Origin of the sequence: Mycobacterium sp. URHB0044, from assembly GCF_000620625.1 — a bacterium.
Lineage (GTDB): Bacteria > Actinomycetota > Actinomycetes > Mycobacteriales > Mycobacteriaceae > Mycobacterium.
The window spans coordinates 1-56,618 of the sequence record NZ_JIAW01000029.1 but is presented as its reverse complement, the minus strand read 5'-3'; the positions used below and the strand labels follow the sequence as shown (position 1 = coordinate 56,618).

Sequence of the window (56,618 nt, the reverse complement as noted above, 5' to 3'; positions counted from 1 at the left end):
GGCCGCCTTCCGCTCTCGGCGGCCGGGGCGGCACGCACTGATGGATTCGCTGCCAGGATAGTGAAGGCCGCCTGCCGCGGAACGAAATTGATCTTGAGCGGTGAGCTCAGGTCGATCTCAGCCGTTCCAGCGCGGCCCTGACTCGCTTCGGGTCGGTGGTCGCCCAGAACGGTGGCAGCGATGCCCGCAGGAAGCCTGCGTACCGTGCCGTGGCCATCCGCGAGTCGAGCACCGCGACGACGCCACGGTCGTCGACGCCGCGGAGCAGCCGGCCCGCGCCCTGCGCGAGCAGCAACGCGGCGTGGCTGGCCGCGACGGCCATGAATCCGTTGCCGCCGCGCGCGGCGATGGCACGCTGCCGCGCGGTGATCAGCGGGTCGTCCGGCCGGGGGAACGGGATGCGGTCGATCAGCACGAGCGACAACGAGGGACCTGGCACGTCGACTCCCTGCCACAACGACAGCGTGCCGAACAGGGACGCCTCCGGATCCTCGGCGAACCGGCGGACCAATGCCGACGTGGTGTCCTCGCCCTGGCACAGCACCGGGGTGTCGAGGCGGCCGCGCATCGCCTCGGTGGCGGCCTTGGCCGCGCGCATCGACGAGAACAGGCCGAGCGTGCGGCCACCGGCGGCGGTGATCAGGCCCTCGATTTCGTCGAGTTGTTCGGCGGATCCCGCGCCGTCGCGGCCGGGCGGTGGCAGGTGCGCGGCGACGTAGAGGATCCCCGAGGTCGCATGCGCGAACGGCGAGCCGACGTCGATGCCGCGCCAGCCGGGCTTCTCGTCGTCGCCGGTGAGGCCCCAGGATCGCGCCATCGCGTCGAACGTTCCGCCGACGGTCAGCGTCGCCGAGGTCAGGATCACCGTCGACTGGTCGAAGATCCTGGCGCGCAACAGGTTTGCCACCGACAGCGGCGCTACACGCAAGATGGCCCTGATGTTTCCTCGGTTGTCTTCGTGGTCCAGCCACACCACATCCGTGCGATCCGGAATGGCCGGGCCGAATGACGACAGGATGCGCGACGCGGTGTCGCTGATCTCGGTCAGCGCCGTCACGGCCTCGGTGCGGGCGGCCGCCGCCTTCGGATCGGTGGGGGAGGTGTCGATGGCGGAGCGCACCTTGTCGGCGGCGTCGCGCAACGCGGTCAGGTAGGTGGCCAACTCGTCGTCGAGGCGGTCCATCCGGCCGGGTTCGGCGTCGTGGATGGCCGACGTGAATGTCGCCGCGGCGGCCTCGAAGCGGTCGACGAGTTCGGAGTCGACCAGCCGGCCCACCCGCCGCTGGGCCACGCCGAGCGCCGTCGCAGACAGTTCCGCCGTCGCCACACCCGTCACCCGGTCCACCAGCTCGTGGGCCTCGTCGACGACGAGCAAGTCGTGTTCGGGCAGCACGTTGGCGTCGGCGATGGCGTCGATGGCCAGCAGGGCGTGGTTGGTGACGATCACGTCCGAGGTGCCTGCCTTCGCGCGCGCCTTCTCGGCGAAGCAGTCGGTGCCGAACGGGCAGCGGGTGGCGCCGATGCACTCGCGCGCCGAGACGCTGACCTGACTCCACGACCGGTCCGCCACGCCGGGGACGAGATCGTCGCGGTCGCCGGTCTCCGTCTCCGACGACCACTCGGTGAGCCGCTTCACGTCGCGGCCGAGTGCCGTCGTCGCGACCGCGTCGAAGAGCTCCTCCTGCGGCCGATCCTCTGGCTCGCCAGTCGACCCGTTGTGAATCTTGTTCAGGCACAGGTAGTTTCCGCGCCCCTTGAGCAGAGCGAACTCGGGGCGGCGGGGCAGCTCAGCGGTCAGCGCGTCGGCCAGCCGCGGCAGGTCGCGGTCGACGAGTTGGCGCTGCAGCGCGATGGTCGCGGTCGACACGACCACCGGCTCATTCGCCTCGATAGCCTTCGCGATGGCCGGCACCAGATACGCCAGCGACTTTCCCGTGCCGGTACCGGCCTGCACGGCGAGGTGCTCGCCGGTGTCGAAGGCGCGCTCGACGGCCTCGGCCATCTCGATCTGGCCGCTGCGCTCGGTGCCGCCGAGCGCGGTCACGGCCGCGGCGAGCAGCCCGGTGACGCGTGCGGTCTCGGAGGCCTCTGGCACGGCCGTCAACGCCCCGAACGCGTCGGCGGGATCAAGCGGGTCGGGATCGCCGGCTCGCCGCGGGAGAGCTTCAGCCCGTCCCACGGCAGGCAGTGCAGCCCGGCGGCGACGCGCTCACGGGCGGCGGCCAGCCCGAGGTCGCCGACGGGCTCGCCAGCGCGCACCAGTGGCACGGCCAGGGAGCGGGCGACGAGGCCGTCCTCCCCGGGGGGTGGCTGCCCGGCCGGATGCACGACCTCTTCGACCATGGTTCCGGACTGCTTGGCGAACCGGTGTGCCTCCTTGCGGCCGCCGTGGGATTCCTTGTGGCTGCTGCGTTTCTCCACCGGCAGGCCGTCCACCTCGACCAGCTTGTAGACCATGCCCGCGGTGGGCGCACCGGATCCCGTGACCAGCGACGTGCCGACGCCGTAACTGTCGACGGGTTCGGCGCGCAGCGCTGCGATGGCGAACTCATCGAGATCACTGGACACCACGATCTGGGTCTTCGTGTTGCCCAGCCCGTCGAGCTGGTCTCGAACCTGGCGCACCAGCACCCCGAGCTCGCCGGAGTCGATGCGGACGGCGCCCAGCTCGGGCCCCGCGGCGGCGACGGCGTTGGCCACGCCCGCCGTGATGTCGTAGGTGTCGACGAGCAGCGTGGTGCCGACGCCCAGCGCCGCCACCTGAGACCGGAACGCGGCTGGCTCGTCGGGACCTTGATCGCTGGCATGCAGCAGCGTGAACGCATGCGCGCTGGTGCCCATGGTCGGCACGCCGTAGCGGCGCTGCGCGGCGAGGTTCGACGTCCCGGCGAACCCGGCGAGGTACGCGGCCCGAGCAGCCGCGACGGCTGCCTCCTCGTGCGTCCGACGCGAACCCATTTCGATGAGTGGTCTGCCCTCGGCGGCGCTCACCATCCGCGCCGCAGCCGAGGCGATGGCCGAGTCGTGATTGAAGATCGACAGGGCCAGCGTCTCGAGCAGCACGCACTCGGCGAAGGTGCCGTGCACCGACAGGATGGGGGAGCCGGGAAAGTACAGTTCCCCCTCCGGGTAGCCGTCGACGTCACCACTGAACCGGTAGTCGGCAAGGTAGGCCAGGGTCGCGGGGTCGAGGAACTCGGCGAGCATGGCACGCGCGTCGTCGTCGAACGTGAACTGCGCCAAGGTTTCCACGAACCGCGCGGTGCCCGCGACCACCCCGTAGCGGCGACCCTCCGGCAGGCGGCGCGCGAACAGCTCGAACGTGGTTCGGCGATGGGCGGTGCCGTCCCGCAAGGCCGCCGCCAGCATGGTCAGTTCGTACTTGTCGGTGAGCAACGCCGCAGTCACACGCCCAACCGTATCGGGTTTGGGCCCCCGCTATTCTTGGCGACATGGTTACGCCAGCGCGGACCCGTCCTGGGACTCGCGAGGAACGTGTTGTCGATCCGGTGTCGAAGGACGAGGCCGCCACCGACAGCCCCTGGGTGACCCTGGTCTGGGACGACCCCGTGAACCTCATGTCGTACGTGACCTACGTCTTCCAGAAGCTCTTCGGTTACAGCGAGCCGCACGCCACCAAGTTGATGATGCAGGTGCACGAGGAGGGCAAGGCCGTGGTGTCTGCGGGCAGCCGCGAGTCGATGGAGGTCGACGTCGCCAAGCTGCACGCCGCAGGGCTGTGGGCCACGATGCAGCAGGACCGCTGAGGCGACGTGCGCAAGTGGAAACGGGTGGACACCGCCAATGGCGCGCGCTTCCGGTCGGCGTTGGCCGCCCACGAGTCGGTGCTGCTGCAGAGTCTGGTGAAGTCACTGCTGGACATGCTCGAGGGTCGTGAATCCTCCTCGCCCACAGATGAACTCGAAGAGCTCACCGGCATGAAGACGGGGCATTCCACGCCGCCGGAGGACGACACCATGAAGCGGCTGTTGCCCGACTTCTACCGGTCCAGGACCGATCACCCAGCCGGTTCGAGCGCAGCGGAGAGCCTCAACAGCGCGCTGCGCAGTTTGCACGAACCGGAGATCATCGACGCGAAACGTCAAGCGGCGCAACGTCTGTTGGACACCCTCCCGGCCGGGGGCGGCAAGTTCGAGATCACGGAGGACGACGCGCACTGCTGGGCGTCGGCCGTCAACGACGTGCGACTTGCGTTGGGCACCATGCTCGACATTGGTCCCCACGGGCCGGACCGGCTGCCGCCCGAGCATCCGATGGCCGGGCACTTGGATGTGTACCAGTGGCTGACGGTGTTGCAGGAATACCTGGTGCTGAGCCTGATGTCGGGAAAGGCTTGACAATGAGCGGCTCCATCACCGACGTCTCGGGCATCCTCGTCGGACATCACCACCGGCTCGACGCCGACGCCACGCTCGGCACCGGCTGGGCGTCGGGGACCACCGTCGTCCTGACCCCGCCGGGCACGGTCGGCGCCGTCGACGTCCGCGGCGGTGCGCCCGGCACCCGCGAGACCGACCTCCTCGACCCGTCCAACAGCGTGCGCTACGTCGACGCCGTGGTGCTCACCGGTGGCAGCGCGTACGGGCTGGCCGCCGCCGACGGCGTGATGACGTGGCTCGAACAGCACGACCGCGGCGTGGTGATGGCCGGCGGCCTGGTGCCGATCGTGCCGTCCGCGGTGATCTTCGACCTTCCGGTGGGCGGCTGGCAGTGCCGCCCGAGCGCCGAGTTCGGTTACGCGGCCGCCGAGGCCGCGGGTGTCGAGGTGGCGACGGGCAACGTCGGCGCGGGCGTCGGTGCGCGGGCAGGCATCTTGAAGGGTGGAATCGGCACGGCGTCGGTTCGGCTGGAGGACATCGGGGTCACCGTCGGCGCCATCGTCGCGGTCAACTCGGCGGGAAACGTCGCGGACCCGAGGACGGGACTGCCGTGGATGGCCGATCTGATCGCCGAACTGAACCTGGTGCCGCCGCCTGCCGAGCAGCTGGCGGCGTTCGCCGCTCGCGACGCCGAGTTGTCGCCGCTGAACACCACGATCGCCGTCGTCGCCACCGACGCGCTGCTGAGCCCGGCCGCGTGCCGCAGGGTCGCCGTCGCCGCGCAGGACGGCTTGGCGCGCACGATCCGCCCCGCCCATACGCCGCTCGACGGGGACTCCGTGTTCGCGCTCGCGACGGGTGCCATCGAGGTGGCACCGGCCAGCTGGCCGGGAGAAGCTACCCCCGCGGCGATGTCGCCGGAGACCAAGTTGGCCACCGCGGTCGGTGCCGCCGCGGCGGACTGCCTGGCCCGCGCGGTCATGGTCGGTGTGCTGGCCGCCGAGTCGGTCGCTGGAATACCGACCTACCGTGACATGTTGCCCGGAGCGTTCACAGGTTAGGAGGAACCGGACCGTGCTGGTGATTCGCAGTGACCTGGTCGACGCCATGGTCGCCCATGCGCGCGCCGATCATCCCGACGAGGCGTGCGGCATCATCGCAGGCCCGGAGGGCTCCGACCGTCCGGAACGTTTCATCAGGATGGACAACGCCGAGCGCTCACCGACGTTCTACCGATTCGACTCGGGTGAGCAGCTCAAGGTGTGGCGGGCCATGGACGAGGCGGACGAGGCACCCGTCGTCATCTACCACTCGCACACCGCAACCGAGGCCTACCCCAGCCGCACCGACATCTCCTACGCATCGGAGCCGGACGCCCACTACGTCCTGGTGTCCACCCGGGACCCGGACGAGCACGATCTGCGCAGCTACCGCATCCTCGACGGCGTCGTGACCGAGGAACCCGTCAACATCGTCGAGCAGTACCAGAACTAGAGGAGTTCTTCACATGTCCATCACCGTCTCCATCCCGACCATCCTGCGTACCCACACCGGCGGCGAGAAGCGCGTCAACGCGTCGGGCGACACCCTTGGCGCCGTGATCAGCGACCTCGAGGCCAACTACGCGGGCATCTCGGAGCGCATCGTCGACGGCGACAAGCTGCACCGCTTCGTCAACATCTACGTCAACGACGAGGACGTCCGGTTCTCCGGCGGGCTGGCCACCGAGATCTCCGACGGCGACTCCGTGACGATCCTGCCCGCCGTGGCTGGTGGCTGAGGGCGTTCGAGAATGACCAGGTTCGACTCGCTGCTGCAGGCGCTCGGCAACACGCCGCTGGTCGGGCTGCAGCGGCTGTCGCCGCGCTGGGACGACGACGCGGACGGCCCGCACGTGCGGCTGTGGGCCAAGCTCGAGGACCGCAACCCCACCGGGTCCATCAAGGACCGGCCCGCGCTGCGCATGATCGAACAGGCCGAACGGGACGGGCTGTTGCAGCACGGCGCCACGATCCTCGAGCCGACGAGCGGCAACACCGGCATCTCGATGGCGATGGCCGCGCTGATCAAGGGCTATCGAATGATCTGCGTGATGCCGGAGAACACGTCGATCGAGCGGCGCCAGCTGCTGGAGCTCTACGGCGCCAAGATCATCTTCTCGCCGGCCGAGGGTGGCTCGAACACCGCGGTGGCCACGGCCAAACAGCTCGCGGCCGAGCATCCCGAATGGGTGATGCTCTACCAGTACGGCAACCCGGCCAACGCCGACGCGCACTACGAGGGCACCGGCCCGGAGATCCTCGCCGACCTACCCGAGGTCACGCACTTCGTCGCGGGGCTTGGCACCACCGGCACGCTGATGGGCGCCGGGCGCTTCCTTCGTGAGCAGGTGCCGGGCGTGCAGATCGTCGCCGCCGAGCCGCGCTACGGCGAGGGCGTCTACGCGCTGCGCAACATCGACGAGGGCTTCATCCCCGAGTTGTACGACCCCGAGGTGCTCACCACCCGCTACTCCGTCGGCTCGTTCGACGCCGTCAAGCGCACGCGCGAACTCGTGCAGGTCGAGGGCATCTTCGGCGGCATCTCGACCGGGGCGATCCTGCATGCGGCGCTGGGCATGGCGGCGAAGGCCCGCAAGGCAGGCGAGCGCGCCGACATCGCCTTCGTGGTGGCCGACGCCGGCTGGAAGTATCTGTCGACCGGCGCGTACGCCGGTAGCCTGGATGATGCCGAGGACTCCCTGGAGGGGCAGCTATGGGCATGACAGGCAAGGCGGATCGCGCGTGAATCAACCGCTCGGATACTCCGCGACACCCGCGCCGAAGAAACGACCGACGTGGATGATCGGCGGCGCCACCGTCGTCAGCTTCGTCGCACTGCTCTACGTCGTCGAGATCTGGGACAACCTGACCGGACATCGCTTGGACCAGAACGGCATTCGGCCGCTGGAGACCGACGGACTGACGGGCATCATCTTCGCGCCGCTGCTGCACGCGAACTGGGCGCACCTGGTCGCCAACACCGGGCCCGCGCTGGTGCTGGGTTTCCTGATGACGCTGGCCGGGCTGTCCCGCTTCATCTACGCCACCGCGATCATCTGGATCCTCGGCGGCTTCGGCACCTGGCTGATCGGCAACACCGGAGCGCCGCCAGGGATCGAGACCAACCACATCGGAGCGTCGGGGCTGATCTTCGGCTGGCTGACGTTCCTCATCGTGTTCGGCTTCTTCACCCGCAAGGTGTGGGAGATCGTCGTGGGGATCATCGTGCTGTTCGTCTACGGCGGTGTCCTGCTCGGCGTGCTGCCCGGCACCTTCGGGGTGTCGTGGCAGGGCCACTTCTGCGGTGCCGTCGCCGGTGTGTTGGCTGCCTACCTGCTGTCCGGGCCGGAACGCAAGGCCCGTGAGAAGCGCAAGACCGGTCCGTCGTCGCAGCTGTCGTACTGACTGCTGACGGCGCTTTGCTGAAGTGAGGCGTCCGCCACATTCCCGCCCAGTTGCGTTTAGCGCCTCCATCACCGTCGCCGCAGGTGGGGCGTCACGTCATGGCGGGAGAATGAAACTCGCCGCGGAAAGCACTGATGTTTTCGTGCAAGCAAGATCGGGCATGGCAAGCTAGTGAGCGTGCGAATCACCGTACTGGGATGCTCCGGCAGTGTGGTCGGTCCCGATTCGCCAGCTTCCGGATATTTGGTGACTGCACCCGATACACCACCGCTGGTGATCGACTTCGGCGGCGGCGTGCTCGGCGCCCTGCAGCGCCACGCCGATCCCGGCACCGTGAACGTCCTGCTCTCGCACCTCCATGCCGACCACTGCCTGGATCTCCCCGGGCTGTTCGTCTGGCGCCGCTACCATCCGAACCCGCCCAAGGGACGCGCCCTGATGTACGGGCCCGCGAACACCTGGGAGCGTCTCGGCGCGGCATCCTCGCCAGAGGGCCGCGAGATCGACGACTTCTCCGACATCTTCGACGTCCGCAACTGGACCGACAATCAGCCGGTCGCCATCGGCGGCCTGTCCGTGCTGCCGCGGCTGGTCTGCCATCCGACGGAGTCCTACGGCATGCGGATCACCGACCCGTCCGGTGCGACGTTCGTCTACAGCGGCGACACCGGCTACTGCGACGCGTTGGTCGAACTCGCGCGCGGCGCGGACGCGTTTCTGTGCGAGGCGTCCTGGACCCACGCTGCCGACCGCCCGCCGAAGCTGCACCTGTCCGGCACCGAGGCCGGTCGCGCCGCCAAGAAGGCCGGCGTCCGTGAACTGCTCTTGACCCACATTCCGCCGTGGACCTCCCGCGAGGACGTGATCAGCGAGGCGAAGGCCGAGTTCGACGGTCCCGTGCACGCGGTGGTCTGCAACGAGACGTTCGACGTCGCGCATCACTGAGTCAGAGCTGCCCGTTAGGGTTGCCGGGTGTCCAGACGAGAAGACGGCCGCCTCGACGACGAGTTGAGACCGGTAACCATCACCCGCGGCTTCACCTCCCATCCCGCCGGATCGGTGCTGGTGGAGTTCGGGCAAACCCGGGTCATGTGCGCGGCCAGCGTCACCGAGGGCGTCCCGCGCTGGCGTAAGGGGTCCGGTCAGGGCTGGCTCACCGCCGAGTACGCGATGCTGCCCGCCGCCACCCACGACCGGTCGGACCGCGAATCGGTCAAGGGCCGCGTCGGCGGGCGCACGCAGGAGATCAGCAGGCTGGTCGGCCGCTCGCTGCGTGCGTGCATCGACCTCGGTGCGCTCGGCGAGAACACCATCGCGATCGACTGCGACGTGCTGCAGGCCGACGGCGGCACCCGCACGGCAGCCATCACCGGCGCCTACGTCGCGTTGGCCGACGCCATCACGTACCTATCCGCCGCAGGACGGCTGTCCGATCCGCGGCCGCTGTCGTGCGCGATCGCCGCGGTGTCCGTCGGCGTGGTCGACGGCCGGGTGCGCGTCGATCTGCCCTACACCGAGGACTCGCGCGCCGAGGTGGACATGAACGTCGTCGCCACCGACACCGGCACGCTCGTCGAGATCCAGGGCACGGGTGAGGGTGCGACGTTCCCGCGCTCGACGCTGGACAAGATGCTCGACTTGGCGCTCGTCGCGACCGAGCAACTGTTCGAGATTCAGCGTGCGGCGTTGGAGCTGCCGTACCCCGGTGTGCTGCCCGAGCCGACCACGCCCGGCAAGAAGGCGTTCGGAAGCTGACCGATCTGCTGGTCGCCAGCCGCAATCCCAAGAAGCTGGCTGAACTTCGCCGGGTGCTCGACGCGGCGGGGGTGTCCGGTCTGCGGCTGCTGTCGCTCGACGACGTCGCGGCCTTCGACGAAGCGCCGGAGACCGGTGCGACGTTCGAGGAGAACGCGGCGGCCAAGGCGCGCGACGCGTTCCGCGCGACCGGTGTGCCCGCCGTGGCGGACGACTCCGGAATCGCCGTGGACGCGTTGAACGGCATGCCGGGTGTGTTGTCCGCGCGCTGGGCCGGTGCGCACGGTGACGACGAGGCGAATCTACGGCTGGTGTTGGCGCAACTGAGCGACTTCCCCGACTCGCGGCGCGGTGCGGCGTTCGTGTCGGCGTGTGCCTTGGTGTCGTCGGCCGGCGAGACCGTGGTGCGGGGGGAGTGGCCGGGCGTCGTGGCGCGTGAGCCGCGGGGGAACGGCGGCTTCGGCTACGACCCGATCTTCGTCCCGCTCGGCTCGTCCCGCTCGGCGGCCGAACTGACCCCGGAGGAGAAGGACGCGGCGTCGCACCGGGGACGCGCGTTGGCGCTCCTGGTGCCTGCGCTGCGCGCGCTGACCGCGTCCTGACCGCGGCAGCAAATTTTGCCTAGCGTAACTAACGTGTAGTGTCGCGGCGTGGGTCATCAGATGGGTACGCCAGGTTCGGCGCCCACCCGGCCGCCTCATCCCGGCATCCTCGTCGCCGTGTTGTCGGCGGCGGGCATCAGTGTGTCTTTGATGCAGACGCTGATCATCCCGCTGATCCCCGAACTGCCGAAGTTGTTGAACGCCAGCCCGTCCAACGCGTCGTGGGCCATCACGGCGACGTTGTTGACCGCGGCGGTCGCGACGCCCGTGTTCGGCCGTTTGGGTGACATGTATGGCCCCAAGCCAATTCTCATCGCGTGCGCGGTGGTGCTGACCGCCGGTTCGCTGATCGCGGCGACGACCAGCTCACTGATTCCGTTCGTCATCGGACGCGGTCTGCAGGGTCTGGCGCTGCCCATCATTCCGCTGGGCATCAGCGTGCTGCGGGCGTCGGTGCCCGCCGAACGCGTCGGTAGCGCAATGGGTTTGATGAGCGCGTCGTTGGGTGTGGGTGGTGCACTTGGCCTGCCGCTGTCTGCGGCCATCGCCCAACAGTTCAGCTGGCACGCGTTGTTCTGGTTCGCGGCCGCCCTTGGCGTCGCGTCGCTGCTGCTGTTCGCGTTCATGGTGCCTGCGGTGCCCGCATCGTCGTCGGACCGGTTCGATCCGCTTGGCGCGATCCTGCTGGCGGGCGGGCTGGTCACGCTGTTGCTCGGCATCACCAAGGGCAACGGCTGGGGGTGGACGTCGGCGCAGACGCTGGGCATGTTCGGCGCGTCGCTGATGATCTTCGCGTTGTTCGCGACCTGGCAGCTGCGCATCGAGTCGCCGATCGTCGACCTGCGCACCACCGTGCGCCGCCCAGTGCTGACCACGAACGTCGCGTCGATCGGCGTCGGCTTCTCGATGTTCGCCCTGTCGCTGATCGCGCCGCAGGTGCTCGAGATGCCGACCCAGACGGGCTACGGCCTGGGCCAGTCGATGCTGCACGCCGGTCTGTGGCTGGCGCCCGGCGGGCTGGCGATGATGCTGGCGGCACCGATCGCGGCCAGGATCGCAGGTCGGTTCGGGCCCAAGTACACGCTGTTCATGGGTTGCGCGATCATCGGCGGTGGATACGTCGGCGGGCTGTGGTTGCTCGACAGCGCGCCGCGGGTGCTGGTGCTCAACGTGCTGGTCAGCATCGGTGTGGGGTTCGCGTTCGCGTCGATGCCCGCGCTGATCAACGCGGCCGTGCCCATGTCCGAGACGGCGGCGGCGAACGGGATCAACGCGCTGGCACGCTCGCTGGGCACGTCGATCTCCAGCGCCGTCATGGCCGCGATTCTGGCCGGGCTGACGATGACGGTCGTGGGTGCCGAGTTCCCCACCTTCGATGCCTTCCGCATCGCGTTGCTGGTGGCCGCGGGAGCCGCGGGTGTCGGGGCGGTGCTGGCCCTGACGATTCCCACCGCGCGAGCGGTGTCGGACGAGCCATTGGACGCTGTGGTGGAGGACTTCGCCGCCGAGCGCATGCAGCCGGACACCGTTACGCGGCTGGACCCCAGCGCCTACCTGGTGTGCAGCCGGCTCGACCGTGGGGATGGGCTGACTCTCGGGCAATTGGCCGCCACGTTCGGGGCGGAGGTGTCGACCGTCAGCAGGCACGTCAGCGGGCTGCTGCGCGACGGGTTGGCGACCGGATCGAGGCGCGGTGACGTGCCGGCGTTCTACCTGACGCCGCATGGACGCGATCGGTTCTACCGGCAGCGGGAGGTCGACGGCTGGGACACCTACGGTGTCCGACGGGGCGCCGCCGAATTCGACGTGCAGACGACGCCACTGCCGACGGGTCTATAAGCCGAACTGCGCCTTGATGTTCCGCGTCTGGAAATGCTCGACGATGATGCCCAGCAGCGGGATGGTGCCCGCCAATAGGACGCCGATGGTCTTCGGGATGGGCCAGCGCACCTTGGTCGCCAGGTTCGCGGTGAACAGCAGGTAGACGAAGTAGACCCAGCCGTGCACGATCCCGATCCAGCTCGGCGGATCGTCGACCTTGACGATGTACTTGAGCACCATCTCGTAGCAGAGCGCGATCAGCCAGATGCCCGTGGTCCAGGCCAGCACGCGATAGCCGAGCAGGGCCTTGCGCACGGTCTCCCGTTGCGACGTCGAGGGCGCAGGATCGGCGGCTTCCGGCCGTTCGGCGGGGGCCTCGGGATCGGGGCTGCTCATGGATTGGTCCTGTCGTCAGGGGTTTTCGAGGTGTCGTCGGATTTGGCGAGCTCGGCCAGGTAGGCGTTGTACTCGCGAATCTCGGGATCGCTGTCGGCTTGCGTTGCGGGCTTGGGTCTTTCGGGCAGCAGGCCGGCCGGGATCTCGGTCTGTTCGTCCTTCGCTGCGGGCACAGGCGGCGCCTCTTCGTAGCGGACGAACTTGTAGTAGCCGTAGAAGCAGAACGCCGCGAACATCGGCCACTGCAGGGCGTAGCCGAGGTTCTGGAACGTGCCAGATGCGGACTCGTAGCGGGTCCACTGCCACCAGGCCAGGCCGAGGCAGCCGGCAGCGGCGAGGACCACCAGCGCGATCAACGCCGGTCTCCTACGCCGTGTAGTGGACATTGCTCCACGGTACCGCGCCCGGTTTGCCGCTGGCGAACGTGCGCGGGTGGTCGAAAATCGGCCGAAAACTGGCACACGAGCGCACGTTGGAGAGTCCTCGACCAGTAGCGATCGCCACGAGTATTTACCTACCGCCGACCGGCGGCGGCTTTATAGCTTCAGAAGTCGTGACTACCTCCGCGTTCTCGCGACGCCGCGCGCTGCAATTGATCGGTCTGGCCGGCGGGGCTGCGGCCCTTGGCCCGCTGCTGGCGGCCTGCGGCTCCTCGGAGACGACTCACGCCTTGGCGGGAAGCGCGCCGGTGTCGGGAAGGTTCGACGGCGTCACGCTCAAGCTGCTGGTCAACCAACCGCACGTCACGTCGTTCCGCGACGTGCTGGCGCCGGCCTGGAAGGCGGCATCGGGCGGCGATCTCGACGTGACCGCCGCACCGTATGACCAGCTCACCAGCAAGCAGATCCTGGACGTGCAAAGCGGCACCGGCGAATTCGACGTCTTCGACTACTTCTACTTCGGTCTTGGTGACCTCGTCGATGCCGGCGCGCTCACCGATCTGACCGAGTGGATCGACACCAACAAGGACAAGATCGATGTCAGCGGCTACCTACCGTCGATCTACGACCCGTACACGCTGCTGGACGGCAAGCGGTACGGCCTGCCGTATGACGGGGACGTCCACATCCTCTTCTACAACGCCGAACTGCTCGACCGCTACAAGGTGGAACCGCCGAAGACCTGGGACGACTACGACGAGGTATCGGCCAAGATCACCACCGACGCCCGCGGCGCCGCATACGGCGCGATCGTGTCCGGCCAGCAGGTCCCGATGATCCTTGGCTGCTCGTTCATCAATCGGCTCACCGGTTACGGCGGCGAGCTGGTCGACGCCGACGGCAAGCCGACCCTGACCTCCGATGCCGCGATCGCCGCGGCCAAGCACCTGGTGGCGGTCGCGCCGTCCGCGCTGCCCACGCCGTTGCAGATCGGTTTCGACCAGGCCAACTCGGCGTTCCTGTCCGGTCAGGGCGCGCTACTGGACACCTGGACCGACATGGCGCTGCGTGCGGAGGATCCGACGGCATCGAAGATCGCGGGGCGATGGGGCGCGGTGTCACTGCCCGTCGGGGGCACGAACACGACGCCACGCACCGCGCTGGACGCCGGATTCGGGCTTGGCATCTCCACCGCCGCGAAGAACCCCGACGCGGCCGCCGCGTTCGTGGCGTGGGCCACGGCGGCCGCCCAGAACCTCAGCGTGTCGTCGACGGCTGGGGCGGGCATCGACCCAATCCGTGCCGCCGTGCTGGACGCCGACGGCTACGCCAAGGTGGTCACCAAGGCGATCGGACCGATCAGGCAGGGCCTCGGTGGCCGACCGCTGGTGTGGCCCAAGGAAGCCGGCGCACCGAAGCTGCTGCAGGATCTGGTCGATCAGCTCGCACTCGCGATCGCAGGCAGCCAAACCGTGGAGCAGTCGCTGGGCAACGCGCAAGCCAGCTGGGAGCAATCCCTGTCATGACCCGGCGCGTCCCGCTCTGGCTGGCGTTGCCTGCCGCGGCCGGGCTGCTGCTATTCCTCGTCTACCCAACGGGATACCTGATCGCGCTGGCCATCACGGATTCGTCGCTGGCCCATCCGCTCCGCAGCTTCTCCGGTGCCGAGAACTTCAGCTCCGCCCTGGCCTCGCCGGCATTCGTCCCGTCGCTGGCGCGGTCGACGGTGTTCGCCGTGCTGGCGGCCGGTGCAACCACCCTGCTGGGTCTGGCCGTCGCCGCGCTGCTGCGCGCCCGCGGCACCAACTTCGGCGTCGTCGGTGCGCTGTTGCTGCTGCCGTTGGTGACCGCGCCGGTTCTCATCGGGGTGGCGTGGAAACTGCTGCTGGCACCGGTCGGCGGTGGCTTCGCGCAGGTGTTCTCGGCGATCGGCCTCGGAGGGTTCAATCCGCTGGGTTCCGGTGTCGGCGCCTTTCTGGTGATCCTGTTGATCCACGTCTGGCAGTGGACGCCGTTCGCCGTGCTGATCTCGTTCGCGGCGCTCGGCGTGGTGCGGCCCGAACTGCTGGAGTCGGCCCGCATCGACGGCGCGAGCCCGTGGCGGACGTTCACCACGGTGGTCTGGCCGGCCGTCGCTCCTACGCTGTGGGCCGTGGTCGTCCTCGAGTTGGTGATCGGCTACAAGGTGTTCGACCTGATCGTCGTAATCACCTCCGGCGGACCGGGTTTCGCCACCACGCTGTCGCCGTACGCGATCTACCAGACAGGCCTGCGGGGCAGTTTCGACATGGGCACCGCCGCCGCGCAGACACTGATCTTCGCGGCCGTCGTCGGAGCGGTGGCCACGGTCGTCACCGCGGCTCGGGCGCGCGCGCTGAAGGCGGAGGTTTCGTGAACCCGTCGCGTCGGCGGTACTGGGCGGTGCGGGTCGCGTTGGTATTGATCGCGCTCGTCGCGTTGATCCCGGTTGGCTATCTGGTGTCGCTGTCGCTGCGGCCGCCCGGCGACGTGTTGAATTCCCGGCTGTGGCCCACGGCGTGGACCATCACCAACTTCAGCAAGGTGTTCGACACGATCGCGTTGGGCACGATGCTGCACAACTCCTGGGTGGCGGCGGTGGGCGCTGCCGTGCTGGCGGTCGTGATCGCCACGCCTGCAGCGTATTTCACGGCCCGGCGGTTCCGCGGCGACCGCCTGCTGACGGCGCTGCTGGCCAGCTACTGTGCCCCGCCGATCGTGGCGATCATCCCGCTGTTCTTCCTGCTGCGCTACGCGGGCCTGACGAACAATGCGCTGGGCCTGGTGCTGGTCAACGGAATCGCCAACGTTCCCGTCGCGGTGTGGCTGCTGGACGGCTTCGTGCGCCGCGTCCCGATCGAGATCGACGAGGCTGCCGTCATCGACGGGTTGTCGGTGTTCGGCGCGTTCCGGCGGGCAGTGCTGCCGCTGCTGTGGCCCGGTGTAGTGGCCGCTCTGTTGGTGGTGTTCTTCCTGAGCTACAACGATTTTCTGTTCGCGGTGTATCTCGCGGTGACGAAGGAGAGTCAGACGTTGACGGTGGGATTGTCGCTGTTCCAAGGCGACCGCAACGTGCAGTTCGGCCAGCAGGCCGCGGCCGGACTGCTCGGCATCGCACCGGTGTACGTCCTGGCGTTGGCGGCGCAGCGGTACCTGGTCGGCGGACTGACGACCGGTGCGACCAAGTGAGCGCCGTCGAGTTGGTGGGCCTCACCAAGTCCTATGGCGAGACCGCGGTGGTCGACGATCTGAGCCTGTCGCTTCCCGATGGTTCGTTGACGGTGCTCGTCGGGCCGTCGGGCTGCGGCAAGTCGACCACGCTGCGGATCGTGGCGGGTTTGGAATCGGCTGACAGCGGCACGGTGCACATCGGCGACCGCGACGTCACCGCCGCCACCCCGCGGCAACGCGACGTGGCGATGGTGTTCCAGAACTACGCGCTCTACCCGCAATTGAGCGTGGCGGGCAACATCGCGTTCCCGCTCCGCAATGCCGGGGTGGCCAAGGGCGAGGCCGCTCGACGGGCCGGGGAGGCCGCCGAGCGCGTCGGCATCACCGCGCTGCTCGACCGCAAACCGCGTCAGCTGTCCGGCGGCCAGCAGCAGCGCGTGGCGATCGCCCGCGCGCTGGTACGCACGCCGTCGGTGTTCCTGTTCGACGAGCCGTTGAGCAACTTGGACGCCAAGCTGCGCGTCGAGTTGCGTTCCGAGATACGGTGCCTGCAACAGGAATTGGGCATCACGGCGCTGTACGTCACCCACGATCAGGAGGAGGCGATGACCATTGCCGACCAACTCGTGGTGCTCAATGCGGGACGGATCGAGCAGCGGGGGACGCCGCACGACCTCTACCGCTCGCCGGCCAACACCTTCGTCGCCGGCTTCATCGGGTCGCCGACGGCCAACCTGATCAACGGCCGGATCGACGGCGGCGTTTTCCAGACCGGTGGCATTCGTTGGGACGTCACGGCCGCCGACCAGTCATCGGTGACCGTCGGGGTGCGGCCGGAGGACGTGCTGGTGCGCCCGGAGGCCGGTGCGGCCGGGCGGCTCGAATTGGTCGAATTGCTCGGCCCCAGATACGTATTCATCATCACGGTCGGTGAGCAGCGGTTGACCGCCGTGGTGGAGGACGCCGAGGTGACGCGTTGGGCGAGGCCGCCCGCACCTGGCGACGGCGTCGTCGTGACCGTGCGACCGGACCGCCTGCACCTGTTCGACGGCAGCTCCGGTACCCGGCTGCCCGCCGCGTAGCGGTTCGGCGGTATTGCTCATCGTGACGGTAACCCGAGCCAGAGACTGGTCGACGGCGCTAGCGTGACCGGTCGCCAATTGTCTTGAAGGAGTCCTGATGCCGCGCACACCCTGGACCACGCTGCCCGAGGCGGAGGAGGCGAAGACGTGGGACGTGGTGGCCGACGACATCGCCGCGGTCCTGGCCACCGACGCGCTGGCTCGCGACCGGGCCAACGAGCAGGCCACCGCCGAACTCAAACTGCTGAAGGAATCCGGACTCGCCAACCTGCTCATCCCGACGGACTTCGGCGGCCACGGCGGGCATTGGAGTACCGCGCTACGGGCGGTGCGCATCCTGGCCCGTGCCGACGCGTCCATCGCGCAGATCCTGGCCTACCACTACGTCAACCACGCCGGCATAGTCTTCTTTGGCGATCCTGCGCGGTGGTCGCACTGGTTCGGGGCATCCGCGGCCGGACAGTGGCTCTGGGGTGATTCGGTCAACCCCATCGACCCCGATCTCACTTTGACGGCCGACGGCTCCGGGTTCCGGCTCAACGGTCGGAAGCGCTACTCCACCGGTGCGTCGACCGGCGACGTGACGCTCGTGATGGCAGTCGAGCAGGGCGCGGACCGCGTGCTGGCAGTCGTCGTCGACCACGACCGGGACGGATTGCGGTTCGTCGACGATTGGGACTTCCTGGGGCAGCGGCTGTCCGCGAGCGGCTCGGTCGAGTTCGACGACGTTGCCGTCGACCGGTCGGATGTGCTCGGCGTGGTGGGCGAGGAGCCGTACTCGACACTGGTGACGCCTGGCATCCAGCTGGCGTTCGGCAACCTCTATCTCGGCATCGCGCAGGGCGCGCTGAGCCGGGCCCGGCAGCTCACTCTGGAACGGCGGGGAGCGTGGCTGCTCAGCACCGCCGAGCACTACTCGCGAGACCCGTTGGTGCAGAGGGTCTTCGGTGAGCTGGTGGCACGGGTCGCGGCCGTCGAGGCGCTCGCCGACCGCTGGAACGCCCGCTACGACGAGGTGATCGCGCGCGGCTCGGACGTGACCGCGGCCGATCGCGCGGAGGTGGCGATCGGCATCGCGCAACTGAAAGTGGTGTCCACCGAGACCGCGCTGGACGTCGCCCAACGGGTGTTCGAGGTGACCGGGACCAGCTCGACGCGCAGCGACATCGGGCTGGATCTGTACTGGCGCAACATTCGCACCCATTCACTGCACGATCCGATCGACTACAAGAAGCTCGAAGTCGGCGCCAACTTCCTCACCGGCGACGTGCAGCCCATCACGCTCTACACCTGAAACGCCGATCACGACTTCGGCCCGATGAACTCGTCGAGCCGGGCCGTTGCGGCCTTGCGGTAGATCGAGACCGTGTCCTTCCTCGACCGCGTCCACGGGATCTCGAGGTGATCGAGCGCGGCGGTGAACAACCCGATGATGTCTTCTGATCTGTTCGAGAAGTGGTAGCGAATGCTGCGCACGCCACGGTCATTGGCGATGACGCGGCAGCCGTCGCTCTCGATCAACCCGCGGACGAACTCCTCGGTGGCCTCGTAGACGTGCGCCTCCTGCCAGGGCTCGAGGGCTATCCGTCTGCTGTGCTTTCGGCCGGGGCCGTGTTGGGGGAAGAGGCAGGGCCAGTGCTTGGAGTAGAGACCGACCTCGACGCATCCCTTCTTCTGCGTAGTCGCTGAATGCTGGCCTGGCATCACCGTGTCGAGAGCGGCCCGGCACCGGGCGATGATTGCCGGGTACTTGTTATCGAGGATGATTCGCATCCGCCAGACCCGGCGATACTGCGAGATGCATCCGTCGCCGAGGTAGAGGCCTAGAAGATACGAGTACGCAGCCGTAGGAAGGGCCGAGAAGTCATGACTGACGCCGCACGGTGAGGATGCCCCCGGGAGCCTCAGTCGGTTCGGTGGTTTGCTTCGCCACTCGCGGACCGTTGGTCGCGGTATGCCCGTCTGCCGTGCAATGGCGCAGTCATTCATGCCAGCCGCGAGGAGGCGCTGCACCTCGTTGAACTCCTCAGCTGACCGCATCGGGCGCGCCTCTCGCCGGTTGTACGGCCCACGCTAGGAAGTGCCACCGACAGATTCCTCGCGGCTGCGAACAGGTAGGATCAACACGCTTGCGGGCGTGGCGCAATTGGCTGACGCGCGGGCTTTAGGTGCCCGTGTTCGAAAGAACGTGTGGGTTCGAGTCCCACCGCCCGCACTCTTAAATCGCCCATAACTGGGGCGAAACACAGGTCAGGCCACGGCCACCTGTTCGCGTTCCATCACCTCGGTTGCGGCGCGCTCGCCCGAGCGGACGGCTCCGTCGATGAACCCGTACATGACGGCCGAACTCTCGGTCCCTGCCCAGTGGATGCGGCCGCACGGTTCGCGCAGTGCGGGGCCAAACTCGGTCAGGACACCCGGCGGAGCGTGGCAGATCATCCCGCCGCCGGTATAGCGTTCGACGGTCCAGTTCTGCTCGACGTAGTCGATCGGTGCCTTCGCCTTGTCGCCGAGCCGTTCGGCGACGGCGTCGAGCACGGCCTTTCTGCGTTCGGCCTCGGTGAGTTCGCCGATCTGGCGCGCGACGGGCCCCTCGGTGATGACGGTCAGCATCCCGGGAGTTCCGGTGTCCGTGCAGGAGTCGATGGTGAGGTTCGCCGGCGACCCCGGCGCGAACGACTGGCCCGAAAGCCCGTCGGCACGCCAGAACGGTTCGTCGTAGACCAGAGCGATCTTGAAGACCGCGCCGAGAGGCATCCGCTGGTGCAGGAACGACCGGTCCACCGACAACATCGGCTCGTAGATGATCTGGCCGGCGATCGCGATCGGCACGGCAACGATGACGCGGCGTGCGCACACCACCATGTCGTCCGACCGGACCGTGACCCCGTCGGCATCCTGGACGATGCTTCGCACCGGCTGCGACAGGTGAATGGCATCGCCGAGTTCGGCGGCCATCGGCCGGTGGATGGCACCCATGCCGCCGACCGGCCGGGCGTCCTCGGCGGCGTCCTTGACTCCCAGCACGAAGCTCGGCCCACCCGCGGATGCCATTTGGTACAGAACGAAGAGCATCGACAGCTCCGAGGCCGCCGAGGTGTAGGTGCCGGCGATCGCGGCTTCCAGGAGCTCGTGGGCGGGCTTGGACAGCGTGTGCTTGTCGAGCCACTGCGCGTAGCTGAGCTGATCCCACTTGCGCGCCTTGGGCGCTTCCCACGGGGCTTCGAGCGGAATCGACTTGCACATGTGCCCCAGCTCGAGGAAGGCCGCACCGATGTTCGCGACCGCCCACGGGCTCATCGACAACGGAATCGTGCCCGTGTAACGGTACTTCTTGCCGTCGACGAACATCATCGCGTCACCGTCGACGTACTGCTTGTAGCTCGGCACGCCGAACTCGTTCATCAGTCGGTAGATGGCGTCTTGCCCGGGCCCGATCCACGCACCGCCGCGGTCGATCCACGACCCGTCGTCGCGCACCTCGGTAAAGGTGCGGCCGCCGACCCGGTCGCGGGCCTCGAGCAGCGCCACCGAGTGGCCCGCCTGTTTCAGCCGCAGCGCCGCGGTCAATCCCGCGAATCCTGCACCGACCACGCAAAAGTCGACATCGGCCATGAGCGTCCCTCTTCGTTGAGTTCGACAGGGCCGCTCGGCGGCCGGGCTCGGTAGTGCTCGCGTCGTTCAGCTAACAGGCGTACTCGTAATTTATGGACATGTCAATAACGGTTGGCCCGGGCTTTACCCTGCTGAGGACAGCTCGCTTCCGTGCAACCGCAAACAACTGCTTCAGGCCGGCGAGGTGGAGCCGAGGGAGAAGCACGACGTCCGGCCGCCGTCCACCACCAGGTTGGTGCCGGTGATGTACGCCGCCTCGTCGGACAGCAGGAACGCCACGGCTGCGGCGATCTCGTCCGGCTGTGCGATCCGGCCAAGCGGGATGGTCGCCTCGTGATCGGCGCGTTCCGCGGCTGGATCCGGCGCGGCGTCGAATTCGGCCATCAGCATGGGGGTTTCGGTCTCGCCGGGAGAGATGCTGTTCACCCGGATTCCGTCCACCGCCAGCTCCGCCGCGAGCGCGCGTGTCATCGCGAGTACGCCGCCCTTAGTCGCGGTGTAGCCGACATAGCCCGCCTGGCCGAGGATTCCGAGCTCGGAGCCGGTCGTGACGATGGATCCGTAGCGAGCCGGGACCATCCGCCGGGCGGCTTCGCGCGCGACGTAGAAGCAACCGGAGAGGTTGACGTGGAGTTGCCGCAACCAGTCGTCGTCGTGCGTCGTGACGGCCCGCGCGATCACGGAGATGCCGGCGTTGCTGAACACCGCCGACACCGATCCGAGTGCCTCGGCGCGGTCGAAGGCGTCGGCGACCTGACGAGGATCGGCAACGTCGGCCGGTAGTGCCAGCGCCGCGGTGCCGGTGGCCCGGCACTGCGCCGTGGCGTCCTCGAGGTCGTCGCCCGGTAGTGCGACCAGCGCGACGGCTGCACCTTCCTGCGCCAGCCGAAGCGCCGCGGCACGGCCGATACCTGAGCTGGCGCCGGTGATGAGTGCGACCCGGTTGGTGAAGCGTGCCATTGAGACTCCTTCCGGGCTTCGGTAGGAGCCTACGTCTGAGTCGAGATCGCGTGCTCGGGGCAGCAGTCGATTGCGTCGCGTACCGCGTCCTCGAATTCGGTTGGAACGTCGGGTTGATGGGCCACCGCGTATCCGTCGTCCGTCAGGGAGAACACGTCGGGGCATAGCCCGACGCACACGCCGTGCCCGGCGCAGCGGCTGTCGTCGACGGTGACCTTCATCGTGACTCGTCGGCGATCGCGAACTCGAGGTGCAACTCGGTCAGTCCGCGGAGGATGAACGTCGGCACGTATCGGTAGCGCCGTGCGCCCGCGGGCCCGTGTTCCCTCTCCGAGATCCCGATGTCGGTGGTGCGGTCGAGAAGCCGCTCGATGCACACCCGGGCCTCAGCGCGGGCGAGGGGCGCGCCGGGGCAGGAGTGCACGCCGCGGCCGAAGGCGATGTGACGGCGGGAGTTGAGCCGCGCCACGTCGAATGTCGCGGGATCCTCGAACAGTCGCGGGTCGCGGTTGGCCGCCCCGTTGAGCACCATCACCGTCGTACCAGCCGGGATGTCCACTCCGCCAACGGACGTGGTGGTTCTGGCCAGCCGGAAGTCGCCCTTGATGGGACTGTCGAACCGCAGCGTCTCCTCGATGAAGTTGGGAATGCGGTCGCGCTCGCGCCGCAGTAGCTGCTGAAGGTCGGGCTGCTCGCCCAGGATCTGCAGGGCCGCGCCGAGAAGGCGCACGGTGGTCTCCTGGCCGGCGGAGTAGACGTTGGAGGCGATGCGGGCGACCTCGATGGGTTCGGGCAACGATCCGTCGGGGAACGTCGCGTTGGCCATCCCGGTGAGGACGTCACCGCGCGGCTCGCGGCGCCGGTCCTCGATGTAGGCGGAGAAGCGTTCGTACAGGTACTCCAACGGATTGTGAGTCGTGACGAGCTCGCCGGAACCGCCGTCGTTCGCGTGTCGACCCAGCGCAGCGACGAACTCGTCGCGGTCGGCCTCGGGCACGCCGAGGAGGTCGGCGATGACGAGCAGCGTGAAGGGCCCAGCGAAGCCGTTGATGAACTCACCCTCACCGCCGGTGAGGAAGCCGTCGAGGACCTGGTCGGCCAACTGCCACATGAAGTCCTCGTTCTCCTTGAGGCGCTTCGGCGTGATGAGACCCATCAGCAGTGCGCGCTGAGCGGTGTGGACTGGCGGGTCGACCGTGAGGATCTGGTCACTCAGCGGAAGTTCTTCGCGGTGGGCCTCGATCAACGTGCTCACGTCGTCGCCCTCGAGAGGGACCGGGAACCCTGGGAAGGGACCCGTGGGCGCGTTGCACGACGAAAAGGTCTGCGCATCACCGAGAATGGCGACGGCTTCTTCGTGACCGGTCACCATCACGACGCCGTGATGGGGTTCGCGCCGAACCGGGCACTTCGCCCGGGAGGCTTCGGCGTAGGGGTATGGGTCTTGACCGACCTGGTCGTCCCGGAAGAAGTCCAGCCCCTCGACGTTCACCGGTTGGTCCGCCCCAGGTCGACCGGCAGCTGAATGCCGGTGACGTGCCGAGCCTCGTCGGAGGCGATCCAGGCAACGGCGGCGGCGATGTCGTGGACGCTGGACGTCTGGTCTGGAAGGCCGCCGATGAACAAGGTCCCGAGGTCGGGGGCAAGCTCCTGGACCTGGGGGAAGAGCTCGGGAACCGTCAGATCCGTTGTGACACCGTGCGGATGAACGGTGTTGACACGAATTCGATACTCCGCCAACTCGTTCGCCAAGGTCTTCGCCAGCCCGACCAGCCCATGCTTGGCGGCCACGTAGCTGCCGAGGAACGGCAGACCACGCAGACCGGCGACCGAACTGGTGAATACGATCGCACCGCCGCTTCCCTGTTCGAGCATGATCGGCACTGCGGCCTTCGCGGTATGAAACGCACCGGTGAGGTTGACGTCGATGCTCTCGCGCCAGTGTTCGGCACTGATCTCCCACACGCGGGCGGCGGTCGTCATTCCGGCGTTGGCGATCACGACGTCGAGTCGGCCCAGCTCGGCGACGCCGTCGTTCAATGCCGTTGACAGTGCGTCGAAGTCACGGATGTCGACCTGCCGAGCGACGATGCGTCGGCCGAGTTTCTCGACCAGCGCGGCGGTCTCGTCGAGATCCTCCGGTGTCGCGCCCGAGTACTGCGTCGTCGAGAGCGGGCTACAGATGTCGACGGCGATGATGTCGGCGCCTTCCGCGGCGAGTCGTTCCGCCTCGGCACGCCCCTGTCCGCGGGCCGCGCCCGTGATGAAGGCGACCTTGCCGGTGAATCGGTGCGCTATCGGCGCATCGGGAATGGGAGCCTCTTGCACGGCTTCTCGCGTCGCTGGCTGTGTCATGTGTCTCGATCCTCCTGGGTGGTGGTCGGCCGGTGCGTCCCGGTCACGTGTTGCGGCCGCCGTTGACGCCGAACATCTGGCCGGTGATGTACCCGGCCTCCTCGGAGGCGATGAAGGCGCAGGTGGCGGCGATGTCTTCCGGTGTGCCCATGCGCCGGACGGGTGTGGCGGCGATGACGTCGTCGATCCGGTGATCGCCGAAGTCACCGCGCCTTTCGGCGTTGCGCAGCATCGGGGTGTCGATGAAGCCGGGCAGGACGGCGTTGACCGTGATGCCCTTCGGTCCGTACTCGAGTGCCAGGCTCTTGGTGAGCCCGTTGACCGCGGATTTGGCTGCCACGTAGTGCGATTTCATCGGCGTCCCCGAATGGGTGCTCGACGACGAGATGTTGACGATGCGTCCCCATCCGGCGGTCAGCATGTCGGGCAGCGTCGCCTGCACGGTGTGGAAGACACCGTTGAGATTGACGTCGATGACGCGTTGCCACTCGGCGAACGTCACGTCGTGGAATCGGGTAAAGCCCTCGGCCCCTGCGGCATTGACGAGGATGGTGACGGGTCCCAGCGTCTCGCGGACGTCGGCGAGCGCCGCGTCGATCTGCGCCCGATCCGTCACGTCCGCAGCGAACGAGAACCCGGTCTCCGCGGGCTTGACGTCGAGCGTCGCGACCCGATGCCCGTCTTCACTCAACCGGTGCGCGATTGCCTGACCGATACCCGACGCGCCGCCGGTCACGACGGCCGTGTGCACCGTCATGCCGGTACCTCCGCCAGCGGTCTGATCGGTGACATGACAACTCCTCTCGGCCGGTTACGGCAGTGAATCAAGGGGTGGATGACGTGGTTCGGGGGTGAGCTCAGGTGGACTTTCGCGGAGCACGCAAACCGAGAATGCGTCGGCCTACGTCGAGAAGCTGTTGGCGCAGCGCGTCCTGATCGGGATCGACGACGCTCGTTGCCGCCCCGGCAAGGCCCGTCAACACCGCCGTCGCCTTGATCAGTCCACCGGGGCCGGGTTCCACTCCGGCGAGCAACGCAATCTCACGGTCGATCACGTCGCGCCATCGCGGATGGTCCTGCAACAAGCCGGTGACGCTGGGATCGAAGGCTAGGACGGCGGCGACGGCCCGGTTCCTTGCGGTGAAGTCCGCATACCCACGAATCATCGCGTCCGCGCGGGAGCGTGCAGTTCGTTGCCGTTCCGCGGTGACGACGATGTCGTCAATCTGGTGCAACATCGGTTCCATGACGGCGAGCAGCAGCTCTTCGCGGGTGCGGAAGTGGTAGTAGATCGCGGCCTTGGTGAAGCCAAGTTCGTCGGCGATCATCTGCAACGACGTGCCGGCGAAACTGTGCCGAATGAACAGTGCCACAGCAAGATCCAGGAGGCGCTGACGGGTATCGGTCGCGGTCGCAACCTTGCTCAACCCGGCGTCCAACCCTGCGGTGGTCATCCCAGCTCCTGCCCATTGATCCGTGTGGCTCCACCCCGACGCTACTTGCCGATCGGCAAGTGCGCAACTGTACGGTCGGCAAGTTGTCCGCGGTGAACTTTCGCCCCCGTGACGCCGGCCGCCGCGAAACGGTTCATGATCGTCCGGGACGAATCAGGAGGTGCCGGTGGCGACATTGACGTCGGTGAACGTAGGGCTTCCGCAGAACGTGGCGTGGAACGGACGCACGGTCTACACCGGCGCCTGGAAGTCGCCGGTGGACGGGCCCCGGATGGTGCGTCGGCTCAACGTCGACGGGGACGGTCAGGGGGACCTCGGCGGGCACGGCGGTGAGAACCGCGCCGTCCTGGTCTACCAACTGGACTCCTACCGGCACTGGGCGCACGAGTTCGGCCGCGACGACCTGACGCCCGGCATCTTCGGCGAGAACCTCACCGTGGAGGGCATGCCCGACGACGAGGTGTGCATCGGGGACCGCTATCGGATTGGCGAGGCCCTCTTCGAGGTCACCCAGCCACGCGTCACCTGTTATCGCGCGGGCATGCGGATCGGCGAGCCGCGAATGGCGGCACTGCTGGTGTCTCACCGCCGACCCGGGTTCTACTGTCGGGTCCTGGCCGAAGGCGAGATCGAGGCCGGGCAGGAGATCGTCAAGGTCGCTGCGGGGCCCGAAGGAGTGAGCGTCGCCGAAATCGATGCGCTGCTGTACCTTCCGGGTCACCCACGTGACGCGCTCGACCGTGCCCTCCGCGTCCCGGCGCTCAGTCCCGGGTGGAAGGCGTCCCTGCAGAGCATGGCGGCGCAGGGCGCTTCGGGTGCGACGACGTCAGGCAACGTCGGTCTGACGGCAGCCGCCAGCAGCCCGCCGCCGGCGTGGCCCGGCTTTCGTCCGCTGCAGGTGACTGGCACGCGCGACGAGAGTCGAAGGGTCCGATCGGTCACCCTGGCCGCGCCCGATGGCCAAAGGTTGCCGGAATGGCTTCCCGGGCAATCGATCACACTGCGGCTGTCTGCCGACCGTGGGCCCGTTCTGCGCAGTTACTCGCTGTCCAACCTGCCGGGGTCGAACGAATACCGGATCAGTGTGAAGCGGGAACCGCACGGGGTGGGCAGTGCGTACATCCACACCCACATCCGGGCCGGTGACGTCATCGACGTCGCGGCGCCGCGCGGCGCCTTCTTCCTCGTCGACGGCGATGCGCCGGTCATCCTGTTGTCCGCCGGCGTCGGCATCACGCCTGTGCTGGGGATGCTGCACTCGTTGGTCAATGCCGGCTCCACCCGCCAGGTCTGGTGGTTGCACGGCGCGCGCGACTCCTCCGAGCATCCGTTCGCACGGGAGAGCCGCGAACTGTTGAACCTGTTGCCGGGCAGTGAGTCCCGCGTCTACTACAGCCGCCCGCTGGCATCGGATCGGCAAGGGGTCGACTACACCGCTCAGGGCCGCCTCAACGCCGACCTGGTGTCCCAGCTTGGCCTGCCGCGTGACGGGAACGCCTATCTGTGTGGCCCCGCGTCCTTCATGGAGCAGCTCGGGGCTGGTCTCGCCGCCTACGGCCTGGATCCCGCCCGGGTACACACGGAGACGTTCGGGGCTGCCGGCGCGCTGACGCCGGGTATCGCCGCGTCGTCGATTCCTCCGCACCTACCGGTCGGCGCGCCCGGCCCGGGCCCCGAGGTGCAGTTCGCCCGCAGCGACATCTCGGCGCCGTGGGGGCCGCCGTCGGCAAGCCTTCTCGAGTTCGCCGAGACGTGCGACGTGCCGACCCGCTGGTCGTGTCGGACCGGCGTCTGCCACAACTGTGAGACGGCGCTGCTGTCCGGCGCCGTTCGCTACGATCCGGAACCGCTGGACATGCCTGCCGAGGGCAACGTGTTGATCTGCTGTGCGCAACCGACCGAGGCCGTCGTGCTGGATCTGTGAAGGCGCTTCAGATTTCGATCCGTGCACCCATGACCACCGTCCGGTCGCGCGGCAGCCTGAAGTGTTCGGCGGCGTCCGCGGCGAGGTAGGACGTGGCGATGAACAACCGCTTGCGCCACGACGCCATGGTGGGCGCGTCACCCCGAGTCAGTTCCAGCTTCGAGAGGAAGTAGGACACGTCTTCGACGGTGATCGGGCCTTCGGTTTGCGCCTCGTCGATAAGCCGCAGCGCACTCGCGATGTCCGGCGGTTCCTTGTAGCCGAAACGCGCTGTGACATGGATGATCCCGTCGGCGAAACCCAGGGCGTCGACGTCGATCCGTTCCGGTTCAGCCACGCGCGGCACGGGCAGCGTGTCGATCGACATGATGATCACGTGGTCGTGACGGACGTGATTGTGCTCGACGTTCGCTCGCATCGCCAGCGGAGTGGTCTCCTTGCCGCGGTTGAGGAACACCGCCGTCCCCGGAACCCGCTGTAGCGGCGGTTGACGGTCGGCGATCTCGGCGATGAACTCGGGCAGCGAGCCCTCGGCGTGGTCACGCGCCCGGGTCACGGCCCTCCGGCCGCGCTGCCAGGTGGTCATGACGGTAAAGGCCGCGATCGCAATCAGCAGCGGTAGCCACGCACCGTGGACGAACTTCGTGAGGTTGGCGGCCAGGAACATCAGATCGACGAACAGCAGTGCACCGCCCCCGAAGAGGATGAGCCACAAGGGCGTTTCCCATCTCGTCCGGGCGATGTAGAGGAACAGCAGGGTGGTGATCGTGATGGTTCCCGTCACCGCCATGCCGAATGCGTACGCCAGTGCGGTGGAACTGCGGAAGGCGAACACCAGGATGAGTACGCCGACCATCACCATGACGTTGACCGAGGGCACATAGATCTGCCCGTAAGCCCTCGCCGAAGTGTGGACGACGCGCAACCTCGGCAGATAGCCGAGCTGCACGGCCTGTGATGCCACCGAGAACACCCCCGTGATCACTGCTTGGGAGGCGATCACGGTGGCGGCGGTGGCCAGCAGCACCATCGGCAGTCGCGCCCACTCCGGAGTGATCAGGAAGAACGGCGCACTGACGTTCCGCTCGTCGGCGAGAATCAGCGCGCCCTGCCCGAAATAACTGAGCACGCATGCAGGCAGGACGAGGAACAGCCACGCCACGACGATGGGCCGCCGACTGAAATGCCCCATGTCGGCATACAGCGCTTCGGCGCCGGTGACGGCGAGCACGATCGCGGCAAGCGCGAAGAAGGCGACGCCGAAGTTCCCAACAATGAACTTCAACGCGTAGATGGGGGAGAGGGCTTTGAGGATCTCCGGTTCGTTGACGATGCCGTTCACGCCGCAGGCGCCGATGGCGGTGAACCACAGGATCATCACGGGTCCGAAGAATCGGCCCACCGCGGCGGTGCCGTTGCGTTGCACGGAGAAGAGCGCCACGATGATCACCGCGGTGATCGGCACGACCCAATCCCTGAGGTCCGGCTCGACGGTCTTGAGGCCCTCGACCGAGGATAGCACCGAGATTGCGGGCGTAATCATGCTGTCGCCGAAGAACAGCGCGGCACCGAAGAGGCCGAGCAGTGCGAGCATCAGAGCGGTGCGACGACCTCTTGCCACGCTCCAGCGCCGCAACATGGTGATGAGTGCCATGATGCCGCCTTCACCGTCGTTGTCGGCGCGCATCACCAGCGTGATGTAGGTCAAGGTCACTATGATCATGACCGACCAGAAGATCAGTGACACAACGCCGTACACGTTGTCGGTGGTGATGGGCACGGGGTGCGGATCGCCCGGGTTGAACACGGTCTGGATGGTGTAGATCGGACTGGTGCCGATGTCGCCGAACACCACTCCCAGTGCGCCGACCACCAGCGCCAAGCGGAGGGGGCTAGCACTGGGCACGGGAGGCGACGACGCTGTCTCCGATTTCGGGTGCATGGCGAGCCTCTCGCTTGTGGTGGTTGACGCTAATGGTTTGGTCGATCGAGTTGGCGCGCCCGCGCTACCGTTGCGGCGAGGCCGGTGTCCTGCAACGAGAATGCGGCAAGCCCTGGTGCGTTAGCCGTGCACAGGTGGGCGAGGACGTGACCAGGCTGCGTCTCGATGGCGCACGTAGCACCGAGTTCGGGAAGCAATCGGGTGGCGTCGTACCACTGCACGGGCTGCGCCACGGACTGAGCGAGATCGTCGAGGATGGCGTCGGCGGTCGTGACGGCCCGCCCACGGCTGTTCGTGAGATACCGGGCGGCGGGGGTGTGCCGCGGAAGCCCGGCGAGGTGCTGCGCCAGTCGAATAGCGGTGTCCGCCTGCACCGGACAGTGTGAGGCCGCCGCGACGTCGAGTCGCTCGAAGTCGGTGGCGCCTGCTGTTCTCGCGGCATGGGACGCGTCGTGCAATGCCGTGGCTGTTCCGCTCAATACGGTCTGGGTGGCGCTGTTGACGTTGGCCAGCCACAGCGGGTCGGCGTCGGTGCCGGTCCGTTCGGCCAGCAGTTGTGCACTGCGAATCGGCAGGCCGGTGATCGCCGCCATGCCCCAATCACCGTCTCTACAAGCGTCGTTCATCAAACGGCCACGAAGTTCGACGGTGGTCAGGGCGTCGTCGAGGCTCATTGCGCCGGCAGTGACCGCGGCGGCGAACGCGCCCACCGAGTGGCCTGCGACGAACCGCGGCGCCAGGCCATGCTCTTCGGTGAGGGCACGCGCGCAGGCGACTCCGGCGATCAAGAGGGCGATCTGGACGTTGGTGGTGTCCTGCAGGGCTGCGGCACTGTCGATGTCCTCGGGCAGGCCAAGTCGTGCCAGGCAGGAACGGGATTCCGAAATGACGGCAGCAACTGCGGGACCATTGGGCAACGCATGCAACATGTTTGGCTGCTGGGACCCCTGTCCGGGAAACAGGAAGGCGAGGCTCATGACACGGCGACGGAGCGCCGGACGAGGCTTGGTCCGTGCGGAGTCTTGACCAGGACATCATCGCCCTCGGACAGCAGTTCCGCGAGAGCAATTGCTCCGGAATGGGTTTCGACCTGGCAGTCGATCCGGACATTCAGCCGGCTGAGCCGTCGGTGCAACGCGTCGAGTCGATCCAACGCGGTCGGAAGAGATGGCACCCGGATCACCAAATCGAGGTCGCTGTCCGGTGTTGCAGTGGGCGTTCCGGAGGCCAGTTCGAAACCCACACTGCCGGTCGGTCCCCACACCAGGCCGGTCTCGATCAGCGGAGCGCGGACCGTCGACAGCGCCCGCATCGCCGCCACCTCGCGACCGGGCTGTGGCGCGACGTCCGCGAGGTCTTCCGGCGCCACCGTCTCCCGCACGTCATCTCGCTGGATGGCCCACGCGTAGCGATGCGACCTGTCCCGGCCACGGACACCGACCGCGATCAGCCCTTCGGGTGCGAAGGCCCGTCGGACGACGACCCATGGAGCGGCTTGCAGCGCCCCTTTAACCCAGGACGGCGCGTCGTCGGACAGGACGTCCGTCGCGGTGGTGGACACCCGGAGCAAGTCATGCGGGCGTGGGGACGTCATGGTGTCTGCGGGTCCGGATCCCATTGCCGTGCCAAGAGATCCCGAACGGCACGCGAGGCGTGGCGGGTGGTGACGGCGGCATCGGAGTCGAGTCGATTGGACAGATCGCGCGGGCCGCGGCGGGCCCGTTCGACGGCGCCGGCGACCGCCGCGCCGACCGTATCGACGTCGTCTGGCGTTGGGGCGTCGGCATTGTCGACCGCGAGAAGGCCGTCACAGAATCCGAGTTTGGCCCAGTCCTTCACGTCGTAGCTCATGGGCACGATGGTCTTGGCGAGCTCGTTCAGCTCATCGACGGTGCGACGGGTGATCCGTGCTGCGGCGGCCTCGTGCATGGCGTGGATCTCGACCTTCGGGTCGTCGAGGGCGAGGATTTGGTTGGCCTGCAGGCCGTGGGTGAGGAACCCGCCGGACAGCGCGGTACCCACGACGAGGGCGACGATCGGGTGTCTCGCGTTGCGGGCAGCGTGATAGGCGTCGACGGTGGACGCCATCGCCTGGTGCAGACCGGCCATTTCCTCATTGCGGCCGTACGCCTGGCTGGGGAGATCGACGACGGCGACAATCGCGCGCTTGTGGTCGGCGTCGCGGTCGGCGTCGATCAGGTCGCGCACGGACTGGGCAAGGGCTAGTGACTCGGTCAATCCGACCTGTCCCTCCCGCGCACGGTAGAACCGGTTGTTTGGGTCGGGGACCACCGCGAGGTATCGGGCGGTCTCGGTGGTCGCGACGAGCACCGACGGAATGATCTGCTCGATCGGGGTGCCGCCGCTGAGCGCACGCAGCCAGGTTCGGCCGCGGGTGTCGGCGTGGTGACCGTCGTCCGATTCGACTGCTGCACGGCGCTTGGGTTCCGGGACCGGGACGTAGTCGGGGCCCCAGAGTTGGTGTAGCTCTTCGGGTCTCGGGGGAGTGGCGGGGTCCAGCGTCGCCAGCCGCGAGGCCAGCACGTCGAGGCGTTGGCTGCGGTGGGTGCCTGGCTCTGCGACGCCGGCCGCGATCGCGTCGATGAGCGCATCGCGCAACAGGTCCGCGTCGTCGGAGATCAGGTCGTCGACCAATCCGGTGGCGTAGCGCTGTTCGCCGCCGTCGACGGCCCAGATCAGCGCGTGATCACTCGAGTCGAATTCCTCGACGCCACCCTCCTCTTCGATGACGGCGGGCCCGTTCAGTCCGATCCTGGCCTGCGGGGTGACGATCAGCCGGGTGCAGAGACCGGCGGCGATGCTCATTCCGCCGAATGACCCGACGGTGCCGGCGACGACGCCGATGATCGGTGCGAGGGGACGCAAGTCCAGTATGGCCGAGCAGATCTCGGCGACGGCGTTGAGGCCGAGGTTGGCTTCCTGCAGCCGCACGCCGCCGGTCTCGAACAGGATCACGGCGGCGGTCGGTGTTCCGGCCCGCGAGTCGGCAGCCGCCAGCAGCAGCGCCTGCGAGATCTTCGCCCCCGACACCTCGCCGGTGCCGCCGCCCTGAAAGCCTTGTTCGATCGCGGCGACGACCACGGGATGGCCGTCGACCGTGCCGCGGGCGATGACGGTGCCATCGTCGGCCTGAGGCGTGATGCCCTGCGGCGCCAACCACGGTGACTCGAGCCGGTCGAACGGCCCGGCGAGCACCCGCAGCGAACCCGGGTCAAGAAGCGCCGAGGCGCGGCCCAGCGCGTCGAGTTCGATGAAGCTGCGCCGCCGCAGCAGCTGTTGCCACGGTTGGCCGGCGAGGAGTTCGGGGGCGGTCATGACGGCTCTCCGTTCGTCGCTTGTCCATTCGCCACCGCCGCTTCCGCTGCTTGACGCAGCCGCAGGGTGACGACGCCGGGGGTGGCGCCGAAGTCGTTGAGTTCCCAGCGGCCGGCGAGCGCGGTACGGGTGAAGAACCGTTCGAGGACGTCGTGCCAGACGGTGTCGAAGCCGTTGACGCTGGTGCGGACTCGCACCGCGGCGCGGTCGGCGGGCTCGTCAGCGGTGGGTGGCTGAAGCAGGATCTCCAGATCACCCGACGCGACGACACCGATGTGCACGGCGCGCGGCGCTGTCTGGTCTGCGGGGAATTGGTAGTTCAGAGTTTGCATGGCGCAGCGCTCCGTTCGTCTAGGGCGTCGAGAAAGAGGGTGGTCGCCAGCAGATCTCCGCTGCCCCCGGGCGACAGCCGATGGGCGGCGCACAGGGCGTCGAGGGCCGCGAAGTGGTGCCGTCCTGCGGGGGTGCGGCATCCACCCGCCGCGAGGACGGCGCGTGCGCCTTCCTGCACAGCGGTCAACCCCACCTGTCCACCGCGGTGCAGTAGGCAGGTGTCGTCGAGATGAGCCATCAGAGATAGCAGTGCGGCCAGCCGCGCGGACGCCTCGTCGGCGCCCGACCGGCGCGCGGCGCGCAATGCAGGTAGCGCATGCAGGCGGACGTGTGGGAATCCTGCCTGCGCCTCGCCCGCCGCACCCGAGGCACCGTACCGGCGGCGGACTCTCGCACCGTTCGAGGTCGCCACTGCCGCGGCACCGAGCGCAGGGTCGGGGAGCTGCGCAAGACGGGCCGCGACGTCGATCGCGCCGGTCGCACTGCCAGCGATCGCCACGCCGGCCCCGAGCAGGCCGAGTGCCCACAACGCACCGCGGTGGGTGTTCACTCCGCCGGTGGCCCGGAGCATGACCCGTTCGCCGGCCCGGCCGATTTCTCCCAACCGGGCGCGCAGCTCGGGTCCCGGCGTCGATTGCATTGCCGTCGAAGCACATTCAGTGAACGCGTCCCGCAGCGACTCGGCGGAGTCGTGCAGCAGGGCCAGGCTCATGTCGGAATGCGCGCCGGGTCCGCGCCCGTCGACGAGGCCGGGCTTGGGTGTAAGGTCGGCCTCGGAGCGCAGCGCCGTGACGGCGAGGTCGGCGATGCCGGTGGCGTCGAGAGTCGTTGCCGGGGCGAGGATTGCGGCGGTCATGGTCACCAGTCCCGGAACTGCGCTGGAGGGTCGTACAGGCCGCCGGACCATGCGACGAGATCTTCGATGCTGCGCGCCGCCAGCAGCGACCGGTCGGCGAGTCGGGTCTCGACCTTCAGGTCCTCGGGGAAGGCGACCAGTCCGTCGCGCCGCAACTCCTCGACTCGCCGGGCGTCGGCGTTGCGTCCGATCGGCGTGACACCTGCGACCGCCGCCAGGGCCTCCCGCCGGTCGGCCAGGGAGTGTGCCTTGTACAGGTAGGCCACGCCCTCTTCGGTGACGACGTGCGAGACGTCGTCGCCGTAGATCATCACCGGCGGCAGCGGCATGTCGGCCCGCTTGCCCACGTCGACCGCGTCGAGCGTCTCCACGAAGGTGGGAACACCACCGGCCCTGTAGGTTTGGGCCATCTGCACGACGAGTTTGCGGCCCCGTCGGCTGGCACCGTCGCCGTGCGCGAGGTCCAGCCAGGCGGCCGAGGAGTGCCTCCGCCCGTGTGGGTCGTGGCCCATGTTCGGCGCGCCACCGAAGCCGGACAGCCGGCCGTCGGTCACGGTGGACGAGTTGGCGTCGGCGTCGATCTGCAGAGACGAGCCGATGAACATGTCGATGGCGTACTGACCGGCCATCTGCGCGAGCACCCGGTTGGAGCGCAGTGATCCGTCGGCGCCGGTGAAGAACACGTCCGGGCGGGCGGCGGCGTATCGGTTCATCCCGGATTCGCCGCCGAAGCTGTGGATCGATTCGACCCAGCCGGATTCAATGGCCGGAATCAGCGTGGGATGCGGGTTCAGCACCCAGTGCCTGGCGATTCGCCCCTTGAGTCCGAGCGACTCGCCGTAGGTCGGGAGCAGCAGTTCGATTGCGGCGGTGTCGAATCCGACACCGTGGTTCAGTGAGACCACGTTGTGCCGTTCGTAGACGCCGCGAATCGCGATCATGGCCTTGAGGATCTCGACGGCACCGATGTGGCGGGGATCGCGGGTGAACAGCGGCTCGAGGAAGAACGGCCGGTCGGCGGCGACGACGTAGTCCACCCAACTGCCGGGGATGTCGACGCGCGGGAGATCGGCTGCGCTGTCGACGATCTCGTCGGCCTGGACGATCACCACGCCGTCGTGGAATGCCGCGGCCTCGGCGATCGTCGGCGTGTCCTCGGTGTTGGCGCCGGTGTACAGGTTGCCGTCCCGGTCGGCGGCCGAGGCGCAGAGCAGCACGACGTCGGGGACGAGATCGACGAACATCCGGGCGTACAACTCGACGTAGGTGTGGATCGCCCCGATGTGCACCGTGCCGTCCTCGACCATCTGCGCGATCCGCACGCTCTGCGGCCCGGCATAGGCCAGATCGAGCTTGGTGGCGATACCGCGTTCGAAGAGGTCCAGATGTTCGGCACGAGAAACCGACGAGATGAGCATGTGCAGGTTGTTGAGCCGCTGTGGGTCGCAGTCGGCCAGCGTGCGGGACAGGAAGTCGGCCTGCTTCTGGTTGTCACCCTCCAGCGCGACGCGGTCGCCGGGCCGGATCACGTCGTGCAGCAGATCCTTGAGCCGGTCGGGTCGGATCACCTTGCCGTCGCAGTAGCTCGCACCGGCGGTAAGCCGTTCGCCCTTCGCCCGGCGGCGGGAATCCCACCGTTTCGGCGCTTCCGTCGTCATCATCGGATTACCGCTCAGCTCGTCAGTGCACGGACGCGATGGCTTGATCGATGACGGCGGTCACCGCGTCGGGATGCGAGATCAGCGTGAGGTGTGACCCGCCGTCGAACATCGTCACGTGGGAGTGGGCCCGTTTCGCCATGGCTTCTTCCGACGTCGGGGTGATGATTTGGTCGCCGCTGCTGATGAAGTACCACGATGGGATTGTCTTCCATGTCGCGTACTTCGACGGCGTTTCGAAGGCAGCCGTCGACGCGGTCCGTTGCGTCGCCCACAGCCGGGTCGCCTCGTCGGTTGGCAGGTCGTTCCCGAAGTTCTGCAGGAAGATGTCCTTCTTCAGATACAGGTCGACTGCGCCGGCCGGGGCACCGGGATACGGGACCTTGTCGAACAGCTCGGCTTCGGGCTTGTGCTTGAGCACCGAATCGGCCCCGCTCAACGAGCCGTTCGTCTCACCGACGTCGGGAGCGGCCGCGTCCACGTAGACCAGTGCCTTGACGTTCGGGTTGCCCTCGGCCGCGTTGGTGATCACCGAGCCGCCGTAGGAATGGCCGACCAGCACGACGGGACCGTTCACCGTCTTCAAGAAGTCCGAGACGTATTCGGAGTCGGTCGTGAGGTTCTCCAACGGGTTGGAGATGGCGCGGACGTCGTAGCCCTGCTTCTCCAGTGCGGCGACCTCACCGTCCCAGCTGGACGCGTCGGCCCACGCGCCGTGCACCAGGACGACGGTGGGCTTCACGCCGTTGGCCGGTGTGGCGGCCGGTGCGCTGGATGATTCGTGGCTCGCCTCTTGTTTCGACGGTGAGCAGGCGACGAGCGATGCGAACCCGAGCGTGGTGGCGCAGGCCAGCGCGACGATGCGGGTTCCGCGGGGCGTGAATCGAGCCATCGGGGTTGTCCCATCTGTTCGGTGAATGATGCATTCACCCTGGTCGATGGCGTGTGCGCGGTCATCGACGCTGGCAGGCAAGTCCACTACCGGCTACCGGTAAGGGCGCAGCCGCCCTACTTGGCCTTTTGCGACGTGACGTAGGCGGTGATCACGTCGACCAGCATCCGGCGGTCGTTCGCACTGTCCAGGGGGTGCGGCGAGATGAGCTCGGCGACGGCGAGACCGCGCAATGTGGCCCAGATGAGGTTGCCGATCTCAGCTGCATGCGTGGCGTCCAGTCCCTCGCCGAGGTGACGACCCAACCTGGTGAGCCCCTTCCCGAGCTCGACGAGATGGGTGTCGGCCACCGCATCGCGTAGCGCGCGCGTCGAGACGAGGATCTCGAACGCGGCCATCGACGTCGGGCTGGAGAACGCCGCCCATGCCGAATCCACGACGGCCTGGATACGTGCGCGTGGCGGGAGTGCCGCGGTCGTCGCGGGTAGTTCTTCGAGTGCCGCGATCAGTTCAGCGAAGCCCTTGTCCACCACGGCCATCAGCAGGCCGGCGAGATCGCCGAAGTGATACTGGACCACTCCCCACGTGACACCCGCACGCTCGGTGATGTGTCGCACGCTGGGCGCGGCGAACCCCTCCTCCAGGACGCAGGTGACGGTCTCGTCAATGACGACGGCCCGAGTCTGCTCGGCGCGTTCCTGACTGCCGCCGGGCGGCCGGCGCGGAAGATTCTTGGCTGCCATGTCAGGTCACCACATCACTCCCCGGAGGTGATCGGTCGGCCGGAGATCGTGAGCCGCCAACACGCCAGCGGGGGCTCGGCACGTCGCTTCGATGGCGTTAATGGCGCGGGCCGCGGTCGCCACCACGCCTGCCTCGTTGTGGTCGACGCCTGCGCCGCCGACGTGGGTGTTGATCTCGATGCCAGGGCTTCCATGGACGATGACGCGGTGCACGCCGGGGTGACCGTCGGGTGGGTACGCCCAGTCCGGCGCAGCGGCCGTGGTGAGCCGGTTGACGTGCTCCATGGTGATGATGGCGGCGCCGTCGCGAATGCCTTCGACCCCGAAGCGCACGGCGGCTACCCGCCCCGGTTCGACGCGCATCATCGTGCAGTCGATCGGCGTTGACGTGACCCATGTTTCGTGTCGCTCGCGGACGTCGTCGAGTTCGATCCCGAGGTCGTCGGCGAGGCTCTTGACTTGGTTTCCCCACATCGACGCCAGTACGCCCGGCTGGAACAGGATCGGCGTGTGTTCGGGTGGTGCGCCGAACCCGAAGCTGGCGCCGGTGAATTCGGCGTCGTCGTAGGAGCCGTAGTTGAAGATCTCCTGAACGGTCACGGCGGTGGCGCGAGCCGCCAGGCTCAGGGCGGTGTAGACCAGGGTGTCGCCGGAGAAGCCGGGGTCGATGCCGTTGACGTAGAGCGTGCTGTCGCCGGCGGCGCATGCGGCCTCGAGCGGCTTGCGCAACCAGTCGTCGGCCTGCTCGGGCGCCACCATCCAGACGAAGGACGTGCCAACGACATTCGTGCCCGCGGACAAGAAGCGGGTCATCTCGTCGATGGCTTCGTGAGGCCGGGTCTCGGCTTGCGAGGTGTACACGACGCAGTCTGCGCCCAGGCCGACCAGCGCGTCGATGTCGTTGGTGGCGATCACGCCGGTCGGCTGGGCCAGGCCGCAGAGGTCGGCGGCGTCGTGGCCGATCTTGTCGGGACTGGCGGCGTGCACGCCGACGAGTTCGAGGTCAGGCCGTTCGATGATGGTCCGCAGCGCGCGCACGCCGACGTTTCCGGTCGAAAACTGAATGACGCGACGGGTCATGGGATGTTCTGCCTCTCAGGGCTTTACAGGAGATCGGTGATGGTCTTGAGGCCGGCGTCATAGAGCACGCCTGGCATCATGCCGCCGTCGATCTCGATGGTGGTGCCGTTGATGTAGTCGGCCGCGCCGGACGCCAGGAAGACGCAGGTGCGTCCCACCTCGGCGGGTTCACCACCGCGTTTCAAGGGCACGTCGACGAAGTACCCGGCACCGGTCGGGTCGTCCTTCGGCAGCACGAACGACCGGAAGTTCTCGGTGATGGTGGGACCCAGCGCCACGCAGTTGACGCGGGCCGTGGGTCCCCACTCCTCAGCCAGCGAGCGGGTGAGGTGGTTGAGGCCCGACTTCGCCGCACCGTAGGACACCAAGGTGGGGGAGCCGGCCGGATGGCCAGCGCCGCTGGAGACGTTGATGATGCACCCCGTGCCGTCCTGCTCCCGCATCTGCCGATAGACGCGGATGGCGAACCACAATGGGCTGATGAGGTTCATCTGGATCGCGAAGGCGTGGAACAGCACGCTGCGCTCGTAGTCGTCGTCCGCCCGGGGCGAGCCCTGAATGCGTTGTACCAGTTCGGGAATGGCCTCGACGTGCGGTGCGGGTACGGTGCCGCCTGCGTTGTTGACCAGGATGTCGATCCGGCCGTAGGCGTCGACGACCTGCTGGACGAACGCGTCGATCGCGCGGTGGTCACCCTGGTCGCACACCATTTGCGCCGACCGGGCCGCCCACTCGGGGTCGTCTTCGGTACCCGGCAGCGCGTCGAGTTTCGATCGGGAACAGCCGATCACCGTGGCACCGGCGCGCAGCAGTTCGTGAGCGATGCCGACGCCGACGCCGCGACTGGTGCCGGTGACGATCGCGATCTTGCCGTCGAGTTCACCCATGGTCGTCCTCTCGCCGTGATCGGCGAATCATTACACGTGTAATGATTTCTTTGGTGGCGTTTCGCGCAACCCCCCTCTTCTTCCCTCGAGACTGCTGGGAGATCGCAAATTCGCGCCGGATCGCGATCTCCCAGCAGTCTCGGCGGAAGAGAAGGGGGGCGGAACCCGACGCGTCAGGTGAGCAGACGTTCGACGAGCCGCCGCAGGTCGGTGCGTAGCCGTCTACGCGACACCTTCTCGGAGGTGACGAGATGGTCCACCAGGTCGATGCGGGTGGCCGCAAGCAATACGTGGGCCGTCCACGACGCGTCACCGGGCTTGACGACGGCGGTCAACAGCCGTGCCAGCAGTTGATGGGTCTCGACGTAATGCGGTGCGTCATACAACGTCGACGTCTCGCCGGATCGGCTCTGCTCAAGCGCGAGAGCCAGTCGGCGGTTGTTGAGCTTGAAGGTGACGATTGCATCGAGAATTGCCGGGATCCGCTCGGCGGGCGCGGCGTCCGGACCCAACGGCGCCGATCCCGATTCGAGTTCGGTGCGCAGGTCGGCGAGTCGCGCGTCGTAGACGGCGTGCAACAGCGTCGTCCGATCGCCGAAGCGTCGAAACAGAGTTCCCTTGCCGACGCCTGCGGCGCGTGCCACGTCGTCCATCGAGACCGTGCCCGGGTCGGCGCCGTCGTCGAACAACCGGCCGGCCGCTTCCAACACGGCCTGGCGGTTGCGCGCGGCATCCGCACGTTCGGCCACACCAACCTCCTTGCGTATGCGGACTGACGGTCCGTATAGTCGTCGTCACGACGAATCGGACCGTCAGTCCGGATGGTAATCGATGAGGAGGTTCCCATGGCCGAAACCCGAACCCGCACCACGCCTGGCGAAGTCTTCACGCAGGCGATGGCGGCCGTCAGCGCAGGTGATCTGCAGGGATGGATGGCACTGTGCCGTGACGACATCGTCATCGAGTTTCCGTTCGCGCCGCCGGGCCGGCCCCGCCGACTCGAGGGCAAGGCCGCCGTCGAGCAGTACATGCGGACGGTTCCGGCCCAGATCGAGTTCGAGGAGGTGGCGAATCTGGAGGTTCATCAGACGGTCGACCCGCAGACGGCCGTCATCGAGATGACGGCCAAGGGCCGCGTGAAGGCGACCGGCGCGCCGTACGAGATGTCCTATGTCGTGGTGCTGAAGACCATCGACGGGCAGATGGCGCTCTACCGCGACTACTGGAATCCCCTCGTGGTGCTCGACCTTCTCGAATCGCCCTGAGCGCCGGCGCTACCCCTTTCCCTCGAAACTGCTGGGAGATCGCAATTTTGCGCCGGATCGCGATCTCCTAGCAGTCTCGGTGAGAAGGAATGGGGGAGGCGCTAGATCATGTCCTTGGCCGTCAGCCAGCGCATCACCGGCCAGCCGACGAACACGGGCAGCCAGCACGTCAGCACGCGGTACAGCAGCACCGACGGCACGGCGATCGCGGCAGGCAGCCCGAAGGCCGCGAGCCCACCGATCAACGCCGCTTCCACCGCGCCGACGCCGCCGGGAGTGGGCGCCGCCGACGCGAGCGTTCCGCCGATCATCGTGACGACGGTGACGGTGACGAAAGACGTATCGCCGCCGAACGCCTCGATGCTGGCCCACAATGCCAGCGCCGCACCGAGAGTCGTCGCACCGCAACCAAGCACGATGAGTCCCAGCCGTTTTGGTTCGCGGGCCAATTCGACGAGATCGGTGACCACCTCGTTCAGGCGTGGACGTACGGCGGTGGCCAGCCATTTGCGGGCCTTCGGCACGAACATGAACGTGCCGACCACCCCGAGTGCCGCACCCGCCAACAGATACAGGACGGTCGTCGACGGCACGAAGTGCGACAGGTTGGCCGACGCACCCGCCACCGTACTGAAGAAGACGAGCAACGCGACGTGCGTGATCACCTGCACCGTCTGTTGCAACGCCACCGCCGCGGTGGCGCGCAGTGCACCGAGGCCGGACTTCTGCAGAAACCGCGTGCTCAACGCGAGGCCGCCGACACCCGCCGGGGTGGTGGTGGCGGCGAAGGTGTTCGCCACCTGCATGATGGCGAGGTTCCGGAAGTTCACGGACTCCGACGCGCACGCCCAGAGCGCCGCAGCCGCACCGACATACGTCAGCGCCGACACCAGCAGGCCGAGCAGGGCCCACCACCAGTTCGCGGTCCGCAGTTCGGCGAAGAACGCCGGCACGGTGCTGATGAACGGATAGGCGACGTAGACCAGCGCGACCAGCAGCACGAGCTGGATGACCTGGTAGCGAGTGAACCGGGTGATCGTTTCGGCCTTGATCTGATCGGCACCGGTCTGGCGCTTCACCTCGTCGCGCAGCTCCGACATCACGGTCTTGGCGTCAGTGACCGACTCCCGGACCCGTTGGGGCACCGCAGATTTGGTGAGTCTCCGGGACGCGACGAGTACGGCGTCCTTGCCGAACGCGTCGATGGCCGCGGCCACGGCCGACTGCGCACCGTACAGCGCGCTCGTCGTCACCAGCAGCTGGGCGACGTCGCCCTGCAGTTGGACGTCGGTAGCGCCGTACTCGGCGTTGTCGAAGCCGCCGAACAGCACCTTGCCGTCGTCGACGGTGATCTCCCTGGCGCGCAGATCACCGTGCGAGATCACCCGATCGTGCAGGACGCGAAGCGACTGCCACACCTCGGAGACCGGGGCTGCCGACGCAATCTCGGCGCCGCGGGCGGGAGTATGCGCGTACAACATCCAGCCGCGGTCGAGCGCGGCAACGCCGACCGTGGCGGTGTTGGCCACGCCGATGTCGCCGACGGCGATCGTCATCAGTGCCCGATGCTCGACGGCGCGGCGCATGGACGTCTGGAGCGGCGCGCTCTCGTCGTTGCGCAGTGACAATTTCCGCCAGAGTTGCCGCAGTGCCCCACCGCTGCGTTGGTTCGGGCCGTACATCTCGACGACGAGGGGCGGCGAGGCGTCGTCGGTGTCCGCCGAGAGGATCAGCGGACCGGGTCCGGAGGGCCGCACCACCGTCATCCCCGACACGACGACTGCCCGCCGGTCGAGTGCCCGAACGGCGCCTGCGAGCGGCACTTCCAGCGCAGGCGTGCCGACCACGAGCACGACCAGGCCGCCGACGAACCAGCCCACCGCGAGTCCGAGCAGCGAGCGGGCGGGAACCACCGCACTGACGAAGAGGTGTATCGGCACGAACGCGAGCAGCAGCGTCCACCACCAACGTCGCCAGCGTGCCGGCAGCCAGGGTCCCGATACCGTGAGGACTGCCGCCAGCATCGCGATCCACCGGGGATCGTCGAGGAACTGCGACAGTACGGTGTTGAGCCGTTCGGACAGGTCGAAGTGCCAGCGGGGCGCGGCGAATCCGTTGCTCCTGATCGACAGCGCCAGCACGGCGATGAGCCCGGCGGCCGTGTACGCGCCGAGCAACTTCCATTGCCTGCTGACGATCAGGCCGATCAGGATGGTGAACGGCAGCGCGAGGATCACGATGCCGTACACCAGGTACACCACGTTCGACTGCGTGGGCGTGAGGATTCCGACGATGTCGGAGATCGACCTCTCCAGCGCCACCCAGTCGTTGCGGGTGATCAACGAACTCGTGATCACGGCCGCGAGGAGCACGGTCGCGAAGACGAGCCGCAGGATGTCGTTGGTCCGGCGGGTCAGTGGTTGCAGCAAGCTGCCCGAAACGGCGATTTCACGCCCGTCGACTCGCATGTGCCAAGGATCTCCGGATCGGCGCCGCGTCTGCGTGACGGCTCGCGGACAACCTATCCGCACATGCCGGCCGACGGTGCCAAGTCCGGGGTTTGGCGGAACGCGCCGCCCCGGCGGAGCGTCACCCCGCCAGGGCTGGGCGCAGGAAGTTGCCGGACACCTGCACCGCCGGGGCCGACGTGTCGCCGCCGACCACGAGCGTGGCGAAGGCGATGTCTCCGGCGATGCCGGCGAACCAGCCGTGCGAATGGGTGTTGTCGCCGAATTCGGCCGTCCCGGTCTTGCCGCCGAGACCGTCGATGTCACGCAACTCGGTCGCGGTACCCTCCGTCACCGTCTGGCGCATCATCGCGCGCAAGCTGTCGACGATCGCGGGCGGAATCTGAGCGGACGGCGTGTCGGCCGTCGTCTTCTCGTCGACCACCAAGGTCGGCGTAATCGTCGACCCGTGCCCCAGGCTGGCCTCGGCTACTGCGAGCCCGAACGGGCTGACGGTCACCGTGCCCTGGCCGATGCCGTTCTCGACCCGTTGCGCCGGGGTGTCGGCGTCGGGCACGCGTCCGGTCACCGTGGTGATGCCGGGAATGACGTAGTCGACGCCGATGCCGAACAGCCGTGCCATCTTGGGCAGCGCGTCGGCGGGCAGGCGGTCGGCAAGGACCGCCATCGTGGTGTTGCAGGAATGCGAGAACGCGGACGTCAATGGCACTGTGCCCAGGTCGAATTCGTCGTCGTTGGGGATGGTGCGGTTCTCGACGGTGACCCGGCCCGGGCACGCCTCGGGGGTGTCCGGCGTCGCCAGTCCGGCCTGCAGCGCCGCGGCGGTGGTGATGGTCTTGAACGTCGACCCCGGCGGGTAGACGCCGGTGAACGCGATCGGCCCCTGCGCGTTGGCCGCCCCGTTCTGCGCTGCGGCCAGGATGCCTCCGGTGGTCGGGGAGATGGCGACCAGCACCGTCGGCCGGGGATCCGATGCGACGGCCTGCTGCGCGAGGAGCTGCAGCCGGGTGTCGAGCGTCGTGCGGATCGGCGGGGTGTCGCGTGGCGGCGTCGAGGTCAACTCGTCGGTCGGCGCGCCCTTGTCGTCGACGAGCTGCACCGACCATCCTGCGGTCGAGTCGATTGCCTTCTGCCACAACGCCTGCAGGCCGTCGATGGCTGGTGAGGACAGGTCGGGATTCGCGGTGAGCAGCTCGCCCTGTTTGGCCACCGCGACGCCGGGGATCTGCGCGAGTTGATCGGCCACCTGGTCCAAGTCGGACTCGCGCAGCTTGATCACCGTGACGGTGGCGTCCTGCGTGGCGTTGAACTGGTCGGTGATGCTGGTTGCGGTGGTGGTCTCGTCGAACCGCTGCAGCACCGAGGCCAGCGGAGCGGCGGAGTCGAGGTGGTCCCTGGCGAGCGTGACGACGCCGACGGTCTGCCAGGACAGCAGCGGCTGGCCGTCCCGGTCGACGACGGGGGTGAGGAAGTTCTTGTCGTCGCTGAACTGAAAGCTCAAGCCGGGACGCAGCTTCGGGTGCAGCACGGTGGGGGACCACTTGATGCGCCAGTCGTCTCCGGTCTTTTCGGCGGTCGCCGTGGCGTCGTAGTCGAAGGTGCGCTCGGCGCCCAGCGACCACGCGTAGCTCAGCTTGGCGGTGGGGTTGTCGTCGTTCGATTCGCCGACCGCGACGGTCACCGCCGCGTCCTTGCCCATGCCGTCGAGCATCGAGGTGATCGCCGCGGTCGCTGCGGCGGGGTCGTCGGTGCTGGCACCGGCGGCATTGGCGTCGCGGCGGTGCAGTGCGTCGGCGAAGGCGTGGAAGGCGTCCTCGGGTCCGCTGCTGGAGAACAGCGAACAGCTGGTCGAGCCGAGAACGAGCGCACAGGTCATAACGAGCATCACGAAACGTCGAGTCATGGCTTCTCGAGATAACCATGTTTGGTGTCCCCGATGCCAACAGTGCCCGCCCGCGTGTTCAATTCCCAGCCAGCGACCATCGGATGCCGCCGACGTGGCGGCATCACCACGGCCTAGCGCACCTGTGGGAGCAGCCGCACGCGACCGTCAACCGAATTGCGTGATGCCGCCGTCCACGACCAGTGACTGCGCGGTGATGTACGCGGATTCGGCACTCAGCACGAATACCGTCGCATAGGCGATATCCCACGCGGTGGCTTGACGACCCAGCGGCCATCGGATCTTCGTTCGTCCCGTGACGGTTGCATCACCCACGCGGCCAAGCGGTGTGTCGACGGGGCCGGGTATCACGTAGTTCGACCGGATCCGTCGCGGCGCACCTTCGAGCGCGACGTGCCGAGTGAGCCCGAACAATGCGGCCTTCGAGGAGTCGTACGCGGGGAAGCGAGTCCCGGCCTTCAGTCCGGCTGCCGACCCGATGAACACGAAGGCGCCATCTTCTTCGAGCAATGGCATCGCGGCTCTTGCGACGAGGAAGTGCGACCGTACGTTCACGGCGAAGATGTCGTCCCACAACTCAGGTGTCGTGCCCTCGAGTCCCTTGCCTTCGCCGAACCCCACGTTGGCCACGACGCCGTCAAGGCCGCCAAGTCCATTGTGCGCTTCGCGAACCAGACGTTCGCAGGCCGCGGCATCGCGGACGTCGGCGACGATGGGTACTGCGAGGGCTCCCTCCCGCGTGCACAGATCGGCGGTGAATCTGGCCGCCTCTTCGTTCACGTCGACGCACGCCACACTCGCGCCTTCGCGAGCGCACAGGACGGCGATGGCGCGGCCGTTGCCGACCGTCACCTCCGGATCCGGGGAGGGGCGGCTTCCTGCGCCGACGACGACGACCTTGCGGCCAGGCAGCCGATCGCGGCCAACGGCGGTGCCGGCAGATTCCGGGGCTAGGGTCATGGCCTGAACGTAACACCGGTGCTGTACGTATGTACAGTCGACTGATGACCGAAGAAGACGAGCCGCGGGGCATCCCACGGCTGCAGCCGATTCCGGCCGAGCAGTGGGACGACGTGGCCGTCGCGGCGATCCGCGAAGCCTTCCCCGCGGCTGCGGTCGATGCCTTCCGGACGAAGGGGCTAGCACCGAACGTCCTCGCAACGATGCTTCACCATCCCGCGCTCGCGGGGTCGTTCAATCGATTCGGCAACGTTCTGCTGCGCCAGCCCGCCATCGGCCATCGCGAGCGGGAACTCATGCTGCTGCGCGTGGCCTGGCGTACGAGATCGCAGTACGAATGGGTGCACCACGTCCGTCTGGCAAAGAGCTACGGAGTAGATGCCGGCGACGTTGCAGCGGTTGTTCGTGGCGACTCGGACGCGTGGTCGCCGCTGGAGCGCGACCTCGTGTCGGCGACCGATCAGTTGCTCGAAAACTACCGCATCGACGATGACACCTGGGCCCGCTTGCGCAGCCAACTCAACGAAGCTCAACTCGTCGAGCTGCCCTTCATCGTCGGCGCGTACACATGTCTGGCGATGGCGTTCAACAGCTGGGATCTCCAGGTCGAAGCCGGGGTGGATACGAGTGACGTTCCGCCGCTGCCCGATCGGCCAGTCCGGTCGGCAGAGTGACTGTCATCCCCTACTATGCGACCGTACAGTGGCCGTCATCGCGCTGAAGGTCGACGAGGGGTTGCCCGACATGGCGCTGCCCTCGGGCAGCGCCGGTGATCACCGCGACTTGCGTTGCCGCAGTGTCTATATCAGGAAACGATCGCCGGCATGGTGTCCCAGCCGCGCACCGTCGAGGTGCGCGACCGTGTTGCGCCCGCCATGTCGATGTCCCACTCGGGCCACCGCTTGAGCACCTCTTCGAGCGCCACCCGGCCCTCCAGACGCGCCAACGGGGAGCCGACGCAGAAGTGGGCGCCGCGGCCAAACGTCAAGTGCCCACCGGGCTTCCGATGGATGTCGAACCTGTCCGGATGTTCGAAGTGACGCTCGTCGCGGTTGGCGGACGCCAGCATGATCAACAAGGGACTGCCGGCCGGGAGGACCTGATCTTGAAAGGTGACGTCGTCGGTGGCGACGTAACGGGCGACGTGCGGCCCTGGCGGCTCGTAGCGGAGAAGCTCCTCGATGGCCATCGGAATCGACTTGGGGTCCTCCGCCAACTCCTTGCGCTGGTCCGGATGCTCGGCCAAGACCTTGCCCATCCAGCCAAAGAGTCGTCCGGTCGTCTCGACTCCGGCACCCGCGACGACGGCTAGGAACACGATGAGTTCCTGCTTCGTCAGTTTGCGGGTGGTTCCGGTCTCGTCCTCGAACTCCACGTTGAGCAGTTCGGTGATGAGGTCGTCGGAGGGGTTCTTCTCGCGCCATTCGACGTACTCGCCGAACATCTCGCCGGTGAAGTAGCGGTCCTTCTTGATCTCCATCGGCTTACCCTGCTCATTGCGCAGCACCTGGTTGGCGTGCTCACGGACCGCCGGTTGTTCTGCGTCGGGGATCCCGGCAAGCATGCCGATCGTGCGCATGGGCAGTTCGGCGCCGAGGTCCTCGACGAAGTCGAAGCGATCTCCGCCGACGAGCGGATCGAGGCATGCCACGCAAAACGCGCGGATCTTGTCCTCGATGGCCCGCATCTTCTTTGGCGTGAAGGCTCGCGACACGATGGCCCGGTGGATCGTGTGCAGCGGCGGGTCCTCGTTGATGAAGATCCCCGGGGGCATCACCGGGTCGGCCATCACGACTTCCAGGATGTCGCCCTTGGCGGAGCTGAGTCGCGCCGTGTCCTTCAGCGCTGCGTCAACGTCGGAGTACCGGCTCACGCCCCAGAAGTCATGCTTCTCGTTGTAGTAGACCGGGCGCTCGTCGCGCAGTCGGCGGTAGGTCGGGTAGGGATCGAGGTCGATGTCGAAGTCCCATGGGTCGTAATAAAGATCGCTCAACGTCGACTCCTCGGCAGCTGTAACTCACCCGTATGACACGTGTGCTGTACGACCGTATAGGAGTCGGTGAGCCTCGGCAACCGCGCCAGCTCCGCGAAACGTAGCCGTTGCTATACGCTCGTACAACCTTCGCGGAGAGCCACGGACGGCCCCCCCCGAACGAACCAAGGGAGCGCAATGACCAGTCGGTTCTCACTGCAGGGCCGTGTCGCCGTCATTACCGGCGGCGGCACGGGCATCGGGCGCGGCGCGGCTCTCGTCCTGGCCGAGTACGGTGCCGACATCGTGCTTGCCGGCCGCAGGCCCGACCCGCTGAAGTCCACCGCCAATGAGGTGATGACGCTCGGGCGTCGGGCGGTGGCGGTGTCGACCGACGTCACCAGCGCACAGGCATGCCAGCAGTTGATCGACACCACACTCGAGGAATTCGGTCGGGTGGACATTCTGGTGAACAACGCGGGCGGGGCGCAGACCAAGCCAATAAAGGGGTGGACCGAGGACGAGTTCGACCAGGTGTTGGCTCTCAACCTGGGCAGTGTCTGGCATTTGTCAAGGGCCGCATCGGTCCCCATGCTCGAACAGGGCAAGGGTGCGATCGTCAACATCTCATCGGGCGCCAGTCTGTTGGCGATGCCCTTGGCCGCGCCCTATGGGGCGGCGAAAGCGGCGGTGAACAACATGACCGGCTCCATGGCGGCCGCGTGGACGCGTAAGGGAGTTCGCGTGAACGCCATTGCGTGTGGGGCCGTCCGTGCAGCGACACTGATGGATGAAGCCGAAAAGCTCGGCCTCGACGAACGCGCGCTCGCCATGTCCAACGGGGTGGGCCGGCTCGGTGAACCCGACGAGATCGGTTACGGCGTCCTGTTCTTCGCATCGGATGCCTCGAGTTTTTGTTCGGGACAGACGTTGTACATGCATGGCGCCCCCGGGCCGGCAGGAGTCTGACGCGCGGGCGTCATGCCACGACGACACGCCTGTTGCGACACTGTACGAATGTACAGCAACCGCGTAGTGTGGTCCGCGGCACAACGGGGAGCCCGATGCGAACATTGCGAACTCGCCTGTGAGCCCACCCAGCGGCGCGTGCCCAGCGGACCATCCGGCCGAGTTCGACGTATCGGGCGTGATCGGCGGAACGAAGTGGGCGGGGTCGCCGGTGGCGGCAACGATCTGTGCCAACGCCAACGACTTCTTGTTGAAACCAGGCTCCTTCTTCGTCATTGGCAAATCGCCTGAGGATGCGGAGATTACCGACTTGAACGACGGGCCGTAACGGTTCCTCGCTGGTTGGGTGACGCCACCTCTTTTCCGGTCCCGCAGTGCAGCACACCTTGTGTCCGGCCCCAACTTGCGCTATACATTCGTACAGCAGTGGTGCTGGTGGTCACCAGGAAAGAGTGGTGTGATGTGAGCCGGACTGCAGTCGTGACCGGTGGGGGATCTGGGCTGGGTCAGTCGATCAGCGCAAAGCTCGCCAGCGATGGGCACCGCGTGGCCGTCTTCGACGTCAACGGCGAGGCCGCAGACAAAGTCGTTGCCGAAATCCAGGCGGTGGGAGGCAATGCCATCGCGGTAGGCGTCGACGTATCAGATGAGAACGCCGTCGAAACTGGATTTGCCTCTGTCCGTGAGGCTCTGGGCCCGATCGAAATCCTGGTGACGAGCGCAGCGATTGCCGGTTTCACCCGATTCGACAAGATCACTCTGGACGAGTGGAACCGCTACCTGGCGGTGAATCTCACCGGCACCTTCCTCTGTGCTCGAGCTGCGCTACCGGACATGGTGGCCGCTGAGTGGGGTCGTATCGTGACAATCTCCTCTGCGGCCGGTCAACAAGGTGCACCCCGGCAGGGCCACTACTCGGCCACCAAGGGCGGAGTCATCGCCATGACCAAGACGCTTGCGCTCGACTACGCCCGCAAGGGCATCACGGCCAACACCGTGCCGCCGTTCGTCATCGATTCGCCGATGCTTCGCCAACAACAGCACGACGGCAAGTTGCCTGCCACAGAGCACCTCACCCAGGTGATTCCAGCGGGACGCCTCGGGGCAGCCGAGGACGTAGCCGCCGTGTGCTCCTTCCTGTGTTCGGACGGCGCGGGCTACGTCAATGGTCAGGTGATCGGGGTCAACGGCGGCGCTGTCGTCTGAGCGCTGCCAACCCGAAATATCTGTACGACAACTGAGTTCAGGAGGAAACGTGCGCGTTCACGTCGATCCCTCGCGTTGGCACGCTGATAGGAAGAGGAAGTCATGTCCGAGGACAACGTGGTCGCGGTCGTCACCGGTGCAAGTCGCGGTGCGGGTGCAGGGATTGCCGAGGCGCTGGGAAGTCACGGGTGCACGGTCTACGTCACCGGCCGCACCCGTGATTCCGCTACATCGCGATCTGCGGGCACCATCGACGAGACCGCAGCACGGGTGACCGCGGCGGGCGGCACGGGGATACCCGTTGCCGTTGACCACGGTGACGACGCTCAGGTGGAGGCGCTGTTTGAGCGCATCGGCGAGGAAACGGGCCGCGTGGACGTCTTGGTGAACAACGCTGCGGTCATCCGCGACGAGATGATGGGCCGGACGAAGTTCTGGGAGGAACCCGTCAACGTCATCGACACTCTCGACGTTGGCTTGCGCAGTAGTTATGTCGCCACGGTGTACGCCGCCCCCTTGATGCTGCCGCAGCGCAAGGGCTTGGTGGCCTTCTCGTCGTCTTCGGGTGCGGTCCACTACGCGTTCGGGCCCGCTTACGGGGTCCCGAAGGCGGGGACCGACAAGATGGCCGCCGACATGGCTTTCGACTTCCGGGAGTTCGGCATCGCGACGGTGTCGATCTGGATGGGGTCGCTACTCACCGATCGCGTCCGCAAGATCATCGCCACCAACCCCGAAAAGTTCGGTCACATACTGCAATCCGCCGAAACTCCCGGGCTGACGGGCCATGTGATTTGGGCGCTCTACAACGACGCCGAGCTCATGGACGTCAGCGGTCAGACGCTGATCGGCTCTGAGTTGGCGGTGAAGTACGGCATCACCGACGAGGACGGTCGTCAACCGCCTTCGTACCGCGACCTCTTCGACGTCCATCCCCACCAGCAGTGCGCCCACGTAATGCGCTGAGCGGGTTGGATTCACGGGTCACGACTGTCGGCCGCAGCCAGGGCTCAAGCCTTGCGGGCCGGTGTGCGGCGGCGCGCAGCGGGTTTTCGCTTGCGTGTTGCGGGACGTGGCTCCACTGCATCGATGTACCGTTCAAATGCTTCGGTGACCTCGGCATGCGCCGACTTCACGCCGATGCCTTCCTCGAGGTTCAGCAGTTTCGGTAGACCTGACACGAGCAATTGCAGAGCGGGTAGGGAGAGGTCGCCGATCGGTCGTGCTCCCTTGCCGAACTTGGCGACCAGCGCGCTCAGCTGCAACTCCCGCACGCTTTCGGTGACAGTCGCGATTTCGTTGCGAATGGATTTGCGGTGATTGCTGAGCGCCATGAACTCGGACATGAGTGCGCCAGAGGCTTCTTCCCACGAGTACTCCCACACCGCACGCAGTGGATCGTCGGCGCGACGCTCGAACGCGTCCGTCAGGTACTTCAGACTGCGTTCGGAGTATCGCCTGATGGCTGCGACGAAGATGTCGTCGAGGGTGGGAAAGTAATACTGCACCAGGCTGGGCGTGACGCCCGCCATCGCAGCGAGCGTTCGGTACGAAACGCTCGCATACCCGTCGCTGAGCATGGTTCGTTCCACGCAGTCGAGCAGCGTGTCCCGAGTCTTGGACGTTTCGGCGCCCACGCGCCGCGACGATGTCGCCATGGTCTCCCGATCTGTTCGTTACTCGTATTCTGGCACCCGAGCGGTTGCTGTACAGTCGTATAGTCTGAGTGCGCGCCGACACGCGTCGGTGCCGACCCACTCGACCGGCAGGATGACTATGACCATCTCCATCGACCACGCCCCTCTCGAAGCGCTCCAGAAGGACGTCCGTTATCTCTTGGATCGCACCGAGATCCTCGACTGTGTCTCGCGCCATGCCCGCGGCTGCGACCGTCACGATGTTGACCTGATTGCGTCGGCCTATCACGGCGACGGTGTCGACGAGCACGGCCACGCCGTCAATTCGGGGCCGGACTATGGGCCTTGGGCGAACGAGACCCACGCCGCGACGTCCCGCGTCCATACGCACAACATCACCACCCACACCTGCGAAATCGACGGTGACACCGCACACGCGGAAAGTTACGTCATCGTCGTGCTCGTCGGACCGGACGTCAAGAGCGCTCAGCTCATCACGGGTCGATACATCGACCGGCTCGAACGTCGCGACGGCAAGTGGCGCATCGCCGTTCGTCGATCGACTGTGGAAGGCATGTTCCTTGCCGACGCCCGGGTCCTACAGTCACCGTTCTTCACCGACAAGGGTTATCTGATCGGGACGCGAGACCGCGATGACCTGTCGTACGAACGTCCGTTGAGCTTGGACACTCCCGCGCCCGCGCGGTGGTAATCATCCGGCGCGGCGGCGTGGCGTCAGGCCCGGGCCCACACCACCTTCAGTTCGTCGCGCTCACCGAAGCGCTCCAGGTGGCGGCCCACCACGTCCTCGAAGGCGGCGATGGTGTTGTCCTGCGATCGGACCTCGAGGAGCAGCGCCGAGGGCGACGAGGTCAGCGACACGTGTGCCGCCCCGTCGCCCATCACCAGCGTGCCGGATTCGGTTGTCTCGTCCCACGTGCCGACCGCCTTGCGGCCCAGGTGCGACACCAACTGCTTGCCGTAACGCGGGGCACGCTCGGTGGCCACCGTCGCGATACTCGTCACCTCTGTTGTGTCGTTCTCACTTTCACTCGTTGACTTTCCGGTTCGACCGCAGGCGAACGCCAGCAGGGCGAGGGTGCTCGCAGAGACCATGACGATCGCGGCAGGAACGGCAGTGTCCTCACCGGCGATGCTCACCAGGGGAGTGACGGCGGCGGCCAGTCCGAACTGTGTCGCACCGAGTACTGCCGACGCCGTGCCCGCCGCGCGGCGTGCCGCGCCGAGCGCCAGTGCGGTGGTGTTGCCGAACACCAAACCCATGCTGCCCACCGTCACCAACAGTGCCAGGGCGAGCCAGCCGGGCGCGACACTCGACGTCGCCAACACCAGCAGCGCCACGGTGGCGGCCAGGCCAAGCACCAGGCCGACTCCGGCCAGCCGACGCACGTCGTGGCGCGCGGTCAGGCGTGCCGAGAGCGCGCTCATGCTCAGCAGCGCAAGGGCATTCACGCCGAACATCGCGCCGTACTCGTCGGCGCTGAGCCCCATCATCGTTTGGTAGATGAACGGTGATGCGGAGATGTAGGCCATCATCGTCGCGAAGGCACAACAGAATGCCGCGGCGTGGCCGAGATACGTGCGACTCGTCAGATCGCGCAGCGGTGATCCCAACGCCGTTCGTGACGAGCGCAGTTCGGCGCGGCGTTGCTCAGTGTGCGTCTCCCGCACGATCGACAGCACCGCGAGAAGCATCAACGTCGAGAGGGCGAGGATGACGGCCAGTGCCCCGCGCCATCCGATGGGTGCGACGAGGAATCCGCCGGCCAACGGTGCGATGACCGGGGCGACCCCGCCGACGATCATCATCAGGCTGAATGCGCGTGCGGCGGCCTTGCCCGCCGCGAGGTCGGAGATGATGGCCCTGCCGATCACCATGCCGGCGGCGCCTGCGACGCCCTGGATGAACCGCGCTCCGATCAGTACTTCGACTGTGGGCGCGAAGACGGTGGCGGCGCTGGCGACGACGCATATCGCGGCGCCGACCAGCAGCGGGCGCACCCGTCCGAAGCGGTCGGACAACGGGCCGAAGACCAGCTGGCCGCCGGCGAGGCCCAACAGGAACGCGGTCAGCGTGAGCTGGATGGCCGTCGCCGAGGTGTCGAGGTCGGCCACCATCGACGGGAACGCGGGTAGGTACAGATCGGTGGCGAACGGAGCCACCGCCGAGAGCAGTGCCAGTGTCACCAGCAGGGTCGCGGTGATGGTCCGCTCGCTTGCAGGCCGGGTGGGCGCGTCCAGGGCCGTCGTCACGCACTACCTCCAGATGGTTATCAAATGATAGTTATTAAACTACAACAGACACAGTAGTGTTGGGAAGCATGAGTGAGGGCGACGACCGTCACACCGACGACCGCATGGCGGACCTGGCCGATCTGATCCTGGCGCTCGCCCGCATGATCAGCACCGAGACGCATCTCGACCAACAAGTCGTCGACCTCACCGCGTCCGAGATCAACGTCATGCGCTACGTCGATCGGCACCCCGGCGCATCACCCACCGCAGTGGCAGCAGCCACCGGCATGCAGCGCAGCAACCTCAGCCGCGCCGTGCGGGCACTGGAGGCGAAGGGATTGATCGAGAGGTCCGCAGGCGGAGACGACGCGCGGCACGCCCGGTTGAACCCGACCCCTCGCGCGGAGGCCAATCTTCAACGGCTGAAGGCCAACTGGTCGCGTCTGCTGGGCAACGCCGGTGCCGACCGGCGCAACCTCGATCCGACGTTGAAGATGCTGCGCGAACTCGAAGCAGGCCTGACGGACGACTCAAGTTGAAGCCGACGTGGAAGCCCTGCCCGGCGCCAACGCCCATCGGATGCCGCCGACCATGGCTAGGCCGGCCAATCGGATCGCCGTCGCCTCGGCGGGCGGCAGGTAGGGAACCCGGAGGGGCAGCCGCGCCCACGATGGCAGCATGGCCACCGACGTGGCGGCCAGTACGGCGTAGGGCGCCCTGGCGAGCAGTGGTAGTGGCGGGGTGATCAGCAGGAAGCGGGCCGCCTCGCGCGCGGCTGGCGTGCTGCGCAGTTCCGGTCGATACGCCGCAATCCGGTCCGCCAGTTCACGTTCGGTGCGGGGTGGATCGACGACGCCCAGCGCTTCGGCGATGCGGGCGGTGTCGGCGACGTAGCCGTCGCGTCCGGCTTGATCCAGCGGTTTGGCGCCGTAGCGCTGATGGGCGAGCAGGAAGCTGTCCGCCTCGGCGATGTGTACCCACTCCAGCAGGTGCGGGTCGTTCGCGTCGTAGTACCGCCCGTCGGGCGCCGTGCCGTGGACGCGGCGATGAATTCCGCGGACCCGGTCCACGGCCCGCTGCGCGTCGTCCGCGGGACCGTACGTCGTCATCGCGAGGAAGGTGCTGGTGCGCTGCAGCCGTCCCCACGGGTCACCGCGGTAGTCGGAATGCTCGGCGACGCCCGCCATGGCCAGCGGATGCAGCGACTGCAGCAGCAGTGCGCGCAAACCTCCCACGAACATCGACGCGTCGCCGTGCACCCGGCGGATCGGCCGGTCGTCGGCGAACCAGCGGGGACCGGGACTGTCGTGGATGTGTGCGCGATTCGCCGGCCCGTCGGGTCCGGCCACCAGACCGAAGAGCTGGCGCCCGGCTACTTCCCGCAGACTCGTCAGACCAGGTAGTGCGACCACGTGTTCGACGGTACGCGGGACGTATCCGCGCGCGGCCGCCGATACCGGCGGACCGCCCTGTCGCGAGATTGAATTCACGCAACAAAGTTGCGACTTGGATTCAAGTGGTGGCTGCAACGAATGTGGACGGATCTGAGAGTAGTCGGTCGAGTTCTTCGGCGGGGGTGCGCCAGTTGTGGCGTTTGCGGGGTCGGGCGTTGAGTTCGGCGGCGACCTGGTCGAGCCAGCCGGGGCCGTAGAAGGATAGGTCGGTGCCTTTGGGGAAGTACTGGCGCAGCAGTCCGTTGGTGTTCTCGTTGCTGCCGCGCTGCCAGGGGCTGTGGGGGTCGCAGAAGTAGATCGGCAGGCCGGTGGCCTTGGTGATCTTGGCGTGTGCTGCCATCTCGCCGCCTTGATCCCAGGTCAGTGAGCGGCGCAGGATTTCGGGGATTTCGGGGATTTTGGCCGACATGGCGTCGGCCGTGGTGGCTGCGGTGCGGTCCTCGGGTAGGTGCAGCAGCATCAGGAATCCGGTGGCCCGCTCGACTAGGGTTCCGATCTGAGATGCCTGGTTCTTGCCGATGATCAGGTCGCCTTCCCAGTGTCCGGGGATCGCGCGGTCATCGGCCTCCTTGGGCCGTTCACTGATGTTGATCATGTCTTTGAGGTGACCTTGGCCAGTTTCCTTGCGTCCCTGCGCCTTTCGTTGAGTGCGGCCGGTGCGTAGCGCGGTCTTGACCAGCCGAGCCAACTCCCCGCGCGGCTGGACGTACATGGTCTGATAGATCGTCTCGTGTGACACCCACATCTCCGGATCCTCGGGGAACTCCTCGCGCAGCCGGCCGGCGATCTGCTGGGGACTATGCCGCTGCTTCAAGCGTGCCACCACCTCGGCCAACAGCGCCGCAGTCGTGTCGAGTTTGCGCGGTTTGGGTCGCGTGAGGTTGGCCTCGGCGGCGTCTTGACTCACCCGTGCCCGGTATCCCGACACGGTCCGCCCACGGCCCATCTCGCGGCGAATCGTGTCCCTGTGGCGCCCCAACAACCCGGCGGCGTGCGCCGGCCGGTGCCCCGTCTCCAGCAGCTGCTCCAACCGGCAGCGCTCGATGAACGACATCGGCCCCCTTGGCGGTGACGGATCGGGCTCGATATCGGCAGGTGCAGGGGTTCTGGGCACATACCCAGCCTTGTTCACCCAATACTGGCCCGTGACCTCCGACACGCCGGCCAGCGCCGCCGCCTGCAACGGCGACGCGCCAGAATGCATTGCCTCCCAGAACGCGTCACGAACCGCTGCCGGATACCGAACACCCCGATGCTTGAAGTTCGCCGCCACCCCGGCCGCGTTCGCCCACTTGTTACCCGTGGAGTGACAGACCCCGGCCACTGTGGCAGCCGCCGACCGCGACAACCCCGACTTCAACGCGTCCAGGAAAACACCATGGGCAGACTCCGGTACCTGTTTGCAGCCCTGCTTGCGAAACGCCATCGAACAACACCTTCGAACTCGTTAGGTGTTGCAGCGACCACTTGAGTCTGAGCGAG

Annotated in this window: 56 protein-coding genes and 1 tRNA gene; 25 read left to right on the top strand and 32 right to left on the bottom strand. The window is 67.4% G+C overall.

What is annotated here, in order from left to right:
• Positions 1-106: 106 nt before the first annotated feature.
• Both N536_RS0134095 and N536_RS0134090 read right to left on the bottom strand, forming a co-directional pair.
• A complete protein-coding gene (locus N536_RS0134095; RefSeq protein ID WP_029117713.1) occupies positions 107-2,095 on the bottom strand; it encodes an ATP-dependent DNA helicase in 1,989 nt (662 codons plus the stop codon).
• Between the two features lie 5 nt (positions 2,096-2,100).
• Positions 2,101-3,408: a nicotinate phosphoribosyltransferase gene (locus N536_RS0134090; protein ID WP_029117712.1), complete on the bottom strand. Its 1,308-nt coding sequence runs from the start codon at positions 3,406-3,408 to the stop codon at positions 2,101-2,103.
• Positions 3,409-3,452: 44 nt separating this feature from the next.
• Here N536_RS0134090 and clpS point away from each other — a divergent pair, with 44 nt between their 5' ends.
• The 11 genes from clpS to N536_RS40290 all read left to right on the top strand — a co-directional run bounded on the left by clpS (position 3,453) and on the right by N536_RS40290 (position 11,982).
• On the top strand, positions 3,453-3,767 hold the full coding sequence (clpS, locus tag N536_RS0134085; protein ID WP_029117711.1) for an ATP-dependent Clp protease adapter ClpS: 315 nt from the start codon (positions 3,453-3,455) through the stop codon (positions 3,765-3,767).
• A 6-nt stretch (positions 3,768-3,773) separates the two neighbouring features.
• Positions 3,774-4,358 (top strand): DUF2017 domain-containing protein, encoded by a 585-nt coding sequence (locus N536_RS0134080; protein ID WP_029117710.1) that lies wholly within the window; start codon positions 3,774-3,776, stop codon positions 4,356-4,358.
• A gap of 2 nt (positions 4,359-4,360) precedes the next feature.
• Positions 4,361-5,401 (top strand): P1 family peptidase, encoded by a 1,041-nt coding sequence (locus N536_RS0134075; RefSeq protein ID WP_029117709.1) that lies wholly within the window; start codon positions 4,361-4,363, stop codon positions 5,399-5,401.
• 13 nt (positions 5,402-5,414) lie between these two features.
• A complete protein-coding gene (locus N536_RS0134070) occupies positions 5,415-5,834 on the top strand; it encodes a Mov34/MPN/PAD-1 family protein (protein ID WP_029117708.1) in 420 nt (139 codons plus the stop codon).
• Positions 5,835-5,847: 13 nt separating this feature from the next.
• Entirely contained in the window at positions 5,848-6,120 is a 273-nt protein-coding gene (locus N536_RS0134065; RefSeq protein WP_029117707.1) for a MoaD/ThiS family protein, read from the top strand.
• 12 nt (positions 6,121-6,132) lie between these two features.
• Positions 6,133-7,104, top strand: a complete 972-nt coding sequence (locus N536_RS0134060) for a PLP-dependent cysteine synthase family protein (RefSeq protein ID WP_029117706.1) — start codon at positions 6,133-6,135, stop codon at positions 7,102-7,104.
• Complete coding sequence (locus N536_RS0134055; RefSeq protein WP_081809504.1) at positions 7,067-7,786, top strand: rhomboid family intramembrane serine protease; 720 nt, start codon at positions 7,067-7,069, stop codon at positions 7,784-7,786. The genes N536_RS0134060 and N536_RS0134055 overlap by 38 nt, the downstream gene beginning before the upstream one ends.
• 171 nt (positions 7,787-7,957) lie before the next feature.
• The gene (locus N536_RS0134050; protein WP_029117704.1) at positions 7,958-8,731 is read left to right on the top strand and encodes a cyclic nucleotide-degrading phosphodiesterase; all 774 of its coding nucleotides are present in this window, start codon (positions 7,958-7,960) and stop codon (positions 8,729-8,731) included.
• 27 nt (positions 8,732-8,758) lie between these two features.
• Positions 8,759-9,541 (top strand): ribonuclease PH, encoded by a 783-nt coding sequence (gene rph, locus N536_RS0134045; RefSeq protein ID WP_029117703.1) that lies wholly within the window; start codon positions 8,759-8,761, stop codon positions 9,539-9,541.
• Positions 9,538-10,143, top strand: a complete 606-nt coding sequence (gene rdgB / locus N536_RS0134040) for an RdgB/HAM1 family non-canonical purine NTP pyrophosphatase (RefSeq protein ID WP_029117702.1) — start codon at positions 9,538-9,540, stop codon at positions 10,141-10,143. The genes rph and rdgB overlap by 4 nt, the downstream gene beginning before the upstream one ends.
• 48 nt (positions 10,144-10,191) lie before the next feature.
• Positions 10,192-11,982 carry an MFS transporter gene (locus N536_RS40290; protein ID WP_231514720.1) on the top strand — a complete coding sequence of 597 codons (1,791 nt, stop codon included), beginning with the start codon at positions 10,192-10,194 and terminating at the stop codon, positions 11,980-11,982.
• Here N536_RS40290 and N536_RS0134030 read toward each other — a convergent pair.
• Both N536_RS0134030 and N536_RS0134025 read right to left on the bottom strand, forming a co-directional pair.
• Positions 11,977-12,360, bottom strand: a complete 384-nt coding sequence (locus N536_RS0134030) for a DUF3817 domain-containing protein (protein ID WP_029117701.1) — start codon at positions 12,358-12,360, stop codon at positions 11,977-11,979. The genes N536_RS40290 and N536_RS0134030 overlap by 6 nt on opposite strands.
• Complete coding sequence (locus N536_RS0134025; RefSeq protein WP_029117700.1) at positions 12,357-12,746, bottom strand: hypothetical protein; 390 nt, start codon at positions 12,744-12,746, stop codon at positions 12,357-12,359. Before N536_RS0134025 ends, N536_RS0134030 begins: the two co-directional genes overlap by 4 nt.
• Before the next feature lie 167 nt (positions 12,747-12,913).
• Here N536_RS0134025 and N536_RS0134020 point away from each other — a divergent pair, with 167 nt between their 5' ends.
• The 5 genes from N536_RS0134020 (at position 12,914) to N536_RS0134000 (ending at position 18,305) form a co-directional block, all read left to right on the top strand.
• The gene (locus N536_RS0134020) at positions 12,914-14,266 is read left to right on the top strand and encodes an ABC transporter substrate-binding protein (protein WP_029117699.1); all 1,353 of its coding nucleotides are present in this window, start codon (positions 12,914-12,916) and stop codon (positions 14,264-14,266) included.
• Positions 14,263-15,135, top strand: coding sequence for a carbohydrate ABC transporter permease (locus tag N536_RS0134015; protein ID WP_029117698.1), 873 nt, complete (start codon positions 14,263-14,265; stop codon positions 15,133-15,135). The genes N536_RS0134020 and N536_RS0134015 overlap by 4 nt, the downstream gene beginning before the upstream one ends.
• Positions 15,132-15,947: a carbohydrate ABC transporter permease gene (locus N536_RS0134010; protein ID WP_231514719.1), complete on the top strand. Its 816-nt coding sequence runs from the start codon at positions 15,132-15,134 to the stop codon at positions 15,945-15,947. Before N536_RS0134015 ends, N536_RS0134010 begins: the two co-directional genes overlap by 4 nt.
• Positions 15,944-17,011 (top strand): ABC transporter ATP-binding protein, encoded by a 1,068-nt coding sequence (locus N536_RS0134005; protein ID WP_029117696.1) that lies wholly within the window; start codon positions 15,944-15,946, stop codon positions 17,009-17,011. The genes N536_RS0134010 and N536_RS0134005 overlap by 4 nt, the downstream gene beginning before the upstream one ends.
• A gap of 97 nt (positions 17,012-17,108) precedes the next feature.
• Complete coding sequence (locus N536_RS0134000; RefSeq protein ID WP_029117695.1) at positions 17,109-18,305, top strand: acyl-CoA dehydrogenase family protein; 1,197 nt, start codon at positions 17,109-17,111, stop codon at positions 18,303-18,305.
• Positions 18,306-18,313: 8 nt separating this feature from the next.
• On the opposite strand, the gene N536_RS43230 is transcribed toward N536_RS0134000, so the two are convergent.
• Complete coding sequence (locus N536_RS43230) at positions 18,314-18,784, bottom strand: hypothetical protein (RefSeq protein WP_231514718.1); 471 nt, start codon at positions 18,782-18,784, stop codon at positions 18,314-18,316.
• Positions 18,785-19,142: 358 nt separating this feature from the next.
• Here N536_RS43230 and N536_RS0133990 point away from each other — a divergent pair.
• Positions 19,143-19,226: transfer RNA gene (locus N536_RS0133990), tRNA-Leu, on the top strand.
• A gap of 35 nt (positions 19,227-19,261) precedes the next feature.
• Here the strand turns inward: N536_RS0133990 and N536_RS0133985 are convergent.
• The 7 genes from N536_RS0133985 to N536_RS0133955 all read right to left on the bottom strand — a co-directional run bounded on the left by N536_RS0133985 (position 19,262) and on the right by N536_RS0133955 (position 25,395).
• Positions 19,262-20,626, bottom strand: a complete 1,365-nt coding sequence (locus tag N536_RS0133985; RefSeq protein WP_029117693.1) for a flavin monoamine oxidase family protein — start codon at positions 20,624-20,626, stop codon at positions 19,262-19,264.
• A 171-nt stretch (positions 20,627-20,797) separates the two neighbouring features.
• Complete coding sequence (locus tag N536_RS0133980) at positions 20,798-21,586, bottom strand: SDR family NAD(P)-dependent oxidoreductase (RefSeq protein WP_029117692.1); 789 nt, start codon at positions 21,584-21,586, stop codon at positions 20,798-20,800.
• Between the two features lie 29 nt (positions 21,587-21,615).
• A complete protein-coding gene (locus tag N536_RS0133975) occupies positions 21,616-21,807 on the bottom strand; it encodes a ferredoxin (protein WP_029117691.1) in 192 nt (63 codons plus the stop codon).
• On the bottom strand, positions 21,804-23,078 hold the full coding sequence (locus tag N536_RS0133970; protein WP_036438591.1) for a cytochrome P450: 1,275 nt from the start codon (positions 23,076-23,078) through the stop codon (positions 21,804-21,806). Before N536_RS0133970 ends, N536_RS0133975 begins: the two co-directional genes overlap by 4 nt.
• Positions 23,075-23,941, bottom strand: a complete 867-nt coding sequence (locus tag N536_RS0133965; RefSeq protein ID WP_051574970.1) for a mycofactocin-coupled SDR family oxidoreductase — start codon at positions 23,939-23,941, stop codon at positions 23,075-23,077. Before N536_RS0133965 ends, N536_RS0133970 begins: the two co-directional genes overlap by 4 nt.
• A gap of 43 nt (positions 23,942-23,984) precedes the next feature.
• Positions 23,985-24,692, bottom strand: coding sequence for an SDR family NAD(P)-dependent oxidoreductase (locus N536_RS0133960; protein WP_029117688.1), 708 nt, complete (start codon positions 24,690-24,692; stop codon positions 23,985-23,987).
• 106 nt (positions 24,693-24,798) lie between these two features.
• Positions 24,799-25,395: a TetR/AcrR family transcriptional regulator gene (locus N536_RS0133955; protein WP_051574969.1), complete on the bottom strand. Its 597-nt coding sequence runs from the start codon at positions 25,393-25,395 to the stop codon at positions 24,799-24,801.
• A gap of 166 nt (positions 25,396-25,561) precedes the next feature.
• Here N536_RS0133955 and N536_RS0133950 point away from each other — a divergent pair, with 166 nt between their 5' ends.
• Positions 25,562-27,319 carry an MOSC and FAD-binding oxidoreductase domain-containing protein gene (locus tag N536_RS0133950; RefSeq protein WP_029117686.1) on the top strand — a complete coding sequence of 586 codons (1,758 nt, stop codon included), beginning with the start codon at positions 25,562-25,564 and terminating at the stop codon, positions 27,317-27,319.
• 7 nt (positions 27,320-27,326) lie between these two features.
• On the opposite strand, the gene N536_RS0133945 is transcribed toward N536_RS0133950, so the two are convergent.
• The 12 genes from N536_RS0133945 to N536_RS0133890 all read right to left on the bottom strand — a co-directional run bounded on the left by N536_RS0133945 (position 27,327) and on the right by N536_RS0133890 (position 39,795).
• Positions 27,327-29,261 (bottom strand): KUP/HAK/KT family potassium transporter, encoded by a 1,935-nt coding sequence (locus tag N536_RS0133945; protein WP_036438588.1) that lies wholly within the window; start codon positions 29,259-29,261, stop codon positions 27,327-27,329.
• 29 nt (positions 29,262-29,290) lie between these two features.
• Positions 29,291-30,238, bottom strand: coding sequence for an ACP S-malonyltransferase (locus tag N536_RS40285; protein WP_036438586.1), 948 nt, complete (start codon positions 30,236-30,238; stop codon positions 29,291-29,293).
• Complete coding sequence (locus tag N536_RS0133935) at positions 30,235-30,855, bottom strand: malonate decarboxylase holo-ACP synthase (protein ID WP_029117684.1); 621 nt, start codon at positions 30,853-30,855, stop codon at positions 30,235-30,237. The genes N536_RS40285 and N536_RS0133935 overlap by 4 nt, the downstream gene beginning before the upstream one ends.
• Positions 30,852-32,597, bottom strand: coding sequence for a biotin-independent malonate decarboxylase subunit beta (gene mdcD / locus N536_RS0133930; protein WP_036438584.1), 1,746 nt, complete (start codon positions 32,595-32,597; stop codon positions 30,852-30,854). The genes N536_RS0133935 and mdcD overlap by 4 nt, the downstream gene beginning before the upstream one ends.
• Positions 32,594-32,929, bottom strand: a complete 336-nt coding sequence (mdcC, locus tag N536_RS0133925; protein ID WP_029117682.1) for a malonate decarboxylase acyl carrier protein — start codon at positions 32,927-32,929, stop codon at positions 32,594-32,596. Before mdcC ends, mdcD begins: the two co-directional genes overlap by 4 nt.
• Positions 32,917-33,786, bottom strand: coding sequence for a triphosphoribosyl-dephospho-CoA synthase (locus N536_RS0133920; RefSeq protein ID WP_029117681.1), 870 nt, complete (start codon positions 33,784-33,786; stop codon positions 32,917-32,919). The genes mdcC and N536_RS0133920 overlap by 13 nt, the downstream gene beginning before the upstream one ends.
• A gap of 2 nt (positions 33,787-33,788) precedes the next feature.
• On the bottom strand, positions 33,789-35,447 hold the full coding sequence (mdcA, locus tag N536_RS0133915; protein ID WP_231514716.1) for a malonate decarboxylase subunit alpha: 1,659 nt from the start codon (positions 35,445-35,447) through the stop codon (positions 33,789-33,791).
• 19 nt (positions 35,448-35,466) lie between these two features.
• Positions 35,467-36,336 (bottom strand): alpha/beta fold hydrolase, encoded by an 870-nt coding sequence (locus tag N536_RS0133910; RefSeq protein WP_081809501.1) that lies wholly within the window; start codon positions 36,334-36,336, stop codon positions 35,467-35,469.
• Between the two features lie 116 nt (positions 36,337-36,452).
• A complete protein-coding gene (locus N536_RS0133905) occupies positions 36,453-37,079 on the bottom strand; it encodes a TetR/AcrR family transcriptional regulator (protein WP_029117678.1) in 627 nt (208 codons plus the stop codon).
• A gap of 6 nt (positions 37,080-37,085) precedes the next feature.
• Positions 37,086-38,159: a dihydrodipicolinate reductase gene (locus N536_RS0133900; protein ID WP_036438581.1), complete on the bottom strand. Its 1,074-nt coding sequence runs from the start codon at positions 38,157-38,159 to the stop codon at positions 37,086-37,088.
• A gap of 23 nt (positions 38,160-38,182) precedes the next feature.
• Positions 38,183-39,046 (bottom strand): SDR family NAD(P)-dependent oxidoreductase, encoded by an 864-nt coding sequence (locus N536_RS0133895; RefSeq protein ID WP_029117676.1) that lies wholly within the window; start codon positions 39,044-39,046, stop codon positions 38,183-38,185.
• A 173-nt stretch (positions 39,047-39,219) separates the two neighbouring features.
• Positions 39,220-39,795: a TetR/AcrR family transcriptional regulator gene (locus N536_RS0133890; protein WP_036438578.1), complete on the bottom strand. Its 576-nt coding sequence runs from the start codon at positions 39,793-39,795 to the stop codon at positions 39,220-39,222.
• Between the two features lie 96 nt (positions 39,796-39,891).
• Between N536_RS0133890 and N536_RS0133885 the strand changes: the two genes are divergently transcribed.
• Positions 39,892-40,311: a nuclear transport factor 2 family protein gene (locus N536_RS0133885; protein WP_029117674.1), complete on the top strand. Its 420-nt coding sequence runs from the start codon at positions 39,892-39,894 to the stop codon at positions 40,309-40,311.
• Between the two features lie 101 nt (positions 40,312-40,412).
• On the opposite strand, the gene N536_RS0133880 is transcribed toward N536_RS0133885, so the two are convergent.
• From N536_RS0133880 to N536_RS40280, 3 genes are all read right to left on the bottom strand, one after another.
• Positions 40,413-42,779 (bottom strand): lysylphosphatidylglycerol synthase transmembrane domain-containing protein, encoded by a 2,367-nt coding sequence (locus N536_RS0133880; RefSeq protein ID WP_029117673.1) that lies wholly within the window; start codon positions 42,777-42,779, stop codon positions 40,413-40,415.
• Between the two features lie 121 nt (positions 42,780-42,900).
• Entirely contained in the window at positions 42,901-44,682 is a 1,782-nt protein-coding gene (locus tag N536_RS0133875; protein ID WP_051574967.1) for a penicillin-binding transpeptidase domain-containing protein, read from the bottom strand.
• 147 nt (positions 44,683-44,829) lie between these two features.
• The gene (locus N536_RS40280) at positions 44,830-45,642 is read right to left on the bottom strand and encodes an SDR family NAD(P)-dependent oxidoreductase (protein WP_036438576.1); all 813 of its coding nucleotides are present in this window, start codon (positions 45,640-45,642) and stop codon (positions 44,830-44,832) included.
• Positions 45,643-45,686: 44 nt separating this feature from the next.
• Between N536_RS40280 and N536_RS40275 the strand changes: the two genes are divergently transcribed.
• Positions 45,687-46,316, top strand: coding sequence for a carboxymuconolactone decarboxylase family protein (locus N536_RS40275; protein ID WP_051574966.1), 630 nt, complete (start codon positions 45,687-45,689; stop codon positions 46,314-46,316).
• A 131-nt stretch (positions 46,317-46,447) separates the two neighbouring features.
• Here the strand turns inward: N536_RS40275 and N536_RS0133860 are convergent, their stop codons facing one another.
• Positions 46,448-47,635: a cytochrome P450 gene (locus tag N536_RS0133860; RefSeq protein ID WP_029117671.1), complete on the bottom strand. Its 1,188-nt coding sequence runs from the start codon at positions 47,633-47,635 to the stop codon at positions 46,448-46,450.
• A 177-nt stretch (positions 47,636-47,812) separates the two neighbouring features.
• Between N536_RS0133860 and N536_RS0133855 the strand changes: the two genes are divergently transcribed.
• The 3 genes from N536_RS0133855 (at position 47,813) to N536_RS0133840 (ending at position 50,755) form a co-directional block, all read left to right on the top strand.
• The gene (locus N536_RS0133855) at positions 47,813-48,583 is read left to right on the top strand and encodes an SDR family NAD(P)-dependent oxidoreductase (RefSeq protein WP_029117670.1); all 771 of its coding nucleotides are present in this window, start codon (positions 47,813-47,815) and stop codon (positions 48,581-48,583) included.
• Positions 48,584-49,045: 462 nt separating this feature from the next.
• Positions 49,046-49,789 carry an SDR family NAD(P)-dependent oxidoreductase gene (locus N536_RS0133845; RefSeq protein WP_029117669.1) on the top strand — a complete coding sequence of 248 codons (744 nt, stop codon included), beginning with the start codon at positions 49,046-49,048 and terminating at the stop codon, positions 49,787-49,789.
• Positions 49,790-49,891: 102 nt separating this feature from the next.
• A complete protein-coding gene (locus N536_RS0133840; RefSeq protein ID WP_029117668.1) occupies positions 49,892-50,755 on the top strand; it encodes an SDR family NAD(P)-dependent oxidoreductase in 864 nt (287 codons plus the stop codon).
• Positions 50,756-50,799: 44 nt separating this feature from the next.
• Here the strand turns inward: N536_RS0133840 and N536_RS0133835 are convergent, their stop codons facing one another.
• Entirely contained in the window at positions 50,800-51,447 is a 648-nt protein-coding gene (locus N536_RS0133835) for a TetR/AcrR family transcriptional regulator (RefSeq protein WP_029117667.1), read from the bottom strand.
• A 118-nt stretch (positions 51,448-51,565) separates the two neighbouring features.
• Between N536_RS0133835 and N536_RS0133830 the strand changes: the two genes are divergently transcribed.
• Positions 51,566-52,138, top strand: coding sequence for a nuclear transport factor 2 family protein (locus tag N536_RS0133830; RefSeq protein ID WP_029117666.1), 573 nt, complete (start codon positions 51,566-51,568; stop codon positions 52,136-52,138).
• A 23-nt stretch (positions 52,139-52,161) separates the two neighbouring features.
• On the opposite strand, the gene N536_RS40270 is transcribed toward N536_RS0133830, so the two are convergent.
• Positions 52,162-53,700 (bottom strand): Bcr/CflA family efflux MFS transporter, encoded by a 1,539-nt coding sequence (locus tag N536_RS40270; RefSeq protein WP_064751612.1) that lies wholly within the window; start codon positions 53,698-53,700, stop codon positions 52,162-52,164.
• 68 nt (positions 53,701-53,768) lie between these two features.
• Here N536_RS40270 and N536_RS0133820 point away from each other — a divergent pair, with 68 nt between their 5' ends.
• Entirely contained in the window at positions 53,769-54,221 is a 453-nt protein-coding gene (locus N536_RS0133820) for a MarR family winged helix-turn-helix transcriptional regulator (protein WP_051574965.1), read from the top strand.
• Here the strand turns inward: N536_RS0133820 and N536_RS0133815 are convergent.
• Together N536_RS0133815 and N536_RS0133810 are read right to left on the bottom strand one after the other, a co-directional pair.
• Positions 54,213-55,094: an oxygenase MpaB family protein gene (locus N536_RS0133815; protein WP_036438573.1), complete on the bottom strand. Its 882-nt coding sequence runs from the start codon at positions 55,092-55,094 to the stop codon at positions 54,213-54,215. The two genes, N536_RS0133820 and N536_RS0133815, sit on opposite strands and share 9 nt — an antisense overlap.
• A gap of 100 nt (positions 55,095-55,194) precedes the next feature.
• Positions 55,195-56,562 (bottom strand): IS30 family transposase, encoded by a 1,368-nt coding sequence (locus tag N536_RS0133810; protein WP_029114794.1) that lies wholly within the window; start codon positions 56,560-56,562, stop codon positions 55,195-55,197.
• Between the last annotated feature and the right edge of the window lie 56 nt (positions 56,563-56,618).

Bases quoted from the DNA above. Each gene is read 5' to 3' on its own strand.
- clpS (WP_029117711.1), top strand. From the start codon at position 3,453: ATGGTTACGCCAGCGCGGACCCGTCCTGGGACTCGCGAGGAACGTGTT.
- N536_RS0134075 (WP_029117709.1), top strand. From the start codon at position 4,361: ATGAGCGGCTCCATCACCGACGTCTCGGGCATCCTCGTCGGACATCAC.
- N536_RS0134065 (WP_029117707.1), top strand. From the start codon at position 5,848: ATGTCCATCACCGTCTCCATCCCGACCATCCTGCGTACCCACACCGGC.
- N536_RS0134060 (WP_029117706.1), top strand. From the start codon at position 6,133: ATGACCAGGTTCGACTCGCTGCTGCAGGCGCTCGGCAACACGCCGCTG.
- N536_RS0134055 (WP_081809504.1), top strand. From the start codon at position 7,067: ATGCCGAGGACTCCCTGGAGGGGCAGCTATGGGCATGACAGGCAAGGC.
- N536_RS0134030 (WP_029117701.1), bottom strand. From the start codon at position 12,360: ATGAGCAGCCCCGATCCCGAGGCCCCCGCCGAACGGCCGGAAGCCGCC.
- N536_RS0134025 (WP_029117700.1), bottom strand. From the start codon at position 12,746: ATGTCCACTACACGGCGTAGGAGACCGGCGTTGATCGCGCTGGTGGTC.
- N536_RS0134015 (WP_029117698.1), top strand. From the start codon at position 14,263: ATGACCCGGCGCGTCCCGCTCTGGCTGGCGTTGCCTGCCGCGGCCGGG.
- N536_RS0134000 (WP_029117695.1), top strand. From the start codon at position 17,109: ATGCCGCGCACACCCTGGACCACGCTGCCCGAGGCGGAGGAGGCGAAG.
- N536_RS43230 (WP_231514718.1), bottom strand. From the start codon at position 18,784: ATGCGAATCATCCTCGATAACAAGTACCCGGCAATCATCGCCCGGTGC.
- N536_RS0133985 (WP_029117693.1), bottom strand. From the start codon at position 20,626: ATGGCCGATGTCGACTTTTGCGTGGTCGGTGCAGGATTCGCGGGATTG.
- N536_RS0133980 (WP_029117692.1), bottom strand. From the start codon at position 21,586: ATGGCACGCTTCACCAACCGGGTCGCACTCATCACCGGCGCCAGCTCA.
- N536_RS0133975 (WP_029117691.1), bottom strand. From the start codon at position 21,807: ATGAAGGTCACCGTCGACGACAGCCGCTGCGCCGGGCACGGCGTGTGC.
- N536_RS0133965 (WP_051574970.1), bottom strand. From the start codon at position 23,941: ATGACACAGCCAGCGACGCGAGAAGCCGTGCAAGAGGCTCCCATTCCC.
- N536_RS0133955 (WP_051574969.1), bottom strand. From the start codon at position 25,395: ATGACCACCGCAGGGTTGGACGCCGGGTTGAGCAAGGTTGCGACCGCG.
- N536_RS0133945 (WP_036438588.1), bottom strand. From the start codon at position 29,261: ATGCACCCGAAATCGGAGACAGCGTCGTCGCCTCCCGTGCCCAGTGCT.
- N536_RS40285 (WP_036438586.1), bottom strand. From the start codon at position 30,238: ATGAGCCTCGCCTTCCTGTTTCCCGGACAGGGGTCCCAGCAGCCAAAC.
- N536_RS0133935 (WP_029117684.1), bottom strand. From the start codon at position 30,855: ATGACGTCCCCACGCCCGCATGACTTGCTCCGGGTGTCCACCACCGCG.
- mdcD (WP_036438584.1), bottom strand. From the start codon at position 32,597: ATGACCGCCCCCGAACTCCTCGCCGGCCAACCGTGGCAACAGCTGCTG.
- mdcC (WP_029117682.1), bottom strand. From the start codon at position 32,929: ATGCAAACTCTGAACTACCAATTCCCCGCAGACCAGACAGCGCCGCGC.
- N536_RS0133920 (WP_029117681.1), bottom strand. From the start codon at position 33,786: ATGACCGCCGCAATCCTCGCCCCGGCAACGACTCTCGACGCCACCGGC.
- mdcA (WP_231514716.1), bottom strand. From the start codon at position 35,447: ATGATGACGACGGAAGCGCCGAAACGGTGGGATTCCCGCCGCCGGGCG.
- N536_RS0133910 (WP_081809501.1), bottom strand. From the start codon at position 36,336: ATGGCTCGATTCACGCCCCGCGGAACCCGCATCGTCGCGCTGGCCTGC.
- N536_RS0133905 (WP_029117678.1), bottom strand. From the start codon at position 37,079: ATGGCAGCCAAGAATCTTCCGCGCCGGCCGCCCGGCGGCAGTCAGGAA.
- N536_RS0133900 (WP_036438581.1), bottom strand. From the start codon at position 38,159: ATGACCCGTCGCGTCATTCAGTTTTCGACCGGAAACGTCGGCGTGCGC.
- N536_RS0133895 (WP_029117676.1), bottom strand. From the start codon at position 39,046: ATGGGTGAACTCGACGGCAAGATCGCGATCGTCACCGGCACCAGTCGC.
- N536_RS0133885 (WP_029117674.1), top strand. From the start codon at position 39,892: ATGGCCGAAACCCGAACCCGCACCACGCCTGGCGAAGTCTTCACGCAG.
- N536_RS0133880 (WP_029117673.1), bottom strand. From the start codon at position 42,779: ATGCGAGTCGACGGGCGTGAAATCGCCGTTTCGGGCAGCTTGCTGCAA.
- N536_RS0133875 (WP_051574967.1), bottom strand. From the start codon at position 44,682: ATGACTCGACGTTTCGTGATGCTCGTTATGACCTGTGCGCTCGTTCTC.
- N536_RS40280 (WP_036438576.1), bottom strand. From the start codon at position 45,642: ATGACCCTAGCCCCGGAATCTGCCGGCACCGCCGTTGGCCGCGATCGG.
- N536_RS40275 (WP_051574966.1), top strand. From the start codon at position 45,687: ATGACCGAAGAAGACGAGCCGCGGGGCATCCCACGGCTGCAGCCGATT.
- N536_RS0133855 (WP_029117670.1), top strand. From the start codon at position 47,813: ATGACCAGTCGGTTCTCACTGCAGGGCCGTGTCGCCGTCATTACCGGC.
- N536_RS0133840 (WP_029117668.1), top strand. From the start codon at position 49,892: ATGTCCGAGGACAACGTGGTCGCGGTCGTCACCGGTGCAAGTCGCGGT.
- N536_RS0133835 (WP_029117667.1), bottom strand. From the start codon at position 51,447: ATGGCGACATCGTCGCGGCGCGTGGGCGCCGAAACGTCCAAGACTCGG.
- N536_RS0133830 (WP_029117666.1), top strand. From the start codon at position 51,566: ATGACCATCTCCATCGACCACGCCCCTCTCGAAGCGCTCCAGAAGGAC.
- N536_RS0133820 (WP_051574965.1), top strand. From the start codon at position 53,769: ATGAGTGAGGGCGACGACCGTCACACCGACGACCGCATGGCGGACCTG.
- N536_RS0133810 (WP_029114794.1), bottom strand. From the start codon at position 56,562: ATGGCGTTTCGCAAGCAGGGCTGCAAACAGGTACCGGAGTCTGCCCAT.